Source organism: Kribbella pratensis, assembly GCF_004365355.1.
GTDB lineage: Bacteria > Actinomycetota > Actinomycetes > Propionibacteriales > Kribbellaceae > Kribbella.
The window spans coordinates 625,369-681,603 of the sequence record NZ_SODP01000004.1; the positions used below are offsets into that span (position 1 = coordinate 625,369).

General features: G+C 67.9%; 57 protein-coding genes (2 of these 57 cut by a window edge). 23 read left to right on the plus strand and 34 right to left on the minus strand.

From position 1 onward, the window contains the following. Positions 1-782 carry the 5' end (the start) of a BTAD domain-containing putative transcriptional regulator gene (locus EV653_RS37375; protein ID WP_134110691.1) on the minus strand. It extends 2,461 nt beyond the left edge of the window, so 782 of the gene's 3,243 nt are visible here — the first part of the coding sequence; the start codon lies at positions 780-782; the stop codon falls past the left edge of the window. An 86-nt stretch (positions 783-868) separates the two neighbouring features. Here EV653_RS37375 and EV653_RS37380 point away from each other — a divergent pair, with 86 nt between their 5' ends. Continuing rightward, a complete protein-coding gene (locus EV653_RS37380) occupies positions 869-2,221 on the plus strand; it encodes a serine hydrolase domain-containing protein (protein WP_134110693.1) in 1,353 nt (450 codons plus the stop codon). On the opposite strand, the gene EV653_RS37385 is transcribed toward EV653_RS37380, so the two are convergent. The 5 genes from EV653_RS37385 to EV653_RS37405 all read right to left on the minus strand — a co-directional run bounded on the left by EV653_RS37385 (position 2,218) and on the right by EV653_RS37405 (position 6,635). Then, the gene (locus tag EV653_RS37385) at positions 2,218-2,661 is read right to left on the minus strand and encodes a VOC family protein (RefSeq protein WP_134110695.1); all 444 of its coding nucleotides are present in this window, start codon (positions 2,659-2,661) and stop codon (positions 2,218-2,220) included. The genes EV653_RS37380 and EV653_RS37385 overlap by 4 nt on opposite strands. A gap of 32 nt (positions 2,662-2,693) precedes the next feature. Beyond that, a complete protein-coding gene (locus tag EV653_RS37390) occupies positions 2,694-3,509 on the minus strand; it encodes an ABC transporter permease (protein ID WP_134110697.1) in 816 nt (271 codons plus the stop codon). Beyond that, on the minus strand, positions 3,506-4,495 hold the full coding sequence (locus tag EV653_RS37395) for an ATP-binding cassette domain-containing protein (RefSeq protein WP_134110699.1): 990 nt from the start codon (positions 4,493-4,495) through the stop codon (positions 3,506-3,508). The genes EV653_RS37390 and EV653_RS37395 overlap by 4 nt, the downstream gene beginning before the upstream one ends. A gap of 98 nt (positions 4,496-4,593) precedes the next feature. Then, positions 4,594-5,910 (minus strand): MFS transporter, encoded by a 1,317-nt coding sequence (locus EV653_RS37400; protein ID WP_134110701.1) that lies wholly within the window; start codon positions 5,908-5,910, stop codon positions 4,594-4,596. Next, the gene (locus tag EV653_RS37405) at positions 5,907-6,635 is read right to left on the minus strand and encodes a GntR family transcriptional regulator (RefSeq protein ID WP_238160703.1); all 729 of its coding nucleotides are present in this window, start codon (positions 6,633-6,635) and stop codon (positions 5,907-5,909) included. Before EV653_RS37405 ends, EV653_RS37400 begins: the two co-directional genes overlap by 4 nt. A 284-nt stretch (positions 6,636-6,919) precedes the next feature. On the opposite strand from EV653_RS37405, the gene EV653_RS37410 reads away from it, so the two are divergent. After that, complete coding sequence (locus tag EV653_RS37410) at positions 6,920-8,353, plus strand: S8 family peptidase (protein WP_134110703.1); 1,434 nt, start codon at positions 6,920-6,922, stop codon at positions 8,351-8,353. A gap of 127 nt (positions 8,354-8,480) precedes the next feature. Here the strand turns inward: EV653_RS37410 and EV653_RS37415 are convergent, their stop codons facing one another. Further along, a complete protein-coding gene (locus EV653_RS37415) occupies positions 8,481-9,068 on the minus strand; it encodes a GNAT family N-acetyltransferase (protein WP_134110705.1) in 588 nt (195 codons plus the stop codon). 223 nt (positions 9,069-9,291) lie between these two features. On the opposite strand from EV653_RS37415, the gene EV653_RS37420 reads away from it, so the two are divergent. After that, positions 9,292-9,711, plus strand: coding sequence for a hypothetical protein (locus EV653_RS37420; protein ID WP_134110707.1), 420 nt, complete (start codon positions 9,292-9,294; stop codon positions 9,709-9,711). An 11-nt stretch (positions 9,712-9,722) separates the two neighbouring features. On the opposite strand, the gene EV653_RS37425 is transcribed toward EV653_RS37420, so the two are convergent. From EV653_RS37425 to EV653_RS37455, 7 genes are all read right to left on the minus strand, one after another. After that, on the minus strand, positions 9,723-10,553 hold the full coding sequence (locus tag EV653_RS37425; RefSeq protein WP_202872001.1) for a DMT family transporter: 831 nt from the start codon (positions 10,551-10,553) through the stop codon (positions 9,723-9,725). A 133-nt stretch (positions 10,554-10,686) separates the two neighbouring features. After that, the gene (locus EV653_RS37430) at positions 10,687-11,634 is read right to left on the minus strand and encodes an NAD-dependent epimerase/dehydratase family protein (protein ID WP_134110709.1); all 948 of its coding nucleotides are present in this window, start codon (positions 11,632-11,634) and stop codon (positions 10,687-10,689) included. Beyond that, a complete protein-coding gene (locus EV653_RS37435) occupies positions 11,631-12,059 on the minus strand; it encodes a MerR family transcriptional regulator (protein WP_134110711.1) in 429 nt (142 codons plus the stop codon). Before EV653_RS37435 ends, EV653_RS37430 begins: the two co-directional genes overlap by 4 nt. Positions 12,060-12,221: 162 nt before the next feature. Further along, positions 12,222-13,691 (minus strand): dihydrolipoamide acetyltransferase family protein, encoded by a 1,470-nt coding sequence (locus tag EV653_RS37440; protein ID WP_202872002.1) that lies wholly within the window; start codon positions 13,689-13,691, stop codon positions 12,222-12,224. Then, positions 13,691-14,668, minus strand: a complete 978-nt coding sequence (locus EV653_RS37445; protein WP_134110714.1) for an alpha-ketoacid dehydrogenase subunit beta — start codon at positions 14,666-14,668, stop codon at positions 13,691-13,693. The genes EV653_RS37440 and EV653_RS37445 overlap by 1 nt, the downstream gene beginning before the upstream one ends. A gap of 3 nt (positions 14,669-14,671) precedes the next feature. Then, positions 14,672-15,835 (minus strand): pyruvate dehydrogenase (acetyl-transferring) E1 component subunit alpha, encoded by a 1,164-nt coding sequence (gene pdhA / locus EV653_RS37450; protein ID WP_134110716.1) that lies wholly within the window; start codon positions 15,833-15,835, stop codon positions 14,672-14,674. A gap of 332 nt (positions 15,836-16,167) precedes the next feature. Further along, positions 16,168-17,391 (minus strand): phytase, encoded by a 1,224-nt coding sequence (locus tag EV653_RS37455; RefSeq protein ID WP_134110718.1) that lies wholly within the window; start codon positions 17,389-17,391, stop codon positions 16,168-16,170. Between the two features lie 129 nt (positions 17,392-17,520). On the opposite strand from EV653_RS37455, the gene EV653_RS37460 reads away from it, so the two are divergent. Continuing rightward, positions 17,521-18,489 (plus strand): EamA family transporter, encoded by a 969-nt coding sequence (locus EV653_RS37460; RefSeq protein WP_238160704.1) that lies wholly within the window; start codon positions 17,521-17,523, stop codon positions 18,487-18,489. Positions 18,490-19,003: 514 nt separating this feature from the next. Further along, entirely contained in the window at positions 19,004-19,597 is a 594-nt protein-coding gene (locus EV653_RS37465) for a hypothetical protein (protein ID WP_134110720.1), read from the plus strand. A 997-nt stretch (positions 19,598-20,594) separates the two neighbouring features. Here the strand turns inward: EV653_RS37465 and EV653_RS37470 are convergent. Together EV653_RS37470 and hisC are read right to left on the minus strand one after the other, a co-directional pair. Then, entirely contained in the window at positions 20,595-21,302 is a 708-nt protein-coding gene (locus tag EV653_RS37470) for an SDR family NAD(P)-dependent oxidoreductase (protein WP_166679682.1), read from the minus strand. After that, the gene (hisC, locus tag EV653_RS37475; RefSeq protein ID WP_134110725.1) at positions 21,299-22,378 is read right to left on the minus strand and encodes a histidinol-phosphate transaminase; all 1,080 of its coding nucleotides are present in this window, start codon (positions 22,376-22,378) and stop codon (positions 21,299-21,301) included. Before hisC ends, EV653_RS37470 begins: the two co-directional genes overlap by 4 nt. 156 nt (positions 22,379-22,534) lie before the next feature. Here hisC and EV653_RS37480 point away from each other — a divergent pair, with 156 nt between their 5' ends. Continuing rightward, entirely contained in the window at positions 22,535-23,407 is an 873-nt protein-coding gene (locus EV653_RS37480; RefSeq protein WP_134110727.1) for a dimethylarginine dimethylaminohydrolase family protein, read from the plus strand. On the opposite strand, the gene EV653_RS37485 is transcribed toward EV653_RS37480, so the two are convergent. From EV653_RS37485 to EV653_RS37495, 3 genes are read right to left on the minus strand one after another with little or no spacing between them, the layout of a single operon-like run. Beyond that, positions 23,396-24,076 (minus strand): hypothetical protein, encoded by a 681-nt coding sequence (locus tag EV653_RS37485; protein ID WP_134110729.1) that lies wholly within the window; start codon positions 24,074-24,076, stop codon positions 23,396-23,398. The genes EV653_RS37480 and EV653_RS37485 overlap by 12 nt on opposite strands. Next, on the minus strand, positions 24,013-24,627 hold the full coding sequence (locus EV653_RS37490) for an S-layer protein (RefSeq protein ID WP_134111043.1): 615 nt from the start codon (positions 24,625-24,627) through the stop codon (positions 24,013-24,015). The genes EV653_RS37485 and EV653_RS37490 overlap by 64 nt, the downstream gene beginning before the upstream one ends. A 21-nt stretch (positions 24,628-24,648) precedes the next feature. After that, complete coding sequence (locus EV653_RS37495; protein WP_238160705.1) at positions 24,649-26,271, minus strand: phage tail tip lysozyme; 1,623 nt, start codon at positions 26,269-26,271, stop codon at positions 24,649-24,651. 183 nt (positions 26,272-26,454) lie between these two features. Between EV653_RS37495 and EV653_RS37500 the strand changes: the two genes are divergently transcribed. Then, positions 26,455-27,123, plus strand: a complete 669-nt coding sequence (locus tag EV653_RS37500; protein ID WP_134110732.1) for a GntR family transcriptional regulator — start codon at positions 26,455-26,457, stop codon at positions 27,121-27,123. Between the two features lie 102 nt (positions 27,124-27,225). Here the strand turns inward: EV653_RS37500 and EV653_RS37505 are convergent, their stop codons facing one another. The 8 genes from EV653_RS37505 to EV653_RS37540 are packed head-to-tail and all read right to left on the minus strand — an operon-like array spanning position 27,226 to position 36,036. Continuing rightward, positions 27,226-29,256 (minus strand): hypothetical protein, encoded by a 2,031-nt coding sequence (locus EV653_RS37505; RefSeq protein WP_134110734.1) that lies wholly within the window; start codon positions 29,254-29,256, stop codon positions 27,226-27,228. After that, complete coding sequence (locus EV653_RS37510; protein WP_134110736.1) at positions 29,253-30,467, minus strand: enolase C-terminal domain-like protein; 1,215 nt, start codon at positions 30,465-30,467, stop codon at positions 29,253-29,255. Before EV653_RS37510 ends, EV653_RS37505 begins: the two co-directional genes overlap by 4 nt. Continuing rightward, complete coding sequence (locus tag EV653_RS37515; protein ID WP_134110738.1) at positions 30,464-31,291, minus strand: SDR family oxidoreductase; 828 nt, start codon at positions 31,289-31,291, stop codon at positions 30,464-30,466. Before EV653_RS37515 ends, EV653_RS37510 begins: the two co-directional genes overlap by 4 nt. A gap of 10 nt (positions 31,292-31,301) precedes the next feature. Continuing rightward, positions 31,302-32,111, minus strand: coding sequence for a carbohydrate ABC transporter permease (locus EV653_RS37520; RefSeq protein ID WP_134110741.1), 810 nt, complete (start codon positions 32,109-32,111; stop codon positions 31,302-31,304). Continuing rightward, a complete protein-coding gene (locus EV653_RS37525) occupies positions 32,098-33,024 on the minus strand; it encodes a carbohydrate ABC transporter permease (protein ID WP_238160706.1) in 927 nt (308 codons plus the stop codon). The genes EV653_RS37520 and EV653_RS37525 overlap by 14 nt, the downstream gene beginning before the upstream one ends. Beyond that, positions 33,021-34,304, minus strand: coding sequence for an ABC transporter substrate-binding protein (locus EV653_RS37530; protein ID WP_134110743.1), 1,284 nt, complete (start codon positions 34,302-34,304; stop codon positions 33,021-33,023). Before EV653_RS37530 ends, EV653_RS37525 begins: the two co-directional genes overlap by 4 nt. Before the next feature lie 17 nt (positions 34,305-34,321). Then, the gene (locus tag EV653_RS37535) at positions 34,322-35,029 is read right to left on the minus strand and encodes a FadR/GntR family transcriptional regulator (RefSeq protein ID WP_202872003.1); all 708 of its coding nucleotides are present in this window, start codon (positions 35,027-35,029) and stop codon (positions 34,322-34,324) included. Further along, complete coding sequence (locus EV653_RS37540; RefSeq protein ID WP_202872004.1) at positions 35,026-36,036, minus strand: DUF4185 domain-containing protein; 1,011 nt, start codon at positions 36,034-36,036, stop codon at positions 35,026-35,028. Before EV653_RS37540 ends, EV653_RS37535 begins: the two co-directional genes overlap by 4 nt. A 209-nt stretch (positions 36,037-36,245) precedes the next feature. On the opposite strand from EV653_RS37540, the gene EV653_RS37545 reads away from it, so the two are divergent. Continuing rightward, complete coding sequence (locus EV653_RS37545) at positions 36,246-36,632, plus strand: phage holin family protein (RefSeq protein WP_134110747.1); 387 nt, start codon at positions 36,246-36,248, stop codon at positions 36,630-36,632. Between the two features lie 8 nt (positions 36,633-36,640). Further along, complete coding sequence (locus tag EV653_RS37550) at positions 36,641-37,045, plus strand: low molecular weight protein-tyrosine-phosphatase (protein WP_370359359.1); 405 nt, start codon at positions 36,641-36,643, stop codon at positions 37,043-37,045. Here EV653_RS37550 and EV653_RS37555 read toward each other — a convergent pair. Further along, on the minus strand, positions 37,042-38,253 hold the full coding sequence (locus tag EV653_RS37555) for a pyrophosphate--fructose-6-phosphate 1-phosphotransferase (RefSeq protein WP_134110751.1): 1,212 nt from the start codon (positions 38,251-38,253) through the stop codon (positions 37,042-37,044). The genes EV653_RS37550 and EV653_RS37555 overlap by 4 nt on opposite strands. Positions 38,254-38,335: 82 nt before the next feature. Further along, entirely contained in the window at positions 38,336-38,779 is a 444-nt protein-coding gene (locus tag EV653_RS37560; protein ID WP_134110753.1) for an Lrp/AsnC family transcriptional regulator, read from the minus strand. An 87-nt stretch (positions 38,780-38,866) separates the two neighbouring features. Here EV653_RS37560 and EV653_RS37565 point away from each other — a divergent pair, with 87 nt between their 5' ends. Beyond that, on the plus strand, positions 38,867-39,760 hold the full coding sequence (locus tag EV653_RS37565) for a DMT family transporter (RefSeq protein WP_134110755.1): 894 nt from the start codon (positions 38,867-38,869) through the stop codon (positions 39,758-39,760). Continuing rightward, the gene (locus EV653_RS37570; RefSeq protein WP_134110757.1) at positions 39,757-40,731 is read left to right on the plus strand and encodes a TIGR03560 family F420-dependent LLM class oxidoreductase; all 975 of its coding nucleotides are present in this window, start codon (positions 39,757-39,759) and stop codon (positions 40,729-40,731) included. The genes EV653_RS37565 and EV653_RS37570 overlap by 4 nt, the downstream gene beginning before the upstream one ends. Here EV653_RS37570 and EV653_RS37575 read toward each other — a convergent pair. Further along, positions 40,724-41,716, minus strand: a complete 993-nt coding sequence (locus tag EV653_RS37575) for an acetamidase/formamidase family protein (RefSeq protein ID WP_134110759.1) — start codon at positions 41,714-41,716, stop codon at positions 40,724-40,726. The genes EV653_RS37570 and EV653_RS37575 overlap by 8 nt on opposite strands. A gap of 117 nt (positions 41,717-41,833) precedes the next feature. Between EV653_RS37575 and EV653_RS37580 the strand changes: the two genes are divergently transcribed. The 5 genes from EV653_RS37580 (at position 41,834) to EV653_RS37600 (ending at position 46,947) form a co-directional block, all read left to right on the plus strand. Next, positions 41,834-42,526 (plus strand): response regulator transcription factor, encoded by a 693-nt coding sequence (locus tag EV653_RS37580; RefSeq protein WP_134110761.1) that lies wholly within the window; start codon positions 41,834-41,836, stop codon positions 42,524-42,526. Next, the gene (locus tag EV653_RS37585; protein WP_202872005.1) at positions 42,523-44,130 is read left to right on the plus strand and encodes a sensor histidine kinase; all 1,608 of its coding nucleotides are present in this window, start codon (positions 42,523-42,525) and stop codon (positions 44,128-44,130) included. The genes EV653_RS37580 and EV653_RS37585 overlap by 4 nt, the downstream gene beginning before the upstream one ends. A gap of 100 nt (positions 44,131-44,230) precedes the next feature. Beyond that, on the plus strand, positions 44,231-45,643 hold the full coding sequence (locus tag EV653_RS37590) for a S1C family serine protease (protein ID WP_134110763.1): 1,413 nt from the start codon (positions 44,231-44,233) through the stop codon (positions 45,641-45,643). Between the two features lie 93 nt (positions 45,644-45,736). Next, positions 45,737-46,243 carry a DinB family protein gene (locus EV653_RS37595; RefSeq protein ID WP_134110765.1) on the plus strand — a complete coding sequence of 169 codons (507 nt, stop codon included), beginning with the start codon at positions 45,737-45,739 and terminating at the stop codon, positions 46,241-46,243. Between the two features lie 5 nt (positions 46,244-46,248). Continuing rightward, entirely contained in the window at positions 46,249-46,947 is a 699-nt protein-coding gene (locus tag EV653_RS37600) for a pirin family protein (protein WP_134110767.1), read from the plus strand. On the opposite strand, the gene EV653_RS37605 is transcribed toward EV653_RS37600, so the two are convergent. After that, complete coding sequence (locus tag EV653_RS37605; RefSeq protein ID WP_134110769.1) at positions 46,944-47,273, minus strand: L-rhamnose mutarotase; 330 nt, start codon at positions 47,271-47,273, stop codon at positions 46,944-46,946. The genes EV653_RS37600 and EV653_RS37605 overlap by 4 nt on opposite strands. A 229-nt stretch (positions 47,274-47,502) precedes the next feature. On the opposite strand from EV653_RS37605, the gene EV653_RS37610 reads away from it, so the two are divergent. Together EV653_RS37610 and EV653_RS37615 are read left to right on the plus strand one after the other, a co-directional pair. Next, entirely contained in the window at positions 47,503-49,404 is a 1,902-nt protein-coding gene (locus tag EV653_RS37610; RefSeq protein WP_134110771.1) for a penicillin-binding transpeptidase domain-containing protein, read from the plus strand. A gap of 63 nt (positions 49,405-49,467) precedes the next feature. Beyond that, entirely contained in the window at positions 49,468-49,764 is a 297-nt protein-coding gene (locus EV653_RS37615) for a TFIIB-type zinc ribbon-containing protein (protein WP_134110773.1), read from the plus strand. Here EV653_RS37615 and EV653_RS37620 read toward each other — a convergent pair. Further along, positions 49,761-50,171, minus strand: coding sequence for a PaaI family thioesterase (locus tag EV653_RS37620; RefSeq protein ID WP_238160708.1), 411 nt, complete (start codon positions 50,169-50,171; stop codon positions 49,761-49,763). The two genes, EV653_RS37615 and EV653_RS37620, sit on opposite strands and share 4 nt — an antisense overlap. 70 nt (positions 50,172-50,241) lie before the next feature. On the opposite strand from EV653_RS37620, the gene EV653_RS37625 reads away from it, so the two are divergent. Continuing rightward, positions 50,242-50,706: a GNAT family N-acetyltransferase gene (locus tag EV653_RS37625; protein WP_238160709.1), complete on the plus strand. Its 465-nt coding sequence runs from the start codon at positions 50,242-50,244 to the stop codon at positions 50,704-50,706. Here EV653_RS37625 and EV653_RS37630 read toward each other — a convergent pair. Next, the gene (locus EV653_RS37630; protein ID WP_134110777.1) at positions 50,675-51,520 is read right to left on the minus strand and encodes an alpha/beta fold hydrolase; all 846 of its coding nucleotides are present in this window, start codon (positions 51,518-51,520) and stop codon (positions 50,675-50,677) included. The genes EV653_RS37625 and EV653_RS37630 overlap by 32 nt on opposite strands. A gap of 298 nt (positions 51,521-51,818) precedes the next feature. On the opposite strand from EV653_RS37630, the gene EV653_RS37635 reads away from it, so the two are divergent. Genes EV653_RS37635 through EV653_RS37650 form a run of 4 tightly spaced genes read left to right on the plus strand, consistent with a single transcriptional unit; the run spans position 51,819 to position 55,593 of the window. Then, complete coding sequence (locus EV653_RS37635; protein WP_134110779.1) at positions 51,819-52,841, plus strand: ABC transporter ATP-binding protein; 1,023 nt, start codon at positions 51,819-51,821, stop codon at positions 52,839-52,841. Then, positions 52,838-53,650, plus strand: a complete 813-nt coding sequence (locus tag EV653_RS37640; protein ID WP_134110781.1) for an ABC transporter permease — start codon at positions 52,838-52,840, stop codon at positions 53,648-53,650. Before EV653_RS37635 ends, EV653_RS37640 begins: the two co-directional genes overlap by 4 nt. Then, complete coding sequence (locus EV653_RS37645; protein ID WP_134110783.1) at positions 53,647-54,489, plus strand: ABC transporter permease; 843 nt, start codon at positions 53,647-53,649, stop codon at positions 54,487-54,489. The genes EV653_RS37640 and EV653_RS37645 overlap by 4 nt, the downstream gene beginning before the upstream one ends. A gap of 18 nt (positions 54,490-54,507) precedes the next feature. Further along, entirely contained in the window at positions 54,508-55,593 is a 1,086-nt protein-coding gene (locus EV653_RS37650) for a DNA polymerase IV (protein ID WP_134110785.1), read from the plus strand. Here EV653_RS37650 and EV653_RS37655 read toward each other — a convergent pair. Next, on the minus strand, positions 55,586-56,235 hold the 3' portion of the coding sequence (locus EV653_RS37655) for a phosphotransferase family protein (protein WP_134110787.1). The gene runs 259 nt beyond the window's last position; only the last 650 of its 909 coding nucleotides appear in the window; its start codon lies beyond the right edge, outside the window; the stop codon is at positions 55,586-55,588. The two genes, EV653_RS37650 and EV653_RS37655, sit on opposite strands and share 8 nt — an antisense overlap.

A 56,235-nucleotide genomic window follows, 5' to 3' on the forward strand; every position in this document is an offset into this window, starting at 1 on the left:
CTACGCGGCGCTGAAGGCACAGGAGCTGGTACTGCGGAGGACTTGGCGGTTGGGTCGACGCTGTCGCCGCGCAGTACCGAGACGTGGAGGTCGCGGAGCCGGATGCCGGGGTCGGCGCCCAACTCATCGGCCAGCGTGGTCCGGACCCGTTCGTACGCCGCCAAGGCCTCTGCCTGGCGACCGTCGGCGTACAGAGCGCGGATAAGAAGTTCGTGGACGCGCTCGCGGAGTGGGTGCGTGACGGCGAGCTGCTCGAGGTCGGTGATCAGGTCACGCGCCTGGCCGCAGGTGACAGCGGCCTCGGCGAGATCCTCCGCGGCGGCAAGGCGCAGCTCGGCCAGGCGGTCCGCCTCGACTGCCGCGAACGGGAGGTCACGGAGGTCGGTGAGGGCTTCACCGCGCCACAGCTTGTCGGCCTGGGTCAGGAGGGCGTGGGCCCGCTCCGGCTCGGTCGTCAGCAGGGCGCGGCCGCGGCGTACCAGATCTTCGAACTGGAGAGCGTCGACGCAGTCCGGACCGATCGTGAGCGTGTAGCCGGCCGGGCCGGACTGGACCGAGATGCTCGACTCGGTGGCCGGGAGACCGGCCCGCAGGCGGGACACCAGGGACTGCAGAGCGTTCGCGCTGGGGGCCTCGCTGCCCCACAGGCCGTCGACGAGCGTGTCGACGCTGACCGGCCGCCCGGCGCTCAGCGCGAGGCGCGCGAGCAGTCCGCGCAGGCGGACGCCGCGGATGTCGAGCGGAGTCCCGTCAGCCGCCCACATCGCGAGAGGCCCAAGCACCGCTATGCGCACCCCACCAGCCTCGCATATCCAACCGACCAAATCCCCCTGCCTTTTGTCATCCACCTCCCTTAAGGTCGGAACTCGTGACAGATATCGCCGAGCAGACCCAGAACGCACTCACCCGTATCGTCGCCGAGCGGCAAGCGAAGGGCCGGGTTCCCGGGGTGGTGGGCGCTGTCGCCCGCGCCGGGAAGCTGGCCTGGTCGACCGGAGCCGGATCGGCCGACCTGGACAATCCCGGCGTACCGCCGACCGCGGACTCGCAGTTCCTGATCGCATCGCAGAGCAAGACGCTGACCGCGGTCACGATCATGGCGTTGCGCGACGAAGGCAAGCTCACCCTGGACGACACGGTCGACAAGCTGATCCCGGGCAGCAAACACGAAGGCATCACCGTGCGGCAGATGCTGAGCCACGCCAGCGGCATGCAGCGGGAGCCGGTCGGCGACGTGTGGGACCTGATGAAGTTCCCCTCCCGCGACGAGCTGGTCGACGGGTGGAACGACGCGGAGCGGATCGGCAAGCCGCACCACCGCTTCCACTACTCCAACCTCGTGTTCGCGCTGCTCGGTGAGATCGTCGCGCGGATCGACGGCCGGTCCTGGTACGAGTCGGTCAAGGCGCGGATCCTCGACCCGCTGGAGATGCGCCGTACGACGGTCGGCATGGACGGCGGACCGGCCCAGATCGGGTACTACGTGCCGCCGTGGACCGACGTACCGGTCCGGGAGCCGCTGCTCGACATCGGCGCGATGGACGCCTGCGGCGGCCTCGCATCGACGGCCGAGGACCTGGCGAAGTGGGCGATGTTCGTCGCGAACCCGGTCGACGAGGTGCTGTCGAAGGACACCCTCGACGAGATGTGCCAGGTGCAGATCATGGCCGATGTGGACCGCTGGCAGCTCGCGTTCGGGCTCGGGTTCATGCTGCTGCGCCGCGGCGACCGGCTGTTCGTCGGGCACGACGGCGGCATGCCGGGCCACATCACGTCGACGTTCGTCGACCGCGAGTCCGGTACTGCGGGTATCGCGCTGTTCGGCTCGACGTCCTCGCCGGCCCCGAGCGCACTGGCGACCGACCTGATCATCAAGGTGCTCGAGGACGACCCGCTGCCGCCCGAGGCCTGGGTCCCCGGCACCGAGGTCCCGTCCGAGCTGACCGGTGTCCTTGGGACCTGGTTCACCGAGGGCAGCCCGTTCAACTTCACGGTGAAGAACGGCGTACTCCAGGCCAAGTCCCCGGCGGCCGCCGAGTGGCAGTCACCCGCCGTCTTCGAAAAGATCGCCGCCGACACCTACCGAACCGTCTCCGGCCGCGAGACCGGCGAACTCCTGCAGATCACCCGCGACTCCTCGGGCACGCCCGAAAAGTTGCACTGGGCAACCTACCTCTGCACCCGTCAACCGCTGGCCTTCAGCGAGATCAACCCCGGCTAGACCACGCAGAAGTCGTTGCCTTCCGGGTCCTGCATCCAGAGGTGGTCGAGGGTGGTGGAGTTCTCCATCGGGACTTCGCGGATCAGGGTGGCGCCGGCGGTCAGCAGAGTTTCGGCTTTGGAGCGGATGCGTTGTTCGCGCAGGTGCTGGGGCTCGGCACGGCCGCCGGCTGCCTGAAGGTCGAGGTGGAGGCGGTTCTTGACCGTCCGGGGCTCGGGGACCTTGAGGAACGAGATCGACGGGAGGATGCCGTCGGGGTCGGAGATCGAGGCGCCGTCGTTCCACTCGTCCTCAGGGACGTTCAACGCGGTCAGCCAGTCCTCCCACGTGTCCCACCCGGTCGGTGGATCCGCCTCGGTGTAGCCCAGCGCCGTACACCAGAAGCGCGCGACCACGGCCGGGTCCGCGCAGTCGATGGTGAGCGTCCAGTTCGTCGTCATACGACCACCTTGACGCTCACCACCGACAGATTTCAGGTACGGCGGCGGTAGGCGCGGATCGCCAGCGGGGCGAAGACCGCGACCAGACCGACCATCCAGGCCAGCGTGATCAGCAACGGCTTCTGGACCGCACCGCCACCCATCAGGGCGCGTTCGGTGTTGACCAGGTACGTGATCGGACTGACCTTGGTGAAGGCCTGCAGGAAACCCGGCAGCGTGCTGGTCGGGACGAAGATGTTGCTGCCGAAGGTCAGCGGGAACATCACCAGGAACGCGATGCCCTGGACGCCCTGGGCGGTCTTCATGGTGAGGCCGAGCCAGACCCAGATCCAGCACATCGACAGCGCGAACAGCAGCACGATCAGCATGGCGAGGAGGCCGTTGCCGACGCCGTTGTGGAAGCGGAAGCCCAGCACGAATCCGCTCGTCATCAGGATCACGATCGACAGCGAGTACCGGACCGCGTCGCCGAGGACCGCGCCGATCAGCGGCGAGATCCGGGCGATCGGCAGGCTGCGGAACCGGTCGAAGACGCCCTTGGCGAAGTCGTCGTTCAGGCCGACCCCGGTGCCCATCGTCGCGAACACGACGGTCTGCACCAGCAGGCCGGGCAGCAGAACCGGCAAGTAGCTGCGCCAGCCGCCACCGCCCGCGATCGCTCCGCCGAAGACGAACAGGAACAGCGCCAGGAAGATGATCGGCTGGAACGTCACGTCCGCCAGCGCTTCCGGGTTCTGCCGGATCCGGACGATGTTGCGCCAGGCGAGCGTCAGGCTCTGCGAGACCCAGGCGAACGGCCGTGACCGGTGGCCCAATTGGGTAGGTGGTTCGAGGGTTGCGGTGGTCACCGACCCACTCCTTCCAGTACGGCGTCGGACTTCTTCTCTTCGGCGGTGTGACCGGTCAGGGCGAGGAAGACCTCGTCCAGGCTGGGCAGTCGCAGCGACAGCTCGGTGACCGCGATCCCGGCCTCGTCCAGCCGCCGTACGACGACCGGCATCGACGAGCCGTCGCTCACCGGAACGCTGACGAGGGTGTTCACCACGTCGACGCTCGGACGCGTACCGGTCGACTCCGCGACGATCGCGGCGACCCGCTCGAGGTGCGCCGGCTCGGCCGGGCGGACATCCAGCGACTGCTTGCCGGCCTGCGCCTTCAGCTCGGCCGGACGGCCGGACGCGACCACAGAGCCCTTGTCGAACACCACGATCGAGTCGGCCAGCGCATCGGCCTCCTCCAGGTACTGCGTGGTGAGCAGGACGGTGGTGCCGTCGAGGACCAGGTTGCGGATCGTCTCCCAGACGCCGTTGCGGGCGTGCGGGTCGAGACCGGTGGTGGGCTCGTCCAGGTACAGGATGCTCGGGTTGCCGACCAGGCTCGCGGCCAGGTCGAGCCGGCGGCGCATACCGCCGGAGTACGTCTTCGCGATCCGCTCACCCGCGTCGGTCAGCTCGAACCGCTCGAGCAGCTGGTCCGCCCGGGCCCGGGACTGCTCCCGCGAGAACCCGAGGAGCCGGCCGATCATGATCAGGTTCCGGCGACCGGACATGTCCTCGTCGACGGAGGCGTACTGGCCGGTGAGCCCGATGATGCTGCGGACCTTGCCGGCCTCCCGTACGACGTCGTACCCGCCGACCGTCGCCTGGCCGGCGTCGGGCCGGAGCAGGGTGCCGAGAATGCGGACCGCGGTCGTCTTGCCGGCGCCGTTCGGACCGAGGACGCCGAGAACCGTGCCGGTGGGCACGCTCAGGTCGACGCCGGCAAGCGCGGTGGTGTTGCCATATTTTTTGACCAGACCGACCGCCTCGATGGCGACCTGGTTCGTTGTGGTCATCAGTTCCTCCCAGTGGCCTTACTTCACTGGGACTACCTTGGCCCTCTGCCCTGTCACCGACCTGGCACTTGCCTGACACCCCGTGCCAGCGCGCTGTCTCAGCCCTTCAGGGGGACGATCTGGTTCGCCAGCAAGGCCTGGTAGGCCTCCGGGTTGTAGCGGGCCAGGTGACCGCGCGCCTTGCGGCGGTACTTGAGGATCTGCCGCGTGCCGATCGCCCACAGCACGTACTGGAACGCCAGCGCGAACTTGAAGTCCTCGATCGTCTGCGGCGCCCCACCGGACGAGGTGTCGAGCAGGATGCCCACCATGCCGATACACAGCAGCGTGGCGATGAACCCGCCGGTGTTGACCATCCCGTTGGCCGCACCGAACCGGGTCGCGGGGTTGAACGTCCGCGCGTAGTCCAGCCCGAGCATAGACCCCGGACCACCAGCAGCCTGTACGACGATCAGCAGCAGGAGCACCGGCATCGGCGCACGGCCCGGCCACAGCAGTACTACGGTCCACATCAGCACCGAGCCGGCGATCACCGCTAGCACGATCCACGACCGGTAGAACGGGAACCTAGCGGCGTACCGCCCGACCAGGGGGCCGTAACAGAGCCCAGCGAGCACAGGGATGATCAGCATTGCCGCTGCGGTCGTCGGCGCGACGCCCTGACCCTGCACGAGGAACGGATAGCCCCAGAGCAGTCCGAAGGTGCTGCCGGAGAAGCTGGTGGTGAAGTGCGTCCACAGCCCCAGCCGCGTGCCCGGCTCCTTCCAGGCACGACGCAGGTTCTGCTTGACCTCGTGGAGCGGCTGCTTCGCGCGGCGGAGCGGTTCGTCGTACGGCGTGTCCTTGATGAGGAACAGCACCAGTACGCCGGCCACGAGGCTCAGCACGCTCGCACCCGCGAACGTCGGAGTCCATCCGAAGGCGTGGAAGGCAGCAGCCATCGGAACGGTCGACATGATCGCTCCGAGACCACCGAGCATTCCGGTCGCCTGTGACATCACTGGCTGCCGCAGTGCGGGGAACCAGGACATGACCACACGCAGCACGCTGATGAACACCAGTGCGTCGCCTACACCCAGTACGGCGCGTGCCGCGAGTGCAGCGGGGTACGAATCGACCAGACTGAACGCGGACTGCGCCACGAACAGCAGTCCGGACGCAGCGATCAGCAAACGCTTGGAGCCGTACCGATCGAGCAGGATGCCGACGGGCACCTGCATGGCGGCGTACACCGTGAGCTGTACGACGGTGAAGCTGGCCAGTGCGGATGCGGAGATGTGGAAGCGCTCAGCGGCCTGTAGGCCGGCCACGCTCATCGAACCGCGGTGCAGCACGGTGACGAGGTACGTCAGGACAGCAGTGATCCACACCGCCCAGGCTCGCCGACCGCCCAGGGGGAAGAGAAGTTCGGTCACCGAGCGCCTCGCAGATCATTTGCGGCTTCGGCAATGTGCGCGACGACGAGCTCACGGAACCGCTTGACGCTGTTGCCGCCGAGCGCGTCGATCATCTCCTGGTGCGCAATGATCGACTTGTCCATCCTCGCGGGCTGCACCTCGATACCGGGCACGCCCATCCGGACCTGACGGTCACGCAGGCTGTTGTAGAGCTTGGCGAGGATCTCGTTGCCGGCGGCACCGACAATGGCCTCGTGGAAGGCCCGGTCGGCCTCCAGGAAGCTCTTCGCGTCGCCCGCCTTGCGGTGGGCGCGCATCTCGTCGACGCGCTGGGTCAGCCGCTCGATCAACTGCTTGCGCCGCGGCCAGACCTTGGCGGCGGCGTGCGTCTCGAGCAGCTCGCGGGCCTCGAGGACGTCCTCGATCTCCTGCGGCAGGACGGGCAGGACAAGCGCGCCCTTCTTCGGGTACAGCTTGACGAGTCCGGATTCCTCCAGGCGGAGCAGGGCCTCGCGGACCGGCGTACGGGAGACTCCGACGGCGGTAGCGAGCTCGCCCTCGGTCAGCAGCTCGCCGCCTGGGTAGACGCGGTCCAGGATCGCCGCCTTCACGTACGCGTACACGCGCTCGGCCGCGGGGATCTTCTCCACCCCCGGCGCCGCCTCGACCACCACCCGGGCGATCTCCGCGGTCTGGTCTCCCAGGATCAACGCATCACTCGCCGGCTCCGGCGCCCCGCTCACCACTGAAACTCCCCACCCATACGACTGGTATCTCTGTTGTATCTATCTTACCCACACCTCAATCCACCGGCCGGGCGGGTTATTCCCCAGCTTGTCCACGAGTTATCCACAGGCAGATCCACAGGATGTGGGCAACTGAGCGTGAACGGGTGGACGCTCGGTAGTGACGAATGCAGGGTTTCCCCTGCGTTGTGGATAAGGAACTCCGTCTGTCCGGAATCCGCTCTAGAGTCTCCGGATACGGCCCGGCCCCGTCCGCCCGGGCCCAGCTCCGAGGAGGCAGCGTGTCCCGAACTTCCCGTCCCCGCCGGCTGTCGGCCGGCCTGGCCGCGGCCACGCTGGCGCTGACGTCCCTCAGCGCCGCGACGGCGTACGCCGCACCGCTCGACAACCCCACGCCCGGTCCCCTGATGAACTACGTGATCAACACCAAGGCCTCGCCGGGCCATGTCCGGAAGGTCGAGGACGCGGTGAAGCAGGCCGGCGGGACGGTGCTCTCGTCGTACCGGGAGTTCGGGGTGGTGGTCGCGCAGTCGACCAACGCGAACTTCAAGGTCGACGTGCGCGCCGGACACAACGGGCGGGAGGTGCAGTCCGTCGGCGCCACCCGGACCGCGGCCGTCAGCGAGGGGGCGAGCGGGCTGAGCTCGGCCGCGTCGGTCAACTCGGTCGGCTCGGTGGATGAGACCACGGCGACGCCGGTGCTCGACCCGCGCGAGAGCGAGCAGTGGGACATGGTCCAGATCAAGGCGGACCAGGCTCACACCGTGACCGACGGCTCGCGGCGCGTGCTGGTCGGCATCAACGACAGCGGCGTGGACGACACCCACCCCGACCTTGCGCCGAACTTCGATGCACGTGACTCGGTCAGCTGCGTGAAGAACGGCGTACCGGATCAGACGCCCGGCATCTGGCGGCCGACGACCAGCCCGCACGGCACGCACGTCGCGGGCACCGTCGCCGCGGCGCGCAACGGCGTGGGCATCGTCGGTGTCGCCCCGGGGGTGCGGATCGCGTCGGTCAAGGTCGTGAACGACGACGGCTTCATCTACCCGGAGTACTCGATCTGCGGGATCGTGTGGGCCGCCGAGCACCACATGGACGTGACGAACCACAGCTACTTCATCGACCCGTTCCAGTTCTGGTGCAAGGACAACGGCGACCAGGGCGCGGTGCAGGAAGCGGTCCGGCGCGCGTACGCGTGGGCCGCTGACCGCGGGACGCTGTCGGTCGCCGCAGCCGGCAACTCGAACTACGACCTGGCCAACAAGACCACCGACACCACCAGCCCGAACGACTCGACCCCCGTCAGCCGGACGATCGACAACAACTGCCTCGACATGCCGACCGAGCTCCCCGGCGTGATCACCGTCGCCAGCACCACGCAGGCGCGGGCCAAGAGCAGCTTCTCGAACTTCGGCCTGAACAAGATCGACGTCGCCGCACCCGGTAGCTCGATCCTGTCCACGCTGCCCGGTGGTGGCTACGGCCTGATGAGCGGTACGTCGATGGCGTCGCCGCACGTCACCGGCATCGCAGCCCTCCTCAAGTCCACCCACCCGTGGTGGGGCCCGCGCGACCTCGAACAAGCCCTCCAGCGCGAGGCCGACGACACCGCCTGCCCGACCACCCCGGACGCCCGCTGCACCGGCACCACCGCCAACAACGCCTTCTACGGCGAAGGCATCGCCGACGCCCTCGACGCCGTCCACCGCTAACAAGCCGAGTGGGGGTCCACCGCCCGGGACCCCCACTCACTCATCACCTGTCTTCGACCGAACTGCGGTCGGGGTGAATGTGGTTCGGCCCATCGACCGCCAGCTCCGCGTCGACCGCTGGGCTGGTTCAGGCGTGTGTGGCTGGGGCCACCTCGCGCACCATTACGCAGTTGCCCAGCCCCTTGGGGCGGTCGTAGGTGAAGCCTTCGCGCTCGTACATCGTGCGGGTGCCGTTGTACAGGAACGACGAGTTCTTCTTCCGGACGCCGCCGGTGTCGTGCGGGTAGCCCTCGACGAGTCCGCCGCCGGCCTGCGCGATCAGGTCGACGGCCCCGCGCAGGGCGATCGCCGCAAGGCCCTGACCGCGAACACCGCGTTCGACCAGGATGCACGTGACCCGGTAGTCGGGCAGTCGCTCGGCAGTGGCGACGTACTCCTTGCGGTGCTGGATGTTGGGCAGCTCCTCGGGTGATCCATACTCCGCCCAGGCGACGGCCCGGTCGCCGTCGTAGACCAGCGCCGCGTGCGCGATCCCGTCGGCCACCAGACGTTGCTTGAGCGCCCGGTTCCCCTCGGCGGTCTGGCCCTTCTCCGCGCAATCGGGATGGAAATGCGTGCACCAGCAGCTGGCGAACATGCCCTTGTTCCGCTCGACGAGAGCGGCGAAGTCATCGAACGTCTCCGGCGTGAGCGCCTTGATCGTGAAGTCGGACATACCGGCAACGTACTCCCGATTCCGGACGTTCCGCGTCCGGTAACTCACTTCGAGCCCATCGCCAATCACTGGGATACGTCTTTCAATACGGTTATTCCTCGGACGCATCTCAGGAGGACCGATGACTCTTCCACCATTGATCCTCACGGGTGGACCTGCGGCAGGAAAGAGCGTGACGGCGCGTGCTCTGGCGCAAGGTCGCCCAAGGTGCGCAGTCATTGACGTGGACGACGTGCGCCAACTCGTCGTCTCCGGCGGCGTCGCTCCGTGGGAGGGCCAGGAAGGCCAGGCGCAGCAGCGGCTCGGTGTGATCAACGCCTGCGGCCTTGGTCGAAACTTCCTTGCCTCCGGCATCGAAGTCGTCGTCGCTGACGTGCTCACACCACAGACCTGCGCCTTGTACAGACGAGAGCTACCCGGGTGCCTGATCGTGCATATGACCTTGGATCTGCCAGACGCGCGGCAGCGCGCGGAGTCCCGCGAGGTGTGGCTGACCGACGATGAGTTCCGCATGCTCCACGAGTCGGACACGGCGAACCCTCCGGACGCCGATCATCACATCCAGGTCGGCACCCTCGACTTGCACAACCAGACCGAGATGGTGGCAAGACTCTGGGGAGCGGCCGCCGACGATCGGCTCTGATCGCAGTACGCCTATCCGAGGGTGATCAGGACGATGCCGGTTACTACTACGGCGGCGGCTGCGGCGCGTTTGGGGCCGAAGCGTTCGTTGAAGAAGAGGGTGCCGATGAGGGCCCCGAAGATGATGCTGGTTTCGCGGAGGGCGGCGATGGCTGCGAGGGTGCCTCGGGTTTGGGCCCAGAGGACGAGACCGTAGGCGGCCATCGAGACGACTCCGCCGAACAGGCCCGAGAAGATCGCGGGTTTGGGCAGGTTGAAGGCTTGTGGACCGCGCCAGAGTACGACGGCCAGCGGGACCGCGAAGCCCTGGAGCATGAAGACCCAGCCCATGTACGTCGCGACCGGCATCTTGTGGACGGCGACCCCGTCGACGACCGTGTACGACGCGATCATCAAGCCGGTGCCGAACGCGGCGAGCAGCGCCGGCAACTGACGGCGGCCGGGACGGCCGATGAAGACCAGGCCGATCAGACCGCCCGAGATCAGCAGTACGCCGGCCAGCTCGATAACCGCCAGGTGCTGGTGCAGTACGACGATCGACACCACAGCGACGACCCACGGCGACGTACCGCGAGCCAATGGATACATCTGGCTGAACTGACCGAGCTGGTACGACGCCAGCAACCCGCCCAAATACGCAAGGTGCAGCAGCGCCGACGCGACGATGTACCCCCAGGTGCCGGCCGGCGGAAGACCCGTCAGCAGGATGGCGACGAGACCGATCACCCCGGCGGCGAGCTCGAACAACGCCAGCCCGGCGACGCGATCCGGTGCCCCGTGCGCCATCGCGTTCCAGGTGGCGTGCAGAACCGCCGCTCCGAGCACCACAAAGATCACCAGCACCGCCCCACCATCTCACCGCCCACGTCAGAAGGCAGCCGGATTACGCCAGCCGCAGACGGTGGCCTGAGGCGTCGCTGACGGTCCGCTGATCATCCCGGCGCGCGAGCTGGAACGGGTCGGCTGGCGGTGAGGTTCAGAGGATGCCTGGCGCTAGGCCGAGGTTGCGGAGGCTTTCGGCGGTTTCGAGGATGGTGGTTTTGAGGGCGCGGGGTTGCCAGCCGAGTTCGGTTCGGGCTCGGTCGTTGTGGATGATCGGGCGGGGCAGGTCGGGGCCCGGCGCCTCTTCGGTGGGCGCGGGCGGGCCGAGGATCTGGGCGATCTCGAGGAAGCTGACGGTCGGATCGTTGGCTACGGCAAGGAAACGCTTGCCTGCGGCATCGGGTTCGGCCATGGCGCGGACGTGGAGATCGGCGACGTCGCGTACGTCGACCACGCCGAAGCGCGCTCGTGGCGCCACGGTCATCGTGCCGTCGAGCATCAGCTTGATCAGCTGGGTCGACGAACGCAGGTCGGTGGTGAGCGTCGGGCCGAAGATCGCGGTCGGGTTCACGACCACGAGTTCCGTGTCAGCGCCGCGCATCAACTCCCATGCAGCTCGCTCGGCGATCGCCTTCGAGCGCGGGTACGGCGCAAGTCCGGGCGTAGCGGGATCCGTCCAGTCGTCCTCCGTGAACTCGGCACTGGGCTTCGGCGTGTACCCGACAGCCGCGAACGACGACGTCACTACGACGCGCCGCGCGCCGGCGTCACGCGCTGCCCGCAGTACCCGCAGCGTTCCCTCGCGTGCCGGGATGATCAGCTCGTCCGGATCTTCCGGCTGCGTCAGCGGGATCGGCGACGCGACGTGATGAACTTCCGAGCAGCCTGCGACCGCAGCAGACCAGCCGTCGTCGGACATCAGGTCGGCCTCGACGATCTCCAGCCCCGAATCGTCGGCACCACCTCGGCGTACGGCGGCGCGCACTTCGGCGGAGCGGGCCGTCGTCGAGCGAACCGTCGTACGGACCTCCTGCCCGTCGCGGAGGAGGCGCGCGATCAGGTGGGTGGCGAGGTAGCCGGAACCGCCGGTGACCAGGATCATCGCAATACCTCCACCACGCCGATGAGGCGCTCGATCGTCTCGGCCTCGGCGGTCGCGTCGCCGCGGTCGCGGGCGTCCCAGAGCGCGGCCTTCTCGCGGAGATACTCGAGCCGCACGCGCTGGGCGGCGATCTCCGCCTCGACCCGCTCCGCGTGGCGCAGCAGCAGGTCGCGCTGCTCGGCCGCCGCCTCGCGACCGCGGATCCGGTTGGCCAGGTACGTGCGCATATCGTCGATGCCGACGCCGGCCGCGCGGAGACAGGCCAGCGCTTCGAGGGTGTCCACGTCGGTGTCGCCGTACCGGCGATGGCCGCTGCTGGCGTCGCGGTCGATCGGGCCGACCAGGCCGACGTCCTCGTAGTAACGCAGCGTGGGCTCGCTCAGCCCGCTCCGCCGCGCCACCTCCTGAATGGTGAAGCTCGTCATGTGACCCACGGTCACACACCTCAAGCGCTTGAGGTCAAACAGCACGGCGCCGCTGTTCGCGGAACATTTCTGCCACCCGGCGCAACATTGCTTCCGCAAACCTGGTCCAGGAGCGGGCGAAGGCCCGGGTGGTTGCCCACCCGGGCCTTCGTGGAACGTTGCTCAGAACATCAGTGCGCGGGCCGGGTCCTCGAGGATGCTTGCGACATCGGAGAGGAAGATCGAGCCCTTCTCGCCGTCGATCAGGCGATGGTCGAACGAGAGCGCGAGCGTGGTGACCCAGCGCGGGACGATCTCGTCGTCCACAACCCACGGCTGCTTGCGGACGGCGCCGAAGGCGAGGATCGCGGCCTCGCCCGGGTTGATGATCGGCGTACCGGCGTCGACGCCGAACACGCCGACGTTGGTGATCGTGAACGAACCGCCGGCCTGGTCCGCCGGTTGCGTCTTGCCCTCGCGGGCGGTGGCGACCAGGTCGTTCAGCGCCTTACACAGCTCGGGCAGGGTGAGCGAGTCGGCGCCCTTGATGTTCGGGACGATCAGCCCGCGCGGGGTGGCCGCGGCGATGCCGAGGTTGACCGCGCCCTTGTACACGATCTCCTGCGCCTGCTCGTCCCACGCCGCGTTGATGATCGGCGTACGACGGGCCGCGAGGGTGACGGCCTTCGCGACGATGAGCAGCGGCGAGACGCGGAGGTCGCGGAACGCCTTGTCGCCCTTCAACCGCTCGACCAGCTCCATCGTGGCGCTGACGTCGACGGTGATCCACTCGGTCACATGCGGCGCGGTGAACGCACTGGCAACCATCGCCTGCGCCATCACCTTCTGCACACCCTTCACCGGCACCCGAGTGTCACCCTGACCACTCACCACCGGAGCAGCTTCATAAGCCGGCTCGGCCGGAGCGGACTCATAAGCCGGAGCGGCCGCATGACCCTCGACATCAGCCCGGGTGATGATCCCACCCGGCCCACTCGCGGTCACCACAGCCAGATCAATCCCCAGATCCTTGGCCAGCTTGCGAACCGGCGGCTTAGCCAGCACGTGCACGGCAACACCGTTGCCTCCGGCAACATCACCGGCGTGCGCCGCGGGTGCGGCTGCCGGCGCCTGTGGCGCCGGGGTGAGGGTGGAAGCGGCGGCCGGAGCGGAAGAGGCAGCCGGAGCTGCGGCCGGGCGGGCCGGGGGTGCGGCGGCGGGGCCGGCGACCGGCGTCGGCTGGGTAGCTCCACCCGCAGCCGGGGGCGAGCCGGCAGGTGGCTTGCGGGCTCGGCGTTTGGCTTCGGTGGTTTTGGGGCCGTAGCCGACGAGGACCGCGGTGCGGCCGCCGGTTTCTTCGGCCGGTTCGGGGACGGTGGGCACCAGGTCGTCGGCCAGAGCCTCGGCCGGCGACTCGGTTTCCACGGAGATGATCGGGGTGCCGACGTCTACCGTCTCGCCCTCGGGAACCAGGAGCTCTTTGACCACGCCGGCGAACGGCACCGGCAGCTCGACCAGGGACTTCGCGGTCTCGATCTCGACGATGGTGTCGTTGAGCTTGACCGTGTCGCCCGGCTTGACCTTCCAGCTGACGATCTCGGCCTCGACCAGCCCCTCACCGACGTCGGGGAGGCGGAACTGCTGGATGCCCATCAGTACTCCATCACCCGGTCGACGCCGTCCAGCACCCGGTCCAGGTCCGGCAGGTAGTCGTCCTCCATCCGCGATGGCGGGTAGGGCGTGTCGTACCCGGTCACGCGCAGTACCGGAGCCTCGAGGTGGTAGAAGCACTCCTCGGTCACCCGCGCCGCGATCTCGGATCCGGTGCCTAGCGACAGCGGCGCCTCGTGCACCACCAGCGCCCGCCGGGTCTTCTTGACCGACGCGAAGATCGTCGCGAGGTCCAGCGGCGCGATCGTCCGCAGGTCGACAACCTCCAGGTTGCGTCCGTCCTCGACCGCGGCCTCGGCCGCCTGCAGGCAGGTCTTCACCATCGGGCCGTAGCAGAACAGTGTCGCGTCGGTGCCCTCACGGACCACCTTCGCCTGGTGCAGCGGCTGCACGGGCGGTACGGACTCGTCCAGCTCCGCCTTCTCGTGGTAGCGGCGCTTCGGCTCGAAGAACACGACCGGGTCGTCGGACGAGATCGCCTGCTGGATCATCCAGTACGCGTCCACCGGGTCGCCACACGAGACGACCTTGAGCCCGGGCACGTGCGCAAACAGCGTCTCCGGCGACTCCGAGTGGTGCTCGACCGCGCCGATGCCACCGCCGTACGGGATCCGGATGACGACCGGCATCTTGATCCGGCCCTCGGAGCGGTAGTGCATCTTCGCGACCTGGTTGATGATCTGGTCGTACGCCGGGAACACGAAGCCGTCGAACTGGATCTCGCAGACCGGCCGGTAGCCGCGCAGCGCCAGGCCGACCGCGGTGCCGATGATGCCGGACTCGGCCAGCGGGGTGTCGATGACTCGGTCCTCGCCGAAGTCTTTCTGCAGACCCTCGGTGACGCGGAAGACGCCGCCGAGCTTGCCGATGTCCTCGCCCATGACGACGACCTTCGGGTCCTTCTCCATCGCGGCCCGCAGGCCCGCGTTGATGGCCTTGCCGAGAGTGATCTTGGTCATCGCTCAGCCCTCGCCTTCGAACGACGCGGCGTACGCGGCGAACTGGTCCCGCTGCTCGGCCAGCTGCGGGGTCTCCTCGACGTACACGTGCTTGAAGAAGTCCGTGAGCACCGGATCCGGCAGTGCGAGGCAGCCGTCCCGCAGCTCGGCGGCGATCTTGTCCGCGTCGGCCTCGACCTGGTCGAAGAAGTCGTGGTCGACCCCGGCATGCCGGGCCAGGTACGCGTGCACGCGCTCGATCGGGTCCTTGAGCTTCCAGTGCTCGAGGTCCTCGTTGAGCCGGTACTTCGTCGGGTCGTCGGAGGTGGTGTGCGCGCCCATCCGGTACGTGTACGCCTCGATCAGCGACGGACCGCTGCCCTCGCGGGCCCGCTTCAGCGCCTGCTGGGTGACGGCGTACGTCGCGAGCACGTCGTTGCCGTCGACGCGGACGCCGGGGAAGCCGAAGCCGGCAGCGCGCTGGTACAGCGGGATCCGGGTCTGCCGGTCGATCGGCTCCGAGATCGCCCACTGGTTGTTCTGGCAGAAGAAGACCACCGGCGCGTTGAAGACCGAGGACCAGATGAACGCCTCGTTGACGTCGCCCTGGCTGCTGGCGCCGTCACCGAAGTACGCGATCGTCGCCTCGCCGTTCTCGGCGTCGCCGATCGCGTGGTCGCGCTGCTGACCCATCGCGTACCCGGTCGCGTGCAGCGTCTGGGCGCCGATCACAATCGTGTAGAGGTGGAAGTTGTTGTCCTTGGGGTCCCAGCCGCCCTGGTCGACGCCGCGGAACAGGCCGAGCAGCCGCAGCGGGTCGACGCCCTGGCACCACGCGACACCGTGCTCGCGGTAGGTCGGGAAGACCATGTCCCTGTCGTTCAACGCCCGGCCGGAGCCGATCTGGGCGGCCTCCTGACCGAGCAGCGACGCCCACAGCCCGAGCTCACCCTGGCGCTGCAGAGCGGTCGCCTCGGAGTCGATCCGGCGGACCAGGACCATGTCCCGGTAGAAGCCCTTGATCGCGTCGTCGTCGAGGTCGAACGAATAGTCCGGGTGCTCGACGCGCTCACCTTCCGGCGTCAGCAGCTGGACGAACTCGACCTCCTCGGAGGCCTGGGGCGGACTGACCGGCGCCTCGTGGGGCGCGAACACTTCCGGGGCAGGGCCCGGCACCGACTCACTCACATGCACTCCTCGGGTTCGAGCGCGGGATCGCCGCGACCGCAACGTTGCACGGGGCCGGCCCGTTTCGCCGGATGAGGCTTTCGCAGGCTGGTCCGCGTGATTCCAGGGGTTGATGCACTGCAGGCAGTGGACCTCCTCACCGGTCTCACTCCCATCTTGCCGGACACCGTACCGAGCAGGTGCCTGATCCGCTAACTGTCTGGACTCCGGCAGGTACGCCGGTACCGAAAACGGTCTCAGGATGAGACACCAGTCCACCTACTGGTCCCATCCCAGCGCTCATATTACAGATTTCCGGCGCATCGACGACATGCGTCACAACTTCGTCTCGATCAGGGCAGTTTCTCCAGCCGGACCAGCTTGAAGTTCGTGCCCTCGCGGTCGCCGTCACCCGGAGTGTTATCTCCGTCATGTACGGCGAACAGCCCGTGCGGGAACCGCGCTCCGAGCGGCTCGGTGGTCACCGCGGCGCCGTCACTGTGCTGTACGCCGTCCGCCGCGGGGCCGTCGACGACCTCGAATCCGGCGCGGTAGAACAGTCGGCGTCCGTCCATCCGGTAGCTCGCGAACGTCGAGTCGCCCTGGCTGGACGCGTACAGCGTGCGCCGGCCGTGCTCGTACGCGATGGTCAGACCCTCGGCGTCCGCGCTGAGGTGCTTCCCCGCGTCCGGGCTGACCGGTCCGGCCGCCTCACACTCTTCGGTCTGCTCGTTATAGACAGCCTTCTGGCCGAACTCACGGACCTTCTCCAGCAGTTCAGGCTTGCCGTGCTGCGGGATGCGCCAGACGCCGACATCCTCCTGGGCGGCGTACAGGTCGTTGGTGGTGCGGTCGAACACCATGCCCTCGAGCTGCGGCCGGTCGCCCGGGTCCTCGCAGGGCGACCACGTGGTCCCGTCGGTGAGCGTGAAGCTCGCCGGCAGATCGACATACCATACGGTTTGGTATGTCGTCTTCCCGCGGCCGTCCGGGACGAGCCGGAGGAACGCGACGCGGGTCTCGCTCCGCCGGGTCACCGCGACGACAGGCTGCCCGTTGATCGAGGTCGTCGCGAGACCGTACGCCGTCCGCTGATCCTGCACCTCTTCTCTGTCCTTGCTGAACACGAGCGGGGCGTTGGCGCTGGTCACGTCGGTGAGGCGGCCGTTCTTGATCGCGTACGTGCGGAGCTGGTCGCGGCCGCGGTCGGTGACGACGGCGAGGTTCCCGACGATGTCCACGTTGTTGAACCGGCCCGACTCCTGCCCCTCCTCCGGCGCAGGCGGCGTGGCGAACCGCTGCACCTGCTTGCCGGTGAGGTCGAAGACCGTCAGCCCGCCGTTCTTCAGCGTGCCGAGGACGACGCTGCGTCCGGGGTCCTTCTGATCGATCCAGATCGCGGGATCGTCCGCGTTCGCATTGCCGCCGGCCTCGTCGTCCCAGTTCGGAGCGGTCTCGGCGGCGGCGGTCACCCCCGTCAACTCTGTCACCCCAGTGGGCCCACTCGCGTACGCCGGGTGCACCCCGAGCGTCACAGTCAGCGCAGCCACGACTACCCCGGCGATCCGCATCTTCATTCTCCTCACGATCACGGCAGTAGCCGCACCCTGCCGGGTGCCGATGGCCTGGCGGGAAACAGTGGATTGCTGGCCGGAAACCGCCTTGCGCGCCGGATCGCCCAGCCATAGCGTAAGCATCATTCCTGCATGACACCCCTGACAGGTGAGGAGACTCGGATGGCCGCCTCCGCTCCGGCCCCAGTGGTCGGGACCGGTTCCCGTCCGGCCTCCGGCGCGATGATCTGGACCGCGCTCACGGTCGTGTACATCGTCTGGGGTTCGACGTACCTGGCGATCCGGGTGGTCGTGGACGCCGACATCCCGCCGATGCTGGGGATGGCGACGCGCTTCCTGACCGCGGCGGTACTGCTGGCGGCAGGCCTGGCCGTGAAGTCCGGGTGGAAGCGGCTGCGGATCACGCGCCAGGAGGCGGTCGGCGCGGCCACGGTCGGCGTACTGCTGCTTGCCTTTGGCAACGGTGCGGTGGCGATCGCGGAGCAGACCGTCCCGTCCGGGTTGGCGGCGCTGCTCGTCGCGGCGATCCCGTTGTGGCTGATGTTGCTGCGGGTGGGTGGCGGCGAGCGGCCGCGCGCGATGACGTGGATCGGTGTACTGATCGGGTTCGGCGGCGCGGCATTGCTGGCGTTGTCAGGTGGCAACACCAGCGCGAAGCCGTTGTCGGTCGCGATCCTCATGGTCGGCACGATCTGCTGGGCGATCGGTTCGCGGTTCGCACCGCGGCTCGGCCTGCCGCGGGATCCGCTGGTGACCGCGCTCTACGAGATGGTCTTCGGCGGTACGGCGATGGTGCTGCTCGGCGTACTGCGAGGCGAGCCCGGGCGGTTGCACCTCGACCGCGTGGACGGGTCGGGGTGGATCGCGCTGGGGTACCTGGTCGTGTTCGGCTCGCTGCTCGCGTACACGGCGTACTCGTATCTGCTGGCGAACGCGCCGATCTCGCTGGTCGGGACGTACGCGTACGTCAACCCGGCGGTGGCTGTGTTCCTGGGATGGCTGATCCTCAGCGAGAGCCTGACGTGGCAGATCCTGCTCGGCGGCGCGGTGATCATCGTCGGCGTCGCCCTCGTGGTCACGTCGGAGCGCCGGCGGAAGTGACGTAGTACGACCCCGGTACGAAGTGACGTAGTACAGAGCCGGATACAAGGAAAGACCCGGGCCCACGAGGGACCCGGGTCTCCCACCGCTGCCGATGCGCGCGGCAGCGGGTCTGACGCCGGTCGCACCGTGCCCCGAAAAAACACGGCACGAAACTCGGCAATGGTTCCAACGATATTCCGGCAGATCGTGCTATTGCCAATTCGGCGACCACCGAGCCCACCGAAACAATGTCCCGATTCACCGGGCATCCGTCACCCGCGCTGACTCAACGACGCACCACGGGCTCGGTTACGGGTGCTTCTGTTTCAACTTCCACTCGCTCTTCCGACCGTGCCGTTGCTGGTAAGTTGCCTGGTCAGCACGGGATTGATTGCTTTGTCAGGAAACTCATCACCGTCGACCTATGTGCCCGCCTGCGGCGAAAAAGTTGACGAAAAAGTTTGTAACCGGTGCTGCCAGGTGTCGTTAGCACTAAGACGAATCCGTCAAACCCGAAAGGAAACCTGGCATAATGCAGGTAACTCGCAAGATCGTCGCAGCTGCGGCAGTGGCGACCGTCGCCACCCTGGGCCTGGCCACCATGGTGAGCGCCAACGTTCTGGACGACGCGCAGAAGAAGGCTCAGGACACCGGCCTGGCCGACGCGGCATCGGCGGCCAGCAAGGGCTACGACATGGGCCACGCTCGCTGGTGGGGCGTCAAGAAGGACGGCTCCCTGGTCGCGATCGACCGCAACGACCTCGGTGCGGTCCAGGCCTGCCACAACTTCGGTGCCGGCACCGGCATCGGCGGCACCGTGCCGGCCGAGGACATCACCGGCATCGTTGGCTGGGGCAACGACGGCAACAGCATCACCGCCGTCAAGACCTGCGAGCAGAGCAACGAGCAGAACCGCAAGTGGTACAAGGCTGACGGCAACGGCGTTGTCTCGGTGAGCGACAACAAGGTCGGTCCGTGGCAGGTCTGCCACAACGAGATCGACGCCACGGGCATCGGCGGCACCGTGCCGCTGACGAACCCGACCGGCATCCTCGGCCTGGACAACGACGGCAACTCCGTCGACTCGCTCAAGACCTGCGAGCAGAGCAACGAGCAGAACAACTGACCCTCCCTGGTCAGTGATGCAGGACCCGAACCAGCCACCTCGGTGGGTTGACTGATTCGGAGCAACACGCAACAACCGCGGCGCCGGGAGCAAGCCTCACTCCTCCCGGCGCCGCTCTTTTGTTTCACCAAGCCGCGCCGTGAGTCGAGTCGTGGGGATCGGGCGAGCCGACGTCCCTCCCCCCGCCCTATCGCCGGACCTTCCCCACAGATCACTCACCAAGCCGCGCCGTGAGCCCGAGTCGTGGGGATCGGGCGAGCCGACGTCCCTCCCCCCGCCCTATCGCCGGACCTTCCCCACAGATCGCTCACCAAGCCGCGCCGTGAGCCCAAGTCGTGGGATTGGGCGAGCCGTGGCGACCTCGTTCACGACTCGGCGCGGCGGACACCCGCCAAACGCCACGAGTCGGCGGCAGAGCGGACGGACTGGGGCGGGAGCCGGATCGGCCCGGCGAACCCCAGCTCCCCGAGCGGCTCCGGTTGGCGAACGTCTCAGGGGTTAACCCCTGGCCTTGCCGGTTCACACGCTTCATACAGGCCGCTAACCGGCAAGTGGACGGGTTAACCCCTCCCGTGCCGGGCGACGCAGCTTGGTGGCCAGCGGTGGCTCGGACGTGTGCGCCGGTTCGTCAGCTCCGTCAGCTTCCCGTCCTGCGCGAGCTTGACGATCGCGGCGGTGCAGCACGAGTCGATCGATCACCACGGTCGCGGCCCACCACGAAGCAGTTCTACGCGCGGCAGCGCGCTGGTACGGCGGTAGCCGGAAAGGATTCGCTGACGATGAGTCGGAGGGTGGGTCGCAGCCGCGCGTAACGCCGCGCGGGCCGACCGCACCCGGGCGAGCTGGCCGGGTGGGTGGGAGCCGCGCGTAAGACCGTGCGGGCCGACCGCACCCGGGCGAGCTGGCCGGCTGGGCGGGAGCCGCGCGTAACACCACGCGCGCCGACCGCACCCGGGCGAGCTGTCCGTAGTACCTATCGCCCGGGTGACCGCAGTACCTAGAGGTGGCGGAGGTCTACGCAGGAGCCGTTGGGGAGGTTTCGGGTGAGGAGGGACCAGATGCCGGTGGCGGCTGCTTCTGGGGTGGTGAGGGAGCCGGAGCGCTTTAGCTCGTGGAAGCGGGACACGGATGGGAAGTCCGCCTCGGCTGTGGCGCGGATCTCGGACTGCATGGCGGTGTCGACCACGCCGGGAGCCACGGCGATGACGTAGGAGTTGGCGGGTTGCTCTTGGCCGACCGTGCGGACCCAGTGCTCTACGGCCGCCTTCCCCGCGTTGTAAGAGGACCAACCGGCGTACGCCGTCTTGGCAGCTCCGGAGGAGAGCAGGATCAGGTGGCGTTCGCACGTGAGGTGAGCGGACGCGCGGAGGAACGCGGCGCCGAGCACCTGCGGAGCGGCCGAGTTGAGCAGGACCGCACGGGTGTACGAGGACGGATCAGCAGAGGCCGCGGGGCCGATCGGGCTGATGGTGCCGGCGTTGTGGATGAAGATCGCGTGGTCGCCGTCGTACTCGGCCAGTTCCTTCGTGAAGTGCGCTTCGACAACGGCCCAGCCGGCGGGGTCCGAGAGGTCGGCCCGCAGGTGGTTCGGCGTACCGCCCCGGCGGGAGATGTCGATGACGCGGGCGTCCGGGATCGGCACCGCCGCGGCGAGGGCGGCGCCGATCCCGGCCGATGCGCCGGAGATCCAGACGAGCGCGCTCACTGGCGCCAAGCGCGGGCGACGCCGAGGAAGAGGTCGTTGGCTTCGGACTCGCCGATGGTGACGCGGACGCCGTCGCCGGGGAACGGGCGGACCGAGACGCCCTCGGCCTGCACAGCTTCGGCGAACTTGACGGTGTCCTCGCCCAGGTCGAGCCAGACGAAGTTCGTCTCCGACTCCGGCACGTCCCAGCCGGCGGCACGCAGCTCATCGACAACGCGGGTCCGCTCGGCGACCAGCGCGTCGACCCGCTCGAGGAGCTCCTCCTCGACAGCCAGGGACGCGATCGCCGCGGACTGTGCGACGTAGCTGACTCCGAACGGCAGCGCGCACTTGCGGATCGCGGCGACCACCGGCGGGTGGCCGATCGCGTACCCGACGCGGAAGCCGGCCAGACCGTACGCCTTCGAGAACGTCCGCATCACGACCACGTTCGGCCGGTCGCGGTACACCTCGACGCCGTCAACAACGTCGGTCTCGCGGACGAACTCGCGGTACGCCTCGTCCAGGACGACGAGCACGTTCGACGGTACGACGTCCAGGAACGCGAGCAGCTCGTCCCGGCGTACGACGGGGCCGGTCGGGTTGTTCGGCGTACAGACCAGCACGACCTTGGTGCGGTCGGTGATCGCGGCCTCCATCGCCTTGAAGTCGTGGCGGGCGTCGGCGGTCAGCGGCACCTGGACCGACGTGGCGCCGGTCAGCTGAACAGCGATCGGGTACGCCTCGAACGAGCGCCAGGCGTAGACGACCTCGTCACCCTCCGAGACCGTGGCCTGCAGCAGGTGGTACAGCAATGCGACCGATCCGGTCCCGACCGCGAGATCGCTGACCGGTACGCCGAACCGGGCCGAGAGCGCGTCGAGCAGCTCGACACAGCCCATGTCCGGGTAGCGGTTCATCTGGGCCGCAGCCTCGGTCGCGGCGGCGAGCACGCCCGGGAGCGGCGGGTACGGGTTCTCGTTGCTGGACAACTTGTACGTCGGCCGGCCGTCGGTGCGCGCCGGCGGACGGCCCGGCTTGTAAGCCGCGACGTCGTCCAGGCAGGCGCGAAAGCGAACCTCGTTGTCAGGGGTCATGCCCGCAGGTTAGTCCTTACCTCACGCCGGAACCACCCTCCTTCGAGCGACCTCGCGCACACCGTTTGACTCCGGGTACGTCGAGCCTCAAACTGACTGATTGTCGGACAATCAGGAGATCTGACACTGGATCTCATCGGGTCAGGGAGGGTGTTCATGGGGCAGCCACTGGGGTGGGGTCGTCGCTATCTGATGGTCCGGCCGGACCACTTCCGGATCGACTACGTGATCAACCCGTACATGTCGACCCAGGACCAGCCGGACCCGGCGCTGACGCTCAAGCAGTGGGACTCCCTGCGGCAGGCGATCGTGGACGCCGGCGGCGAGGTCGAAGTACTGGCGCAGCGCCAGGACTCCCCCGACATGGTGTACGCGATGAACCTCGGGCTGGCGGCCGCGGACGGGCGCGCGATGCTCTCGCACATGCGGTTCGAGCCGCGCCGCAAGGAGTCGCTGACCGCGGCCGAGTGGTTCACGGGGCACGGTTTCCAGCTGGACCGGACCGGCGGTGAAGGCGTCGGACCGCACTTCGAGTCCGGGGATGCGTTCGTGTTCGGCGACAGCCTGGTCGTCGGGTACGGTCCGCGCACCGAGGCCGACGCACTCAAGCACCTCGCGACCGGGTGGAACATCCGCGTCCGTGGGCTGCGGATCGCGCACGAGGGCATGTACCACCTGGACCTGCCGTTCTGCCCGGTGGACAGCACCCACGCGATGGTCTACCCGCCGGCGTTCGACACCGCCAGCCAGGCCGAACTAGCCGCCATCGTTCCCGACCCGATCGTGCTGACCGACGACGAGGCCTTCGCGTTCACCGCGAACTCCATCGTCGTGAACGAGACGATCATCATGCCCGCCTGCTCCCCACGCCTTCGCGCAATCTTCACCGACTTGGGCCTACGAGTAGTCGTCCTGGACCTCTCCGAGTTCCACAAGGGCGGCGGCTCGGCCCGCTGCCTGACCAACCCCCTGGACTTCCCCCTGGCCGACATCACCACCCCCGGCGGCGAACTACTCCTACCAGCCTGAGCGCGCGTCAGCAGCCGCCAGCCCAGCACGCATCGACTCCCGGACCGCCGGCTCCCAGGCGCCCGTGTTGGCGAGCGGGATCTCGGTCATGAACCGCCGCTCGGCCTCCGGGATCCGAGCGACGACGAGATCCGGGTCAGAGACGACGGTCGCGTAAATCGTCGGACCATCGGCGGAGAACAGGTCTGCGATGACCAGTCGTCCGTCGGCGGTCCGCATGACGTTGTCCGGATTGTCGTCCAGCGGTCCACACCAGGGCAGCTCTGCCTGGGCGCGCTCGTGAACGCGGTGCACCACGTCGACGAGATCGGCGACTTCCGGTGCTCGTGCAGCAATCGCGTCGTGGAACGCCGCGGCTTCGGCTTCAGGAACCGGCTGGAGTGGCTCCATCAGTTGGAGGTCGCCGCCGCCGGTCAGGCGGTGGTGGGCGAACAGTTGTGGGACCTGGCCGGTGTACGACGCCTCGCGGTAGAACGCGGCGACGTACGGACCGGCCGGGTCGAACGGGCTGATGCGCGCGACCGCCGTACCGTCCGGGGACAGGAGTGCTGTCGCCCAGTCGCCGACACCGCAGTGGGTCCACCCCGCCGCGAGAAGCCCCCCTTCTACTTGCCGGTGGTCCAGATCAGGTCGAGGGTGGCTGGGTCCCAGCCATAGCCTTGGATCCATTGGTCGGCTTTTTCTCTGCCTTGGGGACCGTAGATCTCGATGACGACCGAGATCGCCTCCGGGTTGGTCGGGTCGGTCTTGGACTTGGTGTAGGTGGCCTCGAAGCCGTCGCCGACGTACGGCAGCTGGCTGAGGATCGGGTACTTCTGCTTGAGCCTGGCCTGGGTCTCGTCGTACCGCCGACCCGCCTCGGCCTCGAGCTTCAGTTCCTCTCCGGGATTGTTCTTGGCCCATTCGCGACCCTCGGCGCTGTTGGCATAGAGGTACATCTTGACGGCCTGCCGATCGCCCTCGGCGGTGAACGTCATCGTGTAGCCCTCGAAGCCCCGGCGCTGACCCTCGAGCGTGTGCTGGCCGGCCTTCACCTTGATCTCACCGTTCGCGGGGATCTCGTGGCCGTCCAGCTTCAGCGTCAGGTCGTTCGGGATGGACTCCACGGTCAGGCTGGTCTGCGAGCCGCCGCGGAACAGCAGGATGCCGCCGACCAGCACGACGACGACCGCCAGCGCGACCACGCCGATAAACAACGGCCGCCGGTTCTCCTCCAGCATCAGCTGCACCCGTTCCTTTCCTCAGCTCTTCGGTACCGGCGCGCTCTTCAGCCGGTAGACAGTGAACTGCCCACCGACGCCGTACAGGTGACCGGCCTCCGGCACGTGATCGTGCAGCGAGCCGGACGCCGAGTTGTACCCGCCGCCGTCCTTGCCCCACGGACCGACGTACAGGTACGTGTGGCCGGGACCGTTCAGGATGTCACCCGGCTTCATCCCGCCCGGTGGCTCACCGTGCCACCAGTCGTACTTCCCCGAGGACTCCAGGTAGGTGCGCTGCACATCGGTGCCTACATTCGGGTACTTCGGGTCGGCGCCGCTCATGTGCATCACCGTCGCGACGAACCGGCCACAGTCACTGTACGGATCCTCGCCGCTGCCGCCGTCGTTGTACTTCGCCATCGCCTCGACGAACTCCGGCTTCGCGATGCTCGCGGCGACGCCGTCGTGACCGCTCTCCGGCCAGGCCAGGTTCTTCGCGACCGCGGCGATGTTGCCGCTGCCGGCGCCGCACCCGCTGGGGTCGTCGCCGCCGCCCTTGCCGGCGGCCGGAGCCGATCCGCCGAAGGTGTTCAGCACGTGCTCGGCGTTCGCCTTGCGCTCGGCGTACCGCGGGTTGTTCGGGTTCTCGTATCCTGCGAACCGCTCGAACTGGCCGCCGAACGCGACCGCGGCAGCGTCGACGCTGGTGGCGGCCTTGACCGCGTCACCGGCGGCCTTCTCCGACAGCGGCGGCTTGCCGAGGAGCTGTTTGTGCAGGAACTCCAGCTGGTAGGCCAGCGAGCCGATGACGTCGTCGCCGACCCCGGCATCGCGGGACGGGTTGATCATCTTGGACGCCGGCGTCCACTGGACGATGCCCCAGCCGCCCGAGTACCCGAGCACGTCCGCGGGCTTGGTCACCGTCCCGGGCGCCGTGCCCTGCTTGCGGCCGGGCTCGACGCTGGACTCGCTGATCATGTTGCCGACGATGCCGGCGGCCTGCTCCTTGGTGTATCCGTTCTGGACGAAGAAGTTGAACGCCTTCTGCTGGTTGTTCGCTCCGCTGAGGTCGCCGTTGAGGCAGGAGCAGCCGCTGTCGCCGGAGTCGGAGGTGTCGAGCTCGAACGGGTTCTTGTCCGGCTTCTGGGTCTCCCAATCCGCGGGATCGTCTTTCTTCTCGGCCTTGTTGACCCACATCTCCCAGTGGATGTGCGGGCCGACCAGCCCGGGCGCGACCTCGTCGCCGGTGCCGGAGGTGCCGATCACGTCGCCGCGCTTGACGTCGGCGTTCAGCGCCACGCTGATGGTCTTGAGGTACTTCGTCCGCGTCTCGACGTCCTCGCGCCGGATCCGGACCTCGCCGCCGTCGGCCTTGACGACCTTGCCGTCCTGCGAGGCGTAGACCTTGCTGCCCTCGTCGACCTTGAAGTCGTATCCCTGGTGCGGAGCGACGGACAGCGGGTCGGTCCAGTCGACGTCGATCTTCTGCGAGTCGGTCGGGTACGCGAACAGGCTCTGTTCCGTGGCCTGCTGAGCGCATTGCGCCTCGGCCGTGTCCATCCCGCCCAGGACACCGAGCAGCATCAGCAGGACGATCAGCAGCGGGAGCAGCAGGATCAGCCCGATCGCGCCGAGGATCGGCAGCACTTTGCTGTCTCCCACGTTGTGCTCCTCGCTCACTCGAGTGGACTCCCGCGCCGGTCCGCGAAGAGGGGCGGCCACTGGGGGAAATGCTGCCCGAAAACCGGGTCATCGTGTCGGAAGTTATCCACAGGCCGGCGGCTGGGGTGGTCCGCGAACCGGGTCGCGCGCGACAACGGACCGGGTCTGGACGAGAATCACACCATGTACGAACGGCTGCGGGTGGACCGCTCGACCACGGTGGACCGGGTGGTCGACGCGCTGCGCGCCGCGCTGTTCGCCGGCGACCTGGAGCCCGGTACGCCGCTGCGCGAGCAGCCGCTGGCCGAAGCGCTGGGGGTCGCCCGGAGCACGATCCGGGAAGCGATGACGATGCTGGTCACCGAAGGTCTCGCGGTCCGCGAGCCGAACAAGGGCGTCAGCGTCGCGATCCTGCACCCCGAGGCGGTGGCCGACATCTGCCGGGCACGGTTCGTGCTGGAGTCGGCCGGGATCCGGGCCTGGTTCGACGCGGACGAGGCAGCTCGGGAGCGGGTCCGGGAGGCGATGCGGGTGTTCGCCGCGACCGCTAAGGATGGCGCGGACCCGGAGGCCTTGACCGAGACCCACCTCGCGATCCACCGCAGTCTGGTCGCGTTGACCGGCAGCGAGCGGTTGATCGCCACCGCCGACTCGATCACCGGCGAGGCCCGGCTCGCGCTCGCACGGGTGGATGCCTTGCGGCAGGACGCGCGCCAACAGGTCGCGTCCCACCGCAAGCTGATCCGGCTGCTCGAGCGGGGCGAGCTCGACGAATGCGTCGACGAGCTCCGCCGTCACCTCGAAGGCGCCCAGGAATCTCTCCTGGAAGCCATCGCCATGCCGCCCAGCTGATCCCATCTGAGGGGTCAACCCCGCAGCTTGTGGGTTCGGCCCCCAGAATCTCGGGGCCTAACCCACCATCGCAGGGGTTGACCCCTCAGATGGGGGTGCGGGTCAGGCCAGACCGTCGGCGGTGACGGTGTAGGTGGTGGAGCCGACGCGGAGGCCGATCAGCCGGGCGTCCGGGTCCAGCGCCGCGACCTGTGGGTTGGCAGTGACGGTGCCGTCGAGCGCTACCTCGATGCCGAAGATGCCCTCCAGGACCAGGCTGACCCAGGCGCCGGACGACGAGCAGGACCAGTCGATCAGGTACGGGAACTGCGGCGGGGACTTGGCTGCTCCACCGGCCATCGCCGGCTGCGCCTCCTCCACGAAGTGCGCCTGACCGCACGGGCCCTGGTTCGCCGTCTTCGCCAGCCCAGGCAGCCAGTCGAGTAGTACGTCACCGCGGCCGAGCGCGAAGAGCGCACGCCCTGCATCCGCCGGCCACGCCGGATACGCACCGTTCCATTGGTGATCAGGGCGGACGCTGAACGCAGCATCAGCGTCGTACGGCGACAGGGCGCGCATCCACGTCGGCGTCTGCAGCTCCTCCTGGAAGAACGACACCATCTCGGCGCACTGCGACTCGGACAGGTCGTCCGGCATCGTCGTAGCGATGAGGTTGAAGTCGTAGCAGTGCCGCACCGGTACCAGTGATCCGTCTGGTTGCCGGGCGTGCCAGAAGCCCTTGCCCTCGACGTACAACTCGTTGACGTGGCCGGCCTGTGCCGACGCCTCCTTGCGCAGCAATGCGGCGCGATCGGAGTCCCCCGACCGGTCTGCGATCTCAGCCGCGACCCGCATGCACCAGACGTTCGCAGCGTTGAAGCTGGCGACCTCGTGCACGTAGCTGCTCACGCACTCCATCAGGTTGTCGATGCCGCCGTAGTCCGCCAGCGCGTGCTCGCCGCGCAGACCACGCCAGGCGGTCGCCCAGTCGTGCACATGCTCCCCGACAGCCTTCGGACCGACCGTAGCGTCGAGGAACGTCTCGTCACCGGTGAAGCGGACGTAGTCGCGCACGAGTCTGGTCATGGCGAAGTCGTTGACCGAGTACCAGTAGCCAACCGGTCCGCCGGTCAGCCACTCGGTGCCGAAGTGCTTGTGGGTGTCGAGGCCGATCCAGTGCTCGATGTGTTTGCGCATCGGCTCCGGGTCCAGCAGCGCATGCGTCAACGACGACAAGCTGTAGTCCCAGATGAACGTCGTGGTCTGCCAGTACCTCGGCATCAACGTGTCGTAGGTCCGGCCGAGCACGCTGGCCGGGTTGTCCCTCCGGAACCAGATGACGCCCAGCACGCCCCACCAGTACAGCTTCTGCAGCGCCTCGTTCGACGTCTCCAGCACAGGCAAGGACCCGCTGAAGCCCTGGCTGGACGGGTCGAAAGCGTCGGCAATCGCCACATCCCACATGCTCTCCGCCACTGCAATCACCGCAGGTACGTCGGCCACACAGACGTCAAAGTGCTCCGCAGCTTCTTCCAACGACCCCGCCAGCACGTGCACATACGACAGACTCCCGCGCCCTGCCTCATCCAGAACCAGGCTCGTCTCGAGCATCCCCCTGTCCACAGTGCTGGGCACATCGAGGCCTTGCAGGCTCACAGCCGATCGGGACTCACCAGTGCCGACAACCCGACCGTCGACAGCTGACAGCGTGTTGGGCTCCGACGGCGGCTCCGGGCGCAACCATCCAGTCGACGAGCGAGTCGCCGTGCTCTCCAGTGCGAACCCCAGTTGGACCGTCCGGCCCGGTGCGCCAGACACCTCCACGTGTACGACGACGGCTGGGCGGCCCGGGGCGCAGGCCGTAGTGGTGCGGACGTGCAGGCCGTCGACGGTGGTGGAGCGAACGACGCAGTCCGGGCGCCACACGACCTCAACGGTTCCGCCGTACGAGCGTGCCAGCCGGCCGTCGACGTACAGCTGAGCGGTGATCGTGTCGCCGTGCGAGTACGGCGGGAAGTTCACGCTGCGGATCGCGACGACATCGTGGTCGACCTGCGCCGTACCCAGGAAGTTCGTCAGCCCGGGCGGGTTGAACATGTCGTCGTACGTGTGGGTGAGGACATCGCTGGCCAGGTCGGCACTGCGAGGAATCATGAGGGGTCGGCCCAATCGGTGTTCGGGAGCAGGGGGTACCAGTCCGGGCGCGCCGGATCGCGGTCGTACGGATAGGGACCGAGCTCGCGGAACAGTTCGGCGTACTCCGCCAGCTTGTCGCGGTCCAGCTCGACGCCGAGCCCGGGCCCGTCCGGTACGGCGATCGCGCCGTCGACGTACGGACGCTTGCCGCCGGCAATGATGTCGTCGCACAGGTGGTGGTAGTGCGCATCCGCGGCGAACGAGAGGTTCGGTACGACGGCGCCGAGGTGCAGCATCGTCGCCAGCTGGATGCCCAACTCGCCCGAGGAGTGCACGGCCACGCCCAGCTGGAAGGTCTCGCAGACACCGGCCGCCTTGATGCACGGCCGGATCCCGCCCCAGAACGTGGTGTCGAGCAGGATCACGTCGACCGCTGGATCACGCACGTTGGCCGCGAGCTGCTCGAAGTTCACGACGACCGTGTTGGTGGCGAGCGGGATCGGCGTGTTCTCGCGGACGCGGCGCATCCCGTTCAGGCCCCAGGTCGGGTCCTCGAGGTAGTCGTTGTCGAGGTCCTCGATACCGCGCGCGAACCGGATCGCCTCCTCGACACTGAACGCTCCGTTCGGGTCGAACCGGACACGATGGCCCGGAAACGCCTCGGCCAGCGCGCGGAAGCACTCGCGCTCGTAGTCGGGCGGGAAGACGCCGCCCTTGAGCTTGTGCACGCTGAACCCGTGCTCGTCGACAAGCGCGCGAGCATGCTCCACCAGTTGAGACGCGGTCCGGATCTCGCCGGTGCCGTCGTCGTTCGGGTGCCGGAAGAACAGGTAGCTCGCGAACGGCACGACGTCCCGCACCTTGCCGCCGAGCAGCTCGTGCACCGGTACGCCGAGCTCGCGACCCTGCAGATCCAGGCAGGCGAATTCGATTGCTGCGAGCAACTGAGTGCGGTTGTTGTACAGGCTCGCGGTCGGGTTGGCGAGCATCCAGCGCAACGCCTCGGTGCGTGCCGGGTCGTGCCCGAGCAGGTACGGCTTCAACCCGGCGACGGCGGCCTCCGCACTCTGCCCGCCGCCGCCCATCTCGCCCAGGCCGATCAGCCCATTGTCGGCCTCGACCTCCACCACGGTCCGTACGAAGCGTCCCCAGTGCGCCCCGTTGCTGTGCCGTAGCGGTGCCTCGAGTGGGACGGTGACCGTGGTGGCGCGGATATCGACGATCTTCACTTCGCGTCCTCCGGCAGTACGACGGCCAGCCCGGCGGTCAGCCCGCCGTCGACCTTCACATCCGCGCCGGTCACGAACGACGCGGCCGGTGAGGACAGAAAGTAGATGACCTCGGCAACTTCTCCTGGTGTCGCCACCCGGCCGAGCGGATGCGACCGGCCCCATTCGGCGACCACTTCGTCCGTCGACCGCCCACCGCCGAACTGCGCAGCGGATGTCCGCAGCATCGGCGTGTCCACAGAGCCGGGGCAGACCGCGTTCGCCCGGATACCGTCCGCCGCGTGATCCACGGCCATCGCCCGGACGAGGCTGAGCAAGGCGCCCTTACCCATCGAGTACGCCGCGACGCTCGTCTGCGCGGCGTACGCCTGGACGGACGAGACCACGACGACACTGCCACCGCGTGGCAGCTTGGGTACGAACGCCTGGCACGCGAAGAACACGCCGCCGACGTTGATCGCCATCACCTCGTCGTACACGGAGCCCGGCGTGTCTACGACGGTTCCGTACCGCTGGACTCCCGCGGCACAGACCAGCGCATCGACGGGTCCGGCCTCGGTGGCGATCGCGGCGAGAGCCGCGCGGTCGGCAACGTCCACGGCGCGTCCGGTCACGAGCTCACCGAGCTCGGCCTCCAGGGCGGCGAGCGCGGCGGCATCCCGATCGAGGGCGACCACCCGATCCCCCGCGGCGACGAACCGCTCGACTGCACCTCGTCCGATCCCGGCGGCTCCCCCCGTGACCACGACTGTGCGACCACCCCCCACCCCGCCGCCGGAGGCGGCGTTCTGTCCGCCCGAGGCGGCATTCGACTGCTGCGGCATATGGTTCCTTTCAGAACTGACCCAGGGCGAGGCCCCGGGAGAAGAAGCGTTGGGCGGCGAGGAACAAGATCACGGTCGGGAGCGAGACGAGCAGACCGCCGGCAAGCACAGTCGGCAACGAAGCACCGCCGTACGTGCTCTGCAGGCCGGTCAGCGCCGGCATGATCGGTCGGACCGAGTCGGACTGCGAGAGCGTGAGGCCGAGCAGCAGGTCGTTCCAGACGAAGGTCGCCTGCAGGATGAAGATCGCGGCCAGCGCGGACCCCGCCATCGGCAGGTAGATGCTGCGGAAGATCCGGAACAGCCCTCCGCCGTCGACCACCGCTGCCTCGAACACGCTCCGCGCGATCCCGGTGAAGAAGTTGCGCATCACGAACGCCGAGAACGGCACGCTGATCGCGGTGTACACGATGATCATCCCGACCCGCGTGTCGTACAGCCCGGAGTTCGCGTATCCGGAGAACAGCGGCATCAGGATCATCTGCAGCGGGAAGATCGTCCCGCCGAAGATGAACACGAACCACAGGAACCCACGCTTCAACCGCAGTACGACGATCGCGTAGCCGGCGGCCGCGCCGATCAGCACCGCGAGCACCGGCGCGATCACGCTGTACATCGTGGTCGCGACCAACGTGTCGCCGAGCGCGGCCTTGCTCCACGCGTCACCGAAGTTCGAGAACAGCGAGAAGCCGGCCGGCTTCCAGACCGTCTTCGCGTCGTACCCGTCGACGGACTTCGACGCGTTGACGACCAGCAGGTACACCGGCGCGAGCCAGATCAGGCCCAGCACCATCAGGAACGCTGTCTTAACCCTGCTCACGGGCGTCCCCCAACTGGTAGCGCAGGTACAGGATCGACGCGGCGAACGTGACCAGGCTGAGGAACAGCGCGATCGCCGCACCCTGGCCGTAGTCGTTCAGCACAAAGGTCTCCTTGTACATGGACAGCGCCAGCGTCTCGGACGACGTACCGGGCCCGCCCTGCGTCATCACCCACACCACATCGAACGTCTTCAGGCTGCCGACGATCGACAGCCCGATGACCACTGTCGTGATCGGCCGGAGCTGCGGCCAGAGGTGGTGGCGGAAGAGACTGAACCCCTCCGCACCGTCCAGCCGCGCAGCCTCCAGCGGCTCACCGGGGATGGACTGCAAACCGACCACGAACAGCAACGCATTCACGCCGGCCGCCTGCCAGGTGACCGCGACGATCATCATCAGCGTGTTGCCAGGACCTGCCTGCAACCAGCCCGTGTGGGCACCCGGTAGCCCGAAGAAGCCGAGTGCCTGGCCCAGTGCACCGTCCGGCTGCAGTACGAAGCCCCAGATGACACCGACAGCCACACCAGAGATCGCGTACGGCAGCAGGAACGGCAACCGCAGCCACGTGCCCCATTTGTGCCCATAGGTCAGTACTGCGATCAGCAGCCCGAGCACGACTGGCAGAGTCACCATGCCGACGACCCACAGCAGCGTGTTGACGAGCGCCCCGGTCAGATCGGGGTCGCTGAACATCGCCTTGTAGTTCGCCAGCCCGGTCCACACCGGCGACGCCAGCCCGTCGTACTGCGTGAAGCTGACGTACGTCGTCCACAGGAACGGCAGGTAGAGCAGCAGTGCGACCACGCCGGCAGCCGGTAGCCCGAACAGTGGCGCCATGCGGGCCCCGGTCCGGTCCGGGCGCTGAGTCCTCGCCCGGACCTTCACCGGTGGCCGTTCGATCGTGGAAGTCACTTCTGCTTGGCCCAGTACGCGTCCGCCTCGGCCTGGATCTTCTGCAGGCCCGGCATCGGGTCACCCGGCTTGGTCACGAACGCGCCGAACACCTCGAGCGCCTTGTTCGCGACAGGTACGGGCGTCGCCTCGAACCACCGGTTGATCAGCCGGTAGCCGTCACCGCCGACGTCCTTGTTCAGCGCCGCCAGGCTCGGGTCCTTGACCTCGGCCTTCGGGTTGAACGACAGGTCGCCGCGGGAGTTCGCCCACGCGGTCTGCGCCTGCGGCGTGACCCACCAGTCGGTCCACTTCTTCACCGTCGACGCGTGGTCGCTGGCCGCGGCCGAGCAGACCGGACCCGTCTCGAAGATCATCGAGGTCTTCGGCAGAGCGGGATTCACGTTCGGGATCACGAAGAAGTCGTAGTCGGTGCCGGCCTTCATCTTCAGCGTGTTCAGGTTGCCGCTGAACCAGGTGCCGAAGTTGATCATCGCGACGTCGCCGTTCTTCAGCTGCGCCTGCGGCTCGGTCTTCGAGCCCGGGTCGCTGAAGTAGCCGGCGTCGATCATCTTCTTCCACTCGTTCATCACCTCGACCACGCCGGGGTCGGTGTACTTCGCCTTGCCGGCGGCGAGCGCGTCGTACAGGTCGGGGTCCTTGCCCGCGAGCAGCGTCTCGAACCAGACGAACGAGAACAGGATGTTGGTCTGGTAGAACGGCTTCACGCCGATCGCCTTCAACTTGTCGGCATCCTTGAGCATGTCCGCCCAGGACTTCGGCGTGTCGGTGATGCCGGCCTTCTTGAAGACGGCCTTGTTGTAGTACATCACCCAGTAGCCCGCGTTCAGCGGCACGCAGTACTGCTTGTCGCCGTAGGTGAAGTACTGCTTGAGCTGCTCGGGAATGTTGCCATCGGCAATCGCCTTGGTCCACTGGTCGGTGGTGTCGGCGACGAGCTTCTGGTCCACCAGATCCTGAAGCTCCTTGCCGGTGTGCCAGGTGAACAGGTCCGCCTTCTCCTTGGTCCGGAACGACGACCGGATGAAGGCGGTGTACGTGTTCGAGTCGGAGTACCCGACCGGCTGCATGCCGACGCCGATGTCCTTCTTGCTGGCCGCGCCGACCTGGGTGAAGGCGTCCTTCCAGCCACCCTTGTCGTTGTAAAACTTCAGCGAGTCGACCGGCTTGTCCTCGCCCTTCTTCGGGGCGGCCGCTCCGCCACCTCCACAGGCGGACAGCGCGAGCGCGCCGGCGATCACCAGGGCAGCCAGCGCCTTCCGGTTGGTCTTGCGTTGCATTGGTGCGTCCTTCCAGCTCAGGGGTGCTGAAGTCGGTCATTGATGACGGTCAGTACGCCGTCAAGGTGTTCGCGGGTGAGTAGCTCGGCGAGATCTGAGTCGCCGGAGCGAACCGCTTCGTAGATCGCGCGGTGCTCGTCCAGGTCGGCCTGCCGGTCGCCGTGGATGTGCAGGATCTCCAGTTGCTCCCGTGCGTTAACGACGGTCACCGACTCGACCACCTCGGCCAGAGTCGCGTTGCCGGACGCCTGGGCCAGCGAGCGGTGGAAGTCCATGTTCACCTCGGCCAACCGGGCATGGTCGCCGGATGCGATCAGCTCAGCCGCAGTGGCCAGGTCCTGCTCCATCTGCTCGAGTGCGGCCGCGCCACGCGTCGCCGCGGCCAGTGCGGCAACAGGTGGCTCGATCAGCGCGCGAGCCTGCAGTAGCTCGACCAACCGGTCGGCACTGGGCGCGAGCGCCAGAGGGTTGGCCAGCACAAGTCGGCCCACGTTCGGACCGACGTACACACCGGAGCCGTGGCGGAGCTCCACTGCGCCGGTCGCCTCCAGTCGGCGGAGCGCCTCCCGGACGGTGGGTACGGCGACCTTGAACCGCTCGGCCAGCGACCGGACGGACTCGAACTGGTCACCGACCGACAGCTTCCGGTCGGCGATCAGCGAGAGCATTGACGTCGCCAGATCATCCAGGAGACTGCGGCGTACGACGCCACCCGGAGTGCTCACTTGGCGGCCACCAGCGTCACGGCCAGGAACCGCGGCCGGTAGATGCTCACGTCGCCGTACAGGTCGTCGCTGACGAGGCTGTTGACGTTGTAGCTCACCAGGAGCTCGTTGCCGCGGCGCAGGTCCGGGTGCTCGTGCGAGTTGTACGTGATGATGTTCCCACCCGTCTCCGGCGTCTGGTACAGCTCGACCGGCTTCACCCACGGACCGGTCGGCGAGCAGGAGAAGTACCCGACGACACGCTTGCTGAACAGCTCCTTGGTGTCGTGCGTGACCAGCAGGTAGCCGTCCTTGAAGCTGGTGACGCTGTGCTCGTTGGCCACCCCCTCGAGCACGCGTGCCGAGGCGCTCTCGTCGGATGACCAGCCGGAGCCGGTCCAGTACTCCCACGGCTTCGCCGTCAGGTCATCACCACGGACGCGAGCGACGTGCTGGTACTTCGAGGCGCCCAGGTCCTCGACCCCGTAGATGTAGGTGTAGCCGCGATCGCGCAGCAACCAAGCCGACCACTGCACATTCGCCGCCGAAGGCAGTGGCGTAAGGGATTCGAGCTTCAAGGTCTTGCTGTCGAAACGGGCGAGGTAGTTGCTGGCCCAGTGCCAGTCCCACTGACCGGTGCCGGTCTTCACGAAGCGCAGCGCGACCACATCGAGGTCTCGGCCCGCGTGGCTGGTCTGCGCGGCACCGACCCAGTACCAGCCGTCGGACGGCGGCGGGATGAGCGCCGTCGGGTTGGTCGACGTACCGCCGGTGACCGTCTTCAGGCTCTCGCCCTGCTGGATCACGAACGAGTTGTTGATGAACGGCGCGGTCGTCGGGCGACTGCCGTCGGGGTTCACCGGTCCGAGGAACGTGTCGGAGAAGATCCACGCCGTCCGTCCACCGGGGAGCGCGACGGAGTACGTGCTGTCCGCTCCGGTCCATCCCTTCCCGGTGTTGCTGTAGGCGTTCAGGAGCTGCTCGGGCGCGGCGTGCGGGGTCGTCCGGGCGGTCCAGTTCGTGCTCACCGCGCTGCAGCTCGACGGGGTGGCGGGGGCGGCGGAGGCGGCAGGCATACCGAGGCCCGCTGCCGTGAGAGACAACGCGACAACTGCTACCAGGGGGCGCGACATGAAAATGATCAGATCACTTGGTCATTTTCGCTGTCAAGACCCAGGGTTGGATCAGGGTGTGTACCGAGCGTGGTTGCTACCGCGTGGATGGGAGGATCGACGCCATGAAGAACTTGATCATCAGGCTGCTGGCCAACGCGGTCGCGCTGGCAGTGGCAAGCTGGCTCGTGGCCGGCATCACCCTGCAGGGTGCGACCACCGGCAAGCGCGTGCTCACGCTGCTGATCGTCGCCGCGATCTTCGGTGTCGTGAACGCGATCGTGAAGCCCGTGGTGAAGGTGCTGTCGTTCCCGCTGCTGATCCTCACGCTCGGTCTGCTGACCTTCGTGATCAATGCGCTGATGCTGTGGCTGACGTCCTGGATCACCGGCAAGCTCGACGTCCAGTTCCACGTGAACGGCTTCTGGTCCGCGCTGTTCGGCGCGCTGATCATCACGATCGTCGGCATGATCATCAACGTCGTTCTGCCGGAGAAGGCCGAAGTCCACTAGTGCGGCACGTGGAGATCGTCTGCACGGGGAACATCTGCCGGTCACCGATGGCCGAGGTGGTCCTGCGGGCCAAGCTCGCCGACGCCGGGATCGACGACGTGGAGGTGACCAGCTCAGGCACCGGCGGCTGGCACGTCGGCGACCCGATGGACCCACGCGCCGCAGCCGCACTGCGCCGGCGCGGGTACGACGGCAGCGCGCACCGGGCTCGCCGGTTCGAGCGGGCCGCGGATCTCACCCTCGCGATGGACTCGGGGCATGTCGCCGAGCTGAGCCGCCGGGGTACGACGGCGCAGCTGTTCGCGGCGGACGACGTACCGGATCCGTACTACGGCGAGGACGACGGCTTCGACGTGGTCCTCGAACAGATCGAGAAGGCGGCCGACCAGTGGGTCGGCCGCCTCAGCCACTAGGCCTGGCCGATCCCCGACTTCAGGCTGACGAACCAGTCGACCGTCGGGTCGAACTCCTTGCCGCCGGCGATCCGCGGGAACTCGATCGCGCGCAGCTCGTCGCCGCGCTCCTCGTCGTGACCGACCACGCCGCTCTCACCGCGGAGCGCGGCGTCGACCGCGTAGTCGGTGCACTCCTTGATCAGCGCGAGGTCGCGGTCGTTGGACGCGGCCGAGCGGCTGAAGTACCCGCTCTTCTGCACCATGGTCTTCTCGGCACCGATTCGCTCCGCGAACTGCTTCGCGAACCACGCGCCCGGGTTGATCGTGTCCAGCTTCACGTGCCCGAACGGGTCCCGCGGGACGTCCTCACCGCGGGCCTCCAGCTCGGCCACGATCGACGGCACGCCGGCGCCCTCGGACAGGAAGATGTTCACGCAGTCCTCGGAGTCCATCACCTTGCGCAGCCGCTCGGCCTCGGCGTCCAGGTCGATCGTTGCCTCTGGCACATACACGGCGTGCACCGACCAACCGGCCTTGTCCAGGCCGATGCCGGGGTTCCACTCCTGCTCGTCGACCCACTGCTGGTACTCCCGAGCCGTTGCCGCGGTCAACCATCCGCAGTTCCGCCCCATCACCTCGTGGACGATCAGCATCCGCGGGTTCGAGCTGTGCTCGGCGATGATGTTGCGGGCGAACAGCGCGCCCTGCTCGGCCGCGGTCCACGCGCCCAGGCTCTGCCGGATCGGGATCACGTCGTTGTCGATGGTCTTCGGCAGACCGACCACGGTCAGGTCGTAGTCGTGCTCGTGCAGGTACGCCGCGAGGTCGGCGGCCGTGGTGTTGGTGTCGTCACCGCCGATGGTGTGCAGTACGTCGACACCGTCCGCGACCAGCCGCTCGGCGGCGACCTGGAGGGCGTTCTGCCCGTCCTGGATCAGGCCGCGCTTGACCAGGTCCGCGGTGTTGGTCAGCTTGACCCGGCTGTTGCCGATCGGGCTGCCGCCGAACTTGTGCAGCAGCGAGGCCTTCTCCCGCACCTCCGGCGTCACGTCGAGGAACCGGCCGCTGAGCAGACCGTGGTATCCGTTCAGGTAGGCGATGATCTCCACGTCGGGCGCTACCTCGGTGTAGCGCTCGATCAGCCCGCCGACGGCGGACGACAGGCAGGGCGCAAGCCCGCCGGCGGTGAGCAGGGCAACTCTGCGGACAGACTTGTCGGCAGCCATGGGCCAGGGTCCTTCCGGGGAACGTCGCTGTGAAGTCGGCACCAGACTAGTGATGCAGACCACTCCCGACGGTGGTTGGGGTTCACCCAGCGGACAAGGGCACGCTGCGTGGCGGGACCGGGGTCGAGACGATGAACGAGCTCGTGGTCTGGCCGTGCACCAGGAACTTGTCCAGAACGTCCTCGAGCGCAGCGATCTCGGCGACCTGGACCCGCATCAGGAAGCAGTCCTCACCGGAGATCCGGTGGCACTCGACGACTTCCGGCGTACGACCGGCGAGCTCGATGATCTTCGGGATCTGGTTCGGCCCGGGGCGTAGCCGGACCCAGGCGGCGACCGGGCGGCCGAGCGCTGCCGGGTCGATGTCGACGCGGTACCCGCGGATCACGCCCGACTCCTCCAGCCGCGCGACCCGCTCCCGCACGGTCGGCGTGGAGACGCCGAGCCGGCGCGCCAGCTCGGTGGTCCGCAGCCGCGGATCGGCGATCAGCTCGTCCAGGATGCGGGTATTGAGCTCATCCGGCATCTGGCTTCTCGTTTCGGTAAGCAAAACCGCCTCCTAGGCTCCGATCTGCCATAGAAACTCGCAGACTCCGTTCCTACTGTAGTGACCGTGACAACCATCGCAGAAGCCCCGCCCCGCGCCGGACTCGCCACCGGCGCCGCTGCCGTGACCGTCGTCCTGTGGGCCTCGTCCTTCGTCGCCATCCGGCATGTCGGCACCGAGATCTCAGCCGGCGCCCTGTCGCTGGCCCGGCTCGGGCTCGGCAGCATCTTCCTCGGCGCACTGCTCTTCACCCGCCGCACGCCCGCCGTACGCCGATGGCCTTCCCAGCGCGACTGGCTGCCGCTGATCGCCTGCGGGGTGCTGTGGTTCGGCGTCTACAACATCGCCCTCAACGAGGCCGAACGGCGGCTCGACGCCGGTACGTCGGCCATGCTCGTCCACATCGCCCCGCTGCTGATCGCCGTACTCGCGGGCCTGGGTCTCGGTGAAGGCTTCCCGCGGCAGCTGGTGATCGGCAGCCTGGTCGCGTTCGCGGGCATCGTCATCATCGGTACGTCGACCTCCAGCGGCCGCGCCGAGACCTGGGGCGTCGTGCTCTGCGTCGTCGCTGCGATCTCGTACGCCGTCGGTGTGGTCACGCAGAAGCCGCTGCTGAGCAGACTGCCCGCCGCTGAGGTCACCTGGCTCGCCTGCACGATCGGTGCTGTCGTTTGCCTGCCCTTCGCCCCCACGCTGGTCGATGAGCTCCGCACTGCTGACGCATCGACGATCTGGTGGGTCGTGTACCTGGCCGCCTTCCCCACCGCGCTCGGCTTCACCACCTGGGCCTTCGCGCTCCGCCGTACCAGTGCGGGACGCATGGGCGTCACGGTGTACGCCGTACCGGTTGTGGCGATCGTGCTGGGCTGGCTGTTCCTGGGCGAGACCCCTGCCGTGCTTGCGCTGGCCGGCGGGGCGCTGTGCCTGACTGGAGTCGCAATCTCTCGGAGGAGTGCATGAAATTCGGAGTGTTCGTACCGCAGGGCTGGCGGATGGATCTGATCGAGCTGGAGGACCCGGTCGAGCAGTGGGAAGCCATGACCGCAGTGGCCAAGGCAGCGGACGCAGGTCCGTGGGACTCGATCTGGCTCTTCGATCACTTCCACACCGTTCCTGAGCCCGTCCGCGAGACCGTCTTCGAGATGTGGACCACGACAGCGGCTCTGGCACGGGACACCTCGCGGGTGAACCTGGGCCAACTGGTCGGCTGCAACGGTTACCGCAACCCCGCACTGGTCGCCAAGATGGCAGCCACTGTGGACGTCGCGAGCCACGGGCGCATGTACGCCGGACTGGGCGCGGGCTGGTCGGAGCACGAGTGGAAGGCGTACGGGTACCCGTGGACGAGCCAGAAGGAGCGGATGGGCTCGTTCGTCGAGTCGATCGAGCTGATCCATCGGCTGTGGACCGAGGACGACGTGGTGTTCGAGGGGCAATACCACTCGGTCGACAAGCCGTACGTCGAACCGCGGCGCAAACCCAAGCTTTGGATCGGCGGAGGCGGTGAACGCGTCACATTGCGACTAGTTGCAAAGTACGGCGACGCCTGCAACTTCGGCACCGGACGCGTCGAGGTCATCAAGCACAAGCTCGCGATCCTCCGGCAGCACTGTGAGGAGGTCGGCCGCGACTACGACGAGATCATCAAGTCGACCAGCCTGAACGTGTTCCCGATCGAGTCCGGCGCCGACCCGGAAATTGCGACAGCCAAGGCCCGCGGGCGGTACAGCCTGGAGGAGTTCCTGGAGATCGGCTCCGGCGGCACGTCCCACGTGCTGGCGGATGTGATCACGACCAAGGAGCTCAGCGAGCACATCGAGCAGCTGGCCGAGGCAGGGGTCGACTACGTGATCTCGTACATCCCCGGCGTCGCATACGACCACGAGCCGATGCAGCGCTACGCCGAGGACGTCGTACAAGAGTTCAGCTGAGCGCAGTCCGCAGCTGCTGGTGGATGCCGTCGTACGCCGTGACCGGTGGGAGCAGTCGCTTCGGGACCTTGGTGACCACGCTGTAGTTGGCGTCCACTACGTTGGCCAGCGGGACCTCACTGACTTGGCTCAGCAGCTGGTACGCGTCCAGCTTGTCCAGGCCGTAGAGCGAGCCGAGCCAGTTGACCATGTCGACCTGGCCGGCACGCCACGCGTCCTCGAGCGGCCGGGCCGAGCCGATGACCGCGAGGTACTCGTCGTTCTCCAGCCGCGGCCAGACCGGTCCGGGTGTCTTGAGCAGGTCGACGATCAGTACGACGTTCATCGCGCCCTCGACCGCCGTACCGCAGGACTCGCCCTCGCCCTGGCGGTAGTGACCGTCACCGACCGAGAACAGCGCACCCTCGACGTTGACCCTCAGGTAGCAGGTCGCCCCTGCGCGCATCTCCGGCGTGTCCATGTTGCCGCCGAACATGTCCGGCACCAGCGCTGACCGGACCTCCCCAGCGGCCGGCGCCACGCCGACCGTGCCCAGCATCGGCTCCAGCGGCAGGGCGACCTCGAAGTCACTGCCCTGCGCCTGGAACCCGACGGTCCGGTTCGCGGTGTCCACCTCGTAGATCCAAGTCCGCTCCGGCAGCGGGTCCTGCAGCGTGGCGGTCCGGTCGGTACTCGTCAGGCCACCGAAGAACGGGATGGTCGCCGACGCGCCCCAGCTCCGGGCCGGCGTCAGCTCGACGAAGTGCAGCGCCAGGGTGTCCCCCGGCTCGGCGCCCTCGACGTAGAACGGCCCGGTCTGCGGATTGACGAACGGCATGTTCAGCGAGGCGCTCGCCAGGTCCGTCGTACTGCGGAGGCTGCCGGCGAACGCGTCCTCGGTCCACAACCGGAGGGCGGTGCCGGGCTTGACCCGGCGTACGGGCGGCGCGCCGCCGAAGGTCCAGGCGAGTTCGGCGGGCTCGGGCGTGAATTCGAGAAGGTCCACAGCTGGCAACCTAAGGTGTCCTGGAGGTGTTGTGCGAGCGATCAGCGGGTTCTCAGGCGATTCTCACAGAAGCGACTTACTCTCGGTTTCGGAACTTCGAGTGGAGCGGGGCAGACGATGCGAGTACTGGTGGTGGACGACGACCGTGCGGTCCGGGACTCGCTGCGCCGTTCGCTGGAGTTCAACGACTTCGAGGTGGTGACCGCGTCCGACGGCGCCGAGGCGCTCGCGGTGATCGGCAACGTCGAGCCGGACGTCGTGGTGATGGACGTGATGATGCCGCGGCTGGACGGGCTCGAGACCACCAAGGCCTTGCGGGCCGCGGGCAACAATGTGCCGATCCTGGTGCTGACCGCGCGGGACGCGGTCGCGGACCGGGTGGACGGCCTGGACGCCGGCGGCGACGATTACCTGACCAAGCCGTTCGCGCTCGAGGAGCTGCTGGCCCGGCTGCGCGCACTGCTGCGCCGCAGCAGCACGCCCGGCGAGGGCGGCCAGCGCGGCGAAGTGCTGCAGTACGCCGACCTCGTGGTCGACGTCGACGCGCACGAGGTGCACCGGGGCGACGTCGCCATGCAGCTCACCCGGACCGAGTTCTCGTTGCTCGAGCTGCTGATCCGCAACCCGCGCCGGGTGCTCGAGCGCGCGGTCATCCTGGACGCGGTCTGGGGCTACGACTTCCCCACGACGGCGAACTCGCTCGAGGTCTACATCGGCTATCTGCGCCGTAAGACCGAGGTCAACGGCCTGCCCCGCCTGATCCACACCGTCCGCGGCATCGGGTACGTGCTGAGGGATACCCCACCGTGAGTCAGCAACACCCCGACGACTTCCCGTCGTACGCCGGACGACCGCAGCAACCGCAACGCGAACCGCAACAGCCCGCGCCGCCCGCTGCCAATGGCAACGGAAACCGGGTTGCGGCGACGGCTGCCCGCACCCAGACCTGGTGGAACGAGACCCTCCACAAACTCAGCCTGCACGCACGCGTGACGCTGCTCGCCGCCGTTGCGGTCGGGCTGGCGGTAGCGATCGTCAGCGTCGCGGCGTACATCACTGTGCGCCAGCAGATGTACCAGAACCTCGACAACAGCCTGACCCAGCGAGCCGTCGCGGCCGCGAAGAAGGGCGTTCTGACCGACCTCACGATCCTGCAGGGCGTTCCCTCCGACGCTCTGGGTCTGAGCGACATCCGCGTCGGCGTGATCGGCGCGGACGGGCAGCAGTTCGGGCCGCCGAACAGCCTGCTGCCGCCGATGGGCCAGGACGAGCTCCAGGTAGCGCGGGACCAGGGCAGCGCGGCGAGCTTGCGGACCGCAGGCATACGCAACGGCGGATCGCATTTCCGCGTGGTCGCCGTCCCCGCGAGCTACTGCCCGCAGGGCCGGACCGACGCCTGCCGAGCGGAGCCGGAGAACTTCCTCCAGCCCGGGGCGTTGGTGGTCGCACAATCGCTCGGCCCGATCGACGAGACCCTGCACAACCTCGGCGTGGTGCTGTGGGCGTTCGGGCTGATCGGTGTGATCGGCGCCGCCCTGGCCGGCAATGCTGTAGCCCGGTCCGGTCTGCGACCGTTGGCCCGGCTGACCGGAGCGGCCGAACACGTCGCGCGGACCGAGGACCTGAAGCCGATCCCGGTGGGCGGCACGGACGAGATCTCCCGTCTGGCGATGGCGTTCAACGCGATGCTCGGCGCGCTCGCACAGTCGCGCGACCGGCAGCGCCGGCTGGTCGGTGACGCGGGGCATGAGCTGCGTACGCCGCTCACCAGCGTGCGCACGAACCTCGACCTGCTCGCCCAGGCGGACAAACGCGGCGGACTCCGCCCGGAGGACCGCCAGCAGCTGCTGGACGACGTCCGCGCTCAGATGGACGAGCTGACCACGCTGATCGGCGACCTGACCGAGCTGGCCCGCGATACACCGCAGGTGCGCAACGCGGAGCTGATCGAGCTCTCCAACGTGGTCGAGGACGCGGTGATGAAGGTGCGCCGCCGCGCACCCGGGCTGGAGTGGGACGTGCAGATCACTCCGTTCCCGGTCTGGGGCGACGAGCGCCTGCTCGGACGGGCCGTGACCAACCTGCTCGACAACGCGGCGAAGTACAGCGTCCCCGAGGGCGCGGAGCCGCGCAGCGACGGGCAGCCGGTCGCACACGTCACGGTTCGCCTGCTGGACGGCGTACTGACAGTCACAGACTCAGGGCCCGGCATAGCCGAGGCGGACCTGCCACACGTCTTCGAGCGCTTCTACCGCTCCAGCGAGGCCCGCAGCCGGCCCGGCTCCGGCCTGGGGCTGGCCATCGTGAAGCACGCGGCCGAGCAGCACGGCGGCATGATCTACGCCCGGAACGTTCCCGGCGCCGGCGCGCAGTTCACTCTGTGGCTGCCGCACGCCGCCACTCAGACGCGCTGAAGAGTTCCTGACCGATCCTTCAGAGGATCTTCATGGAGTTCTTCGGTCACTCCGAGCGGATCTTCAGGGCCTTCTCAGGTCCGGCGGACACAGTATTGACATGACCGAGAACCAGCCGCCGCAGAACCAGCCCGGCCAGAACCCGCCAGGTCCGCAGGGGCCGGAGCGGACGCAGCAGTTGCCGATGTACGGGCAGCATCAGCAACAGCAGTTCGCGCCGCAGGGTGGTCAGCCGGGACAGCAGAGGCCGGATTCGGGGCCGCAGGGGCAGCGGCCGGGACAGTACCCCGCAGGTGGGAGTGCTTACCCGCAGTTCGGAGCGCCGGGGACGCATCAGGGGACGTCTCCGGGCCCGAGCTGGCCCTTCGGACCGCAGCCGGGCACGGCGACCGCTACGGCGGAGAAGCCGAAGAAGCGGGCCGGCCTGGCAGTAGTGGCGCTGACCGCGCTGCTCGTCGGACTGGCCGGTGGCGTCGGCGGAGCTGCCGTGTACTCGGCGACCAACGACCACACCACGAACACGCCGTCCGTGACCGCACCGCTGAACGGCAACCAGGCCGCACCCGCGGCCGCGCCGGACGGCTCCGTGCAGAGCGCGGCGGCCAAGGTGCTTCCGAGCGTGGTGAAGATCGCCGTCGCGACGTCCCAGGGCGCAGCGACCGGGTCCGGCATCGTGATCAGCAAGGACGGCCTGATCGTCACGAACAACCACGTGGTCGCGGGTGCCGGGCAGGGCGCCACGATCACCGTGATGCTGAACGACGGCCGCACGGTCAACGCCACGATCAAGGGCACCGACCCGCTGACCGACCTCGCCGTCATCCACGCCAACGCGACCGACCTGACCCCGGCCACGCTGGGGTCGAGCGGCAAGCTCGCGGTGGGGCAGGGCGTGGTGGCGATCGGCTCGCCGTTCGGCCTGGAGGCGACCGTCACCAGCGGCATCGTCTCGGCGCTGAACCGGCCGGTGACGTCGGGCGACGAGCAGCAGGACAGCACGACAGTCTTCCCAGCAATCCAGACGGACGCCGCGATCAACCCGGGTAACTCCGGCGGCGCCCTGATCGACCTCGCCGGCCAGGTGGTCGGTATCAACAGCGCGATCAAAACCGCCGGCGGATCGGGACAATCCGAAGGCGGCAACATCGGCCTGGGGTTCGCTATCCCGATCGACCAGGCCAAGCCGATCATCGACGAGCTGGTGGCCAAGGGCAAGGCCACGCATGCGCGGCTCGGTGTGACGGTCGGCGACGCGCAGTCCTCCGACGGGCTCACGAACGGAGCACGCCTCGGCGAGGTCACGTCCGGCGGTGCGGCGGACAAAGCCGGTCTCCAGTCAGGTGATGTGGTGACCGCTGTTGACGGTAAGGCGATCTCGTCAGGGGACGCGTTGGTCGCCGCAGTCCGTTCGCACCGCCCGGGCGACCAGGTCACGCTGACCGTCACCCGCGACGGCAAGCCCCAGTCCATCAAGGCCACCCTCGGCTCCGACAACGGGAACCCGACCGGCTGACCAACCGTCGTACCAGAACCGGGACTGCGCCGCCCACCGAGCGGCGCAGTCCCTTTTGTGCGGGTGGACCGGTTCGTTGACTACGGTCCGGGGATGAACTTCTACGACAAGCGGCCGCCGTTGACGGCCGATGAACGGGTGCAGCTGGTCGGCTGGCTGGACCTGCAGCGGGCCCTGGTACGGCGGAAGCTGGAAGGGCTCGCCGAAGCCGACGAGCACCGGGCGGTGTTCCCGACCTCGCCGTTGATGACGCCGGCCGGGTTGGTGTCGCACCTGCGCTGGACGGAGCACTGCTGGTTCAACGTGATCTTCCTGGGAGAGCCGGAGACGACCAACCCGCAGTTCCAGAAGGAGCCGAAGAGCGCCGACTGGAGAGTGGACGGAGTACCGCTGGCGCGTCTGCTGGACGAGTACAAGGCGCAATGGGCGCAGTCGAACGAGATCACCGCTGCCCACGCGCTGGATGACGTCAGCAAGGACGCGGAGTTCCAGCCGTCGTTGCGGTGGATCTTGATCCACATGGTCGAGGAGACCGCCCGGCATCTCGGTCAGCTGGACACCATGCGGGAGTCGCTCGACGGGCAGACGGGGTATTACTAGACCTCATGGAGATCCGTCGGGCGGGCGAGCGGTTTCGTACGGCGAGCGAGTGGCTGGACTCCCGGCATTCGTTCTCGTTCGGGGCGCACTACGACCCGGCGAACGTGGGGTTCGGGTTCCTGGTTGCGCACAACGACGAGACGGTTGCTCCGGGCACCGGTTTCGAGACGCATCCGCATCAGGACCTGGAGATTGTGACCTGGGTACTGCGGGGTGCGCTGGCGCATCGTGATTCGCAGGGGAACAGCGGCGTGGTGTATCCGGGGCTGGCGCAGCGGATGAGTGCGGGCTCGGGGATCCAGCACTCGGAGTGGAACGACGGCGACGACCCGGTGCATTACGTGCAGATGTGGGTCCGGCCGGAGCGGCTCGACCTGCCGCCGTCGTACGAGCAGACCGAGCTGGATCTCAGCACGGGTGAACTGATCCCGGTCGCTTCGGGGCTGTCCAAGCACGCTGCCAGTACCGCGATCCGCCTCAATCAGCCGGCCGCAGGCATGTCAGTGGCCCGCCTCGCCCCGGCGCAGGGCATCCAGCTGCCTGCAGCGCCGTACCTGCACCTGTTCGTCGCGACGGGAACGGCGACGCTCGAGGGCGCGGGCGAGCTGGCCACTGCGGACGCCGTACGCCTGACTCCGTCCGACGGCCAGCGGATCACGGCCGGACCAGCAGGCGTTGAGCTGCTGGTTTGGGAGATGTACTAGTCGACTTGTTCGCTCATGGTCCAGACGTGGCGCAGGGACTGGCCGGCTACGCCTTCCGGGTTCTGGGCGAAGCCCTCGACGAACTGGCTCATGTGTTGCTGCCAGCGCTGGTCGGTCGGGTCGTTGCGGAGGTACTCGACCGCGGCCTCGAAATCGTCGGCGACGACCAGGTGGAACAGGTCGCGGCCGCTGCGCCAGATCGACCAGTCGCTGATACCGGCGGCGTGCATCGCCGTGATCAGTTCCGGCCAGACGCGAGCGTGCTCGAGCTCGTAGGCCTCTTCGGTACCGGGAATCAGTCGGCTGTGCAGCGCTAGGCGGGTCACAAAGGAGCAGAATACGCCGCGTCAGGCGGCGCTGGAACGCGGTTCCACAATCAGAGCCGGTCGATTCACGCAACCTCTTGCCCCTGATTCACGCTCGCTCTGACGCCAACTCCTGAGCGGTCAGGCGCGTCGTACTTGCGCGGATTGAGTAGTTTCGCCCTCGTGGCGAGATGCCACACGCCGAAGACTGTGCCCGGTGTCCACCCGTCGTCGTGCGAGAGTTGGGAAAGTGAAGCGAACCACTGCGATCGTCTGCCTGAGTAGTCTGCTGATCACCGCCGGTTGTTCCGACAGCAAGTCCGGCGGCGGGAAGTCCGGGAACGACGAGCAGAAGGCCTCCGGCGCCGTCATCCAGCAATTCGCCGATGCCTGGGTCAAGGCGTGGGCGCCGGACGGCAAGCCCGACGCGGCCGGGGCGCTCACCGACAACCCGACCGTGTTCGCGAAGCGGCTCGACGACACCGACACCGCGCTGGTCGCCAGCACCGTGACGGTGACCCCGCAGGGTGACCCGAAGTGCAGCGATGCAAGCAACTGCACGCAGGAGCTCGCGGTCGAGGCGCAGCTGCGCGGTATCGGCACGATGAAGTGGACCAGTACGGCGACCGCGGTGAAGACCGGCGATGCGTGGAAGATCAAGGCGTCCGGCGACACCATCTACCCGGGCCTCGGCGACACCAACTACCTCAAGCGTGTCCGCGCGCTGCCCGCACGTGCCTCGATCCTGGACCGCAACGGCGTCGCGCTGACGGCGAACCGGCCGGTCGTGATCGTCGGCGTCGCATCGGGCGCCACGGCGACGCCAGCGACGTACGCGGCGTTCACGAAGTACCTCGATGTCGACGGCGCGAAGCTCGCCGCCCGCGCGAAGGCAGCGCCGGCCGGGCAGTTCGTCGACGCGATCACGATCCGCGCCGAGGAGTGGGAGGCGCTCCGGCCGACGATGGGCAAGCTGCCCGGCGTACTGACGATGGGCGGTACGCAGTCGCTGCCGCCGACCGCGTCGTTCGCCAAGTCGCTGCTCGGCACGATGAAGACCGCGACCGCGGACACGCTGAAGAACGCCGGTCCGACGGCTTCGGCGCAGGACCAGGTCGGGACGACGGGGTTGCAGTACGCGTTCCAGCAGCAGCTCGCCGGTACGCCGGGCGGCACCGTCACGCTGCGGGACGGCAAGACCAAGCTGACCATCAAGACCGTCTTCAGCCAGAAGGGCACCGCGGGCAAGCCGGTGAAGACCACGCTCGACACCGCGATGCAGAAGTCGGCCGAGGCCGCGCTGGCGACGAGCAAGCTGCCAGCGTCGCTGGTCGCAGTACAGGCGTCGACCGGGCAGATCCTCGCCGCGGCGAACGGTCCGACTCCTGCCAGCTACAACCGCGCGTTCCAGGGCCGGTACGCGCCGGGCTCGACGTTCAAGATCGTCACCTCGGCGGCGCTGATCGGCAGCGGTGAGACGGCTGCGACCGTGCTGCCGTGCACGAACACGATCAACGTCTTCGGCAAGACCTTCAAGAACTACGACGGTCTGGCGGCGTACGGCGCGGGCACGATGCAGAAGGCGTTCAACGAGTCCTGCAACACCGCGTTCATCTCGCAGCACGCGCGACTGCCGAAGGACGGGATGACCAAGGCCGCGGCGATGTTCGGCATCGGGCGCGACCTGAACCTGTCGATCAACGCGTACGGCGGTCAGGTGCCGCTGCCGAAGGACGACGTCGCCGAGGCCGCCTCGATGATCGGTCAGGGCACCGTCACCGCGAGTCCGCTGGCGATCTCGCTGGTCGCCGCCACGGTCGACCACGGTACGGCGATGAAGCCCGTGCTCGTGCCGGGTAAGGACGCCGCCGGCGCGGCCGCCTCTCCGTTGCCTGCAGCAACCGTTGCCGCGCTGCGGACGTTCATGCGGACCACGGTCACCAGCGGTACGGCGAAGGTGCTGGCCGGCAACGGCGCGGTCGCGGCGAAGACCGGTACGGCCGAGCTCGTCTCCGGCGGCAAGGTCATCACCAACGCGTGGATGGCCGGCTACCGCGGCGACGTCGCGTTCGCGGTCATCGTCGAGGGCGGCGAGTCCGGCTCCCACACCGCCGGCCCGATCCTCAAAACCTTCCTCTCCAGCTTCAAATGAGGACTTGCTGAGAGTTCGCTGAGAGTTGGCCTTCGGCCGGAAATCGTCACTTAGGGTTTCTGGATGGAGAGCCTGACGTGTCCGAAGTGCCGCGGTGAGATGCGTTCGTACGAGCGCAACAGCGTCACCGTCGACCAGTGCGGAGAGTGCCGGGGGATCTTTCTCGATCGGGGTGAGCTCGAGCGGCTGGTCGATGCCGAGCTGCAGTACAACTCCCCGTCCCCGCAGCCTCGCTACGAGGAGAAGCGGTACGAGGAGAAGAAGCGGTACGACGACCGCCGGTACGACGATGACCGGCGGTACGGGAACCAGCACGCGCGCAAGAAGAAGAAGTCGTTCCTCGAGGAGTTGTTCGACTAGCGGGCGATGACCGTGCCCTGGGCGATCGCACACAAGGTCGGCGTGCCGGCGTCGTCGAGCGTGGTGAGTTCGCAGGTGCACGTCGCCTGGCGCCTGCCCGAGTGGGCAACCTTTGCCTCGGCCCGGAGGATCGCACCCCGGGCCGGGCGGAGGTAGCTGATCGTGAACCCGCCGGTCAGCACCTCCGGGCCGAGCGCCGAGCCGCCCGCGAACGTGATCGCGTTGTCGGCGGCGTACGCGAGGACGCCGCCGTGCAGGAACCCGTTCTGCTGCTGGAGCTCCTTGCGGATGTCGAGCTCGAGCGTCGCGCCGCCGTCCCCGAACGCGGTCACCCGCGCCCCGACCAGCAGACTGAACGGCTGCGCCGCCAACAGCTTCTGGGCTACCTCGAGGGTCAATTCCGTCACCCGCCGCACGATATGCCACTTGCTGCAAAGCATGGTGTACGGCGCTCTGCGGGGGTCTATCGTCAGGTCAGTGACCACGCCACCGGTGCAACTTCGCCCGATCACCGATTCCGAGTACCCAAGCTGGTCGGACCATGCCGCCGAAGTATTCGCGGCCGGGATCGGCCCGGTCCGTGGGCTGACCGCTGACGAGGCGCTGAAGTTCGCACGCGAGGAGACCAACAGGCTGCTCCCGCAGGGCCCCGCCACCGAGAACCAGCTGATCTGGATCGCGCTCGTCGGCGACGAGCCGGTCGGCAACCTGTGGATCAGCACGGGATCGCGGGTGCCGTTCATCTACGCCATCGAGGTCGACAGCAACCACCGCGGCAAAGGCTACGGCCGGGCGATCATGCTCGCGGCGGAGGACGAGTGCCGTCGCCTCGGCCACAAGCAGCTGGACCTGAACGTGTTCGGCGACAACACGACCGCGATCGGCCTGTACGACTCGCTCGGCTACGCGGTCATCTCCCAGCAGATGCGCAAAGAGCTCTGATCAGACCGGCGAACTCGCTCGGCTGGTCCAGGGGAATCAGCGTGTAGCTGTCGGCCATCTCGACGAACTTTGCCTGCGGCAACAATTCGGCGAGCCGACGGCCGTGATCCGTAGGCATCACACGATCGTCTGCGGCCCAGACGATCAGCGCCGGGCGATCGAATCGCCGGAGACCTTCGGCCGCCTCGGTCAACAGCTCCGGGTCTGCGAACACGGCCCGCAGCATCCGGACTGTCTCAGCGCGCAGCTCGGGTTGCTCGAGCAACGGCCTGATCCATCGCGCCGTGGTCGCGTCGCCGCGCTTCGTCAACGTCCCGAAGGCAAGCGGCGATCGGCGTACCGCCTTGAGCCGCAACTGCTGCATGAACGCTCCGAACAGCCGCGGCGACAACCTCCCGGAGAACGCGAGGACGCGCCCCGTCAGGCCGGGCGGCAGGTTGTCGAACGCCTCGCACGATGCCAGCACGGCCTGCGCGACGCGCTTGGGATCAGCTCCCAGGACGAGCTGCACAACGGCTCCCCCGGTGTCGTTCCCGACGAGTACGACGTCCTGCAGGTCGAGTCGATCCAGGAACTCGACGACCAGCTCGGCGATCCCTCGCAGCGACAGGTCGGCGCCGGCGTTCATCGGCCGCCGGTGCGCTCCGAACGGCAGCGTCGGGGCGATACAACGGTGATCGGCGCTCAGGTCGGCGATCACGCCGTCCCAGAGCGACGCATCCATCAGCAGCCCGTGGAGCAGGACCACCACGGGTCCGTCGGTCCCGCTGTCGACGTACTGCACCGTTCCGGCGGACAGTTCGATCTCGTTCATATGAGAAGCATATTATACGAATCTCATATATGGTGGAAACCTGTTGGACGACGCTTTCCGGTCGTCATACCGTGGTCGGCGGTAGCCGCATCGAAAGGACCACAGGGAGCGATGTCGACACGTCGCCTGGATAAGGGTTAGCGAACTTCGCGATCGGACCGGATCGCGCAGCCGGGACGGACCTCGGAGTCCCCCGGCCGAACCCTCTTGGCGAAGTGCTCGTCCTGCGCTCTGCGCGTTTGCGCGGTGGCGCTGCCCGGTCCTGTCAACTGACTCTTTCGAAAGCGGTGTTCCTTCCGTGACACCTGTGCACGCCCTGCCGCCTGTCATCGCGGCACATGATCTGACCAAGACCTACACGTTCCACCAGCAGACCGCCGGCCTCGGCGGAGCCTTGAAGAGTCTGGTGAAACGCAAGTACGAGACCCGGCTCGCCGTCGACCGGATCACCTTCGACATCGGCCGCGGCGAGGTCGTCGGCCTGCTCGGCCCGAACGGCGCAGGCAAGACGACCACCCTGAAGATGCTGTCCGGCCTGCTGTACACGACCGCAGGAGAACTGGAGGTCCTCGGCCACACGCCATCGGACCGCAAGCACGACTACCTGCGCCGGATCGCGCTCGTCATGGGGCAGAAGACCATGCTGTGGTGGGACGTCCCGGCCATGGAGAGTCTCCTGCTGCACAAGGACATGTACGGCTTGTCCACAGCGGAGTTCGATCGCAACGTCGCCGAACTCGCCGAGCTGCTCGAGGTCGAACACCTGCTCAACGTCCAGGTCCGCAAGACCTCGCTCGGTGAGCGGATGAAGCTCGAGCTGATGGCTGCGCTCATCCACGGCCCGGAGATCCTGTTCCTCGACGAGCCGACGATCGGTCTCGACGTGGTCGCGAAGGCCCGTGTGCGCTCGTTCCTCGCCGACGTCAACCGGCTGCGCGGTACGACGATCCTGATCACCAGCCACGACATGGACGACATCGAGGCGCTCTGCTCGCGGGTGATGATCATCGACCGCGGAAGGCTGCAGTTCGACGGTGGGCTGGACGATCTCGTTCGTACGGCGCAACCGCGCAAGCTGGTGCGGGCGACGTACGCGACGCCTGTCGACGGAACACGCCTGGACGGGCTGGACGGCGTGACCGCGGTCGACGTCGACGGCCAGACGGTGAAGCTCGAAGCCGATCGGGAGCGGGCCGGTGTCGTGATGGAGCAGCTCACCCGGCTGGGTCCGCTGGTGGACCTCGACGTCGCGGACGCCGATGTCGAGGACATCATGCGCGACCTGTTCCTGCGCCGCAGCACGCTGGGGGACGCATCGTGAGCACAGTCGTGCGAAACCTTCGCGTCGTACGCCGGATGACGGCGGCGGAGATCGCCCAGCAGTCCGTGTACCGCGGGGCGTGGATCATCTTCATGCTGGCCAACATCTGCGTGCCGATCATCTCGCTGCTGATCTGGCGGACCGCGCTCGCGAACGGCGCGCAGCTCCCGGTCGACGAGCGGTACATCACGACGTACTTCGTGCTGCTCGGGTTCGTCACGATGGCGACGTCGTCGTGGATGGCGGCGTTCCTGGCCAACGACATCCGGCTCGGCAAGCTGTCGAGCTGGATGGTGCGGCCGGCGTCGTTGCTGGTCAAGTTCGTCGCGAACAACCTGTCGGAGAAGTTCCTGAAGGTGTTCGCGCTGGTGCCGATGATCGGCATCGTCTGGTGGATCTTCCGCGACTCGATGAATCTGCCGGCGGATGCTGGGCGGTGGGCGTTGTTCGCGATCAGCATCGTGCTCGGTGCAGTGCTGGTGTTCACGATCGACATCCTGATCGCGGCGCTGGCGTTCTGGATGGACGACGTCGGCGCGCTGGTCCAGGCGCGCGTCATCATCGCGAGCGTTCTGTCCGGTGCGGTCGTACCGCTGGCGCTGATGCCTTCGTGGTCGCGCGGTTTCGTCGACCACCAGCCGTTCCGGTACACGGTGTCGTTCCCGGTCGAGATCGTCGCGGGTCAGCTGACCGGCCGCGACTTGCTTGCCGGGTTGGGGATCCAGCTCGGGTACGTCGTTGTGCTCGGCGCGCTCGCTCGACTCGTGTGGGCGGCGGGGATCCGGGCGTATTCGGCGGTGGGAGCATGAACACGCACGCAGAGGAGCGGACTTCGCTCGACCGGAACCGGCTGCACATGCACTGGCGGCATGTCCGGCTGTGGCGGCGGTTCTTCGCTCAGGCGGTGGTTCGCGAAACGCAGTACCGCGCGCATTTCCTGACCACGCTGCTGGTGGGTCTTGTGCAGTTGGGGTTGGGGATCGTGCCGACCTTGCTGCTGTTCGGGTTCACGGCCGAGGTGCACGGCTGGTCGCGGGCCGAGGTGATCGCGCTGGTCGGCGTGTATCAGATCGTCACCGGGCTGATCGCGACCTTCGTGGCGCCGAACCTGAACCGGATGACGACGTACCTCACCGAAGGCGAGCTGGACAGCGTCCTGCTGCGGCCGGTGTCGAGTCAGTTCTACCTGACCCTGCGCTGGATCAATGTCGCCGAGCTGACGAACGTTGCCAGCGGCCTCGTTGTGCTCGTGATCGGTCTGGTGCAGTCGGATCTGCGGCCCGGGTTCGGGCAGGTGGTGCAGGGGGTCGTGCTGGTCGGCTGCGGATTGGTGTTGCTGACGGCGGTGTGGTCGGCGATGTCCTTCCTGGCGTTCTGGCTGCAGTCGGTGAACCCGATCGGGGTCGTCTTCCTGAGCATGGTGGAGGCCGGGCGGTACCCGTTGGCGTTCTTCCCGGGCGTGGTGCGGACGTTCCTGACGTTCGCGTTTCCGGTGGCGTTCGCGACAACCTTCCCGGTGCGGGCGCTCGCGGGCGATCTCAGCTGGGGGCCGGTCGCGCTCGGGCTTGGACTCGCGGTAGTGGCGATGACACTAGTTCGGCTGGTCTGGCGGCGCGGCTTGCTGACGTACTCCAGCGCGTCGAGCTGATGTGGTTATCTGTGGGGTATGAGCTGGTGGGTCCTACACGTGGACATGGATCAGTTCATCGCGGCCGTGGAGATCCGGCGGCGGCCTGAGCTGCGTGGGCTACCTGTCGTGGTGGGCGGGTCCGGCGATCCGACCCAACCACGGCAGGTGGTCGCCACGGCGTCGTACGAGGCGCGCGAGTTCGGCGTACATTCCGGGATGCCGGTGCGGGCGGCGTACAAGAAGTGTCCGCAGGCGGTGTTCCTCCCGTCGGACCCTGCTGCGTACGACGCGGCGTCGGCCGAGGTGATGGACACGCTGCGCTCGTTCCCGGTCGTGGTGGAGGTCTGGGGCTGGGACGAATGCTTCGTCGGCGCGGAGACCGACGATCCGGAGGCGCTGGCCGTCGCGCTGCGCGCCGCCGTCGAGGAGCGAACCTCACTGACGTGCGCGGTCGGCATCGGCGACAACAAGACGCGGGCCAAACTCGCCACCAACTTCGCCAAGCACTCCCGCTCCCACGCGGCGCCCTTCGCCGGCGCGGGCGAAGGCTCCGCCGCCGGCATCTACCGGCTCACGGCCGCGAACTGGCGCGAGGTGATGGACCACCGCCCGATCCGCGACCTCTGGGGCATCGGCAGCCGGATGGAGAAGAACCTCAACGAACTCGGCATCACCACCGTCGCCGAGCTGGCGGCCGCCGACGTCGACGTGCTGAAGAAACGCTTCGGCCCCAACATGGGCGCCTGGTACGCCGCCCTCGGGCGGGGTCTCGGCGACACACACGTCACCGACGTCCCCCGCGAACCGGTCTCCCGCAGCCACGAGGAGACCTTCGCGACAGACCTGGTCGAACTCCCCGACATCGAACGCGAGCTCCGCCGCATCGCCGAAGAAGTCACCCGCGAGGTCGTCGCCGACGGCCGCACCATCCAGCGCGTCTGGGTGAAGCTCCGCTTCATCAGCTTCTACACCCCGATCAAGAGCCGCAAACTCAAGACCCCGACCCAGGACCCCGAGGTCATCGCCACCACAGCCCTCGACCTCCTCCAGAAGTTCGAAATCCGCCGCCCGATCCGCCTCATCGGCGTCCGCGTCGAGTTCGTCCCACCCGACGCTAACTAAGGACCTTCGCCATCGCCTCGTAGCTCTCCCGGACGGCTTCGACCTTGCCGAGCCGATGACGCTCCAGGCGGATCGCCGCAAGGTGACGGGCTTCGTAGATCTTCGCCCGCCACAGCGCGTTGGGTGAGCGATCCAATGCGCCGTACGACTCCCAGAACGCTTCGCGCTCGTCCGATTTCGCCTGCGCCATCCGGATCGTCCAGTCCGCCGCAGGGTCACCGAACTCGGCCCGATCGAAGTCCAGCACCCCGGAGATGAGCGGCTCAGCTGCGTCAGCATCCAGCAGGCAGTTGACCGTCCACAGATCCCCCGCGAGCAGCCGCGGCTCTTGCACTTCATCCAGCGGACCGTCCGCAGCCATCACCGCAGCCCTCCGCACATCCGCCGCGTCGAGCCCCACCCGATCCAAGTCCTCCGCGATCTGCGTGAACGACGAGATCACCACCTCACTCCACGACGCGTACCTCGGCCCGTCCACGCGACCGAAGTACGGTCCGCGTACGTCGTGCACCGCGCGGGCGATCGCGCCGAGCTGCCGGAAGAACGTAGTACGCCCCGACCGCGGATAACGCCCCAACCCGTCCGGCGCCGGCACCCCAGGCAGGCACGACTGGATCATCCAGTCCCGGTCGATGAGGTCGT

Excerpts from the sequence above, each read along its gene's own strand:
- EV653_RS37385 (WP_134110695.1), bottom strand. The coding sequence starts at position 2,661 with ATGACGACGAACTGGACGCTCACCATCGACTGCGCGGACCCGGCCGTG.
- EV653_RS37395 (WP_134110699.1), bottom strand. The coding sequence starts at position 4,495 with ATGACCACAACGAACCAGGTCGCCATCGAGGCGGTCGGTCTGGTCAAA.
- EV653_RS37415 (WP_134110705.1), bottom strand. The coding sequence starts at position 9,068 with ATGTCCGACTTCACGATCAAGGCGCTCACGCCGGAGACGTTCGATGAC.
- EV653_RS37430 (WP_134110709.1), bottom strand. The coding sequence starts at position 11,634 with ATGATCCTGGTCACCGGCGGTTCCGGCTACCTCGCCACCCACCTGATC.
- EV653_RS37435 (WP_134110711.1), bottom strand. The coding sequence starts at position 12,059 with ATGACGAGCTTCACCATTCAGGAGGTGGCGCGGCGGAGCGGGCTGAGC.
- EV653_RS37440 (WP_202872002.1), bottom strand. The coding sequence starts at position 13,691 with ATGGGCATCCAGCAGTTCCGCCTCCCCGACGTCGGTGAGGGGCTGGTC.
- EV653_RS37445 (WP_134110714.1), bottom strand. The coding sequence starts at position 14,668 with ATGACCAAGATCACTCTCGGCAAGGCCATCAACGCGGGCCTGCGGGCC.
- EV653_RS37455 (WP_134110718.1), bottom strand. The coding sequence starts at position 17,391 with ATGAAGATGCGGATCGCCGGGGTAGTCGTGGCTGCGCTGACTGTGACG.
- EV653_RS37460 (WP_238160704.1), top strand. The coding sequence starts at position 17,521 with ATGACACCCCTGACAGGTGAGGAGACTCGGATGGCCGCCTCCGCTCCG.
- EV653_RS37465 (WP_134110720.1), top strand. The coding sequence starts at position 19,004 with ATGCAGGTAACTCGCAAGATCGTCGCAGCTGCGGCAGTGGCGACCGTC.
- hisC (WP_134110725.1), bottom strand. The coding sequence starts at position 22,378 with ATGACCCCTGACAACGAGGTTCGCTTTCGCGCCTGCCTGGACGACGTC.
- EV653_RS37480 (WP_134110727.1), top strand. The coding sequence starts at position 22,535 with ATGGGGCAGCCACTGGGGTGGGGTCGTCGCTATCTGATGGTCCGGCCG.
- EV653_RS37485 (WP_134110729.1), bottom strand. The coding sequence starts at position 24,076 with ATGGATCCAAGGCTATGGCTGGGACCCAGCCACCCTCGACCTGATCTG.
- EV653_RS37490 (WP_134111043.1), bottom strand. The coding sequence starts at position 24,627 with ATGCTGGAGGAGAACCGGCGGCCGTTGTTTATCGGCGTGGTCGCGCTG.
- EV653_RS37500 (WP_134110732.1), top strand. The coding sequence starts at position 26,455 with ATGTACGAACGGCTGCGGGTGGACCGCTCGACCACGGTGGACCGGGTG.
- EV653_RS37505 (WP_134110734.1), bottom strand. The coding sequence starts at position 29,256 with ATGATTCCTCGCAGTGCCGACCTGGCCAGCGATGTCCTCACCCACACG.
- EV653_RS37515 (WP_134110738.1), bottom strand. The coding sequence starts at position 31,291 with ATGCCGCAGCAGTCGAATGCCGCCTCGGGCGGACAGAACGCCGCCTCC.
- EV653_RS37530 (WP_134110743.1), bottom strand. The coding sequence starts at position 34,304 with ATGCAACGCAAGACCAACCGGAAGGCGCTGGCTGCCCTGGTGATCGCC.
- EV653_RS37545 (WP_134110747.1), top strand. The coding sequence starts at position 36,246 with ATGAAGAACTTGATCATCAGGCTGCTGGCCAACGCGGTCGCGCTGGCA.
- EV653_RS37555 (WP_134110751.1), bottom strand. The coding sequence starts at position 38,253 with ATGGCTGCCGACAAGTCTGTCCGCAGAGTTGCCCTGCTCACCGCCGGC.
- EV653_RS37560 (WP_134110753.1), bottom strand. The coding sequence starts at position 38,779 with ATGCCGGATGAGCTCAATACCCGCATCCTGGACGAGCTGATCGCCGAT.
- EV653_RS37570 (WP_134110757.1), top strand. The coding sequence starts at position 39,757 with ATGAAATTCGGAGTGTTCGTACCGCAGGGCTGGCGGATGGATCTGATC.
- EV653_RS37580 (WP_134110761.1), top strand. The coding sequence starts at position 41,834 with ATGCGAGTACTGGTGGTGGACGACGACCGTGCGGTCCGGGACTCGCTG.
- EV653_RS37590 (WP_134110763.1), top strand. The coding sequence starts at position 44,231 with ATGACCGAGAACCAGCCGCCGCAGAACCAGCCCGGCCAGAACCCGCCA.
- EV653_RS37595 (WP_134110765.1), top strand. The coding sequence starts at position 45,737 with ATGAACTTCTACGACAAGCGGCCGCCGTTGACGGCCGATGAACGGGTG.
- EV653_RS37600 (WP_134110767.1), top strand. The coding sequence starts at position 46,249 with ATGGAGATCCGTCGGGCGGGCGAGCGGTTTCGTACGGCGAGCGAGTGG.
- EV653_RS37615 (WP_134110773.1), top strand. The coding sequence starts at position 49,468 with ATGGAGAGCCTGACGTGTCCGAAGTGCCGCGGTGAGATGCGTTCGTAC.
- EV653_RS37630 (WP_134110777.1), bottom strand. The coding sequence starts at position 51,520 with ATGAACGAGATCGAACTGTCCGCCGGAACGGTGCAGTACGTCGACAGC.
- EV653_RS37645 (WP_134110783.1), top strand. The coding sequence starts at position 53,647 with ATGAACACGCACGCAGAGGAGCGGACTTCGCTCGACCGGAACCGGCTG.
- EV653_RS37650 (WP_134110785.1), top strand. The coding sequence starts at position 54,508 with ATGAGCTGGTGGGTCCTACACGTGGACATGGATCAGTTCATCGCGGCC.